At 57.8% G+C, this 55839-nt stretch carries 54 protein-coding genes and 1 pseudogene (2 of these 55 cut by a window edge); 39 read left to right on the top strand and 16 right to left on the bottom strand.

The genetic code is table 11. The features are described 5' to 3' along the window. Positions 1-880: the 5' portion of an alpha/beta hydrolase gene (locus tag ACOTZB_RS01360; protein ID WP_421626297.1), read on the bottom strand. The gene continues 602 nt to the left of window position 1, outside the view; only the first 880 of its 1482 coding nucleotides appear in the window; its start codon is at positions 878-880; its stop codon lies off the left edge, out of view. Between the two features lie 266 nt (positions 881-1146). On the opposite strand from ACOTZB_RS01360, the gene ACOTZB_RS01355 reads away from it, so the two are divergent. From ACOTZB_RS01355 to ACOTZB_RS01325, 7 genes are read left to right on the top strand one after another with little or no spacing between them, the layout of a single operon-like run. Next, positions 1147-2001, top strand: a complete 855-nt coding sequence (locus tag ACOTZB_RS01355; protein ID WP_063142718.1) for a MurR/RpiR family transcriptional regulator — start codon at positions 1147-1149, stop codon at positions 1999-2001. A 12-nt stretch (positions 2002-2013) separates the two neighbouring features. Then, entirely contained in the window at positions 2014-2589 is a 576-nt protein-coding gene (ddpX, locus tag ACOTZB_RS01350; protein ID WP_058840950.1) for a D-alanyl-D-alanine dipeptidase, read from the top strand. A 15-nt stretch (positions 2590-2604) separates the two neighbouring features. Then, entirely contained in the window at positions 2605-4137 is a 1533-nt protein-coding gene (locus ACOTZB_RS01345) for an ABC transporter substrate-binding protein (protein WP_421626296.1), read from the top strand. Between the two features lie 22 nt (positions 4138-4159). Then, positions 4160-5182 (top strand): ABC transporter permease, encoded by a 1023-nt coding sequence (locus tag ACOTZB_RS01340; protein WP_033145620.1) that lies wholly within the window; start codon positions 4160-4162, stop codon positions 5180-5182. Continuing rightward, positions 5179-6072, top strand: a complete 894-nt coding sequence (ddpC, locus tag ACOTZB_RS01335; RefSeq protein ID WP_421626295.1) for a D,D-dipeptide ABC transporter permease — start codon at positions 5179-5181, stop codon at positions 6070-6072. Before ACOTZB_RS01340 ends, ddpC begins: the two co-directional genes overlap by 4 nt. Then, positions 6072-7058 (top strand): ABC transporter ATP-binding protein, encoded by a 987-nt coding sequence (locus tag ACOTZB_RS01330; RefSeq protein ID WP_421626294.1) that lies wholly within the window; start codon positions 6072-6074, stop codon positions 7056-7058. Before ddpC ends, ACOTZB_RS01330 begins: the two co-directional genes overlap by 1 nt. Beyond that, the gene (locus ACOTZB_RS01325) at positions 7051-7980 is read left to right on the top strand and encodes an oligopeptide/dipeptide ABC transporter ATP-binding protein (protein ID WP_421626293.1); all 930 of its coding nucleotides are present in this window, start codon (positions 7051-7053) and stop codon (positions 7978-7980) included. The genes ACOTZB_RS01330 and ACOTZB_RS01325 overlap by 8 nt, the downstream gene beginning before the upstream one ends. Here ACOTZB_RS01325 and ACOTZB_RS01320 read toward each other — a convergent pair. After that, positions 7977-8726 (bottom strand): SDR family NAD(P)-dependent oxidoreductase, encoded by a 750-nt coding sequence (locus ACOTZB_RS01320; protein ID WP_421626292.1) that lies wholly within the window; start codon positions 8724-8726, stop codon positions 7977-7979. The two genes, ACOTZB_RS01325 and ACOTZB_RS01320, sit on opposite strands and share 4 nt — an antisense overlap. 133 nt (positions 8727-8859) lie before the next feature. Here ACOTZB_RS01320 and ACOTZB_RS01315 point away from each other — a divergent pair, with 133 nt between their 5' ends. Next, the gene (locus ACOTZB_RS01315; protein ID WP_045356126.1) at positions 8860-9765 is read left to right on the top strand and encodes a LysR family transcriptional regulator; all 906 of its coding nucleotides are present in this window, start codon (positions 8860-8862) and stop codon (positions 9763-9765) included. 23 nt (positions 9766-9788) lie between these two features. Here the strand turns inward: ACOTZB_RS01315 and ACOTZB_RS01310 are convergent, their stop codons facing one another. Next, positions 9789-10217: an OsmC family protein gene (locus ACOTZB_RS01310; protein WP_023311893.1), complete on the bottom strand. Its 429-nt coding sequence runs from the start codon at positions 10215-10217 to the stop codon at positions 9789-9791. 116 nt (positions 10218-10333) lie between these two features. Here ACOTZB_RS01310 and ACOTZB_RS01305 point away from each other — a divergent pair, with 116 nt between their 5' ends. Beyond that, positions 10334-11293, top strand: a complete 960-nt coding sequence (locus ACOTZB_RS01305) for a hypothetical protein (protein ID WP_421626291.1) — start codon at positions 10334-10336, stop codon at positions 11291-11293. Between the two features lie 7 nt (positions 11294-11300). Here ACOTZB_RS01305 and ACOTZB_RS01300 read toward each other — a convergent pair whose 3' ends face one another. Beyond that, a complete protein-coding gene (locus tag ACOTZB_RS01300; protein WP_421626290.1) occupies positions 11301-12176 on the bottom strand; it encodes a LysR family transcriptional regulator in 876 nt (291 codons plus the stop codon). Between the two features lie 110 nt (positions 12177-12286). Between ACOTZB_RS01300 and ACOTZB_RS01295 the strand changes: the two genes are divergently transcribed. The 12 genes from ACOTZB_RS01295 (at position 12287) to ACOTZB_RS01240 (ending at position 26586) form a co-directional block, all read left to right on the top strand. After that, on the top strand, positions 12287-13138 hold the full coding sequence (locus ACOTZB_RS01295) for a Vmh family MBL fold metallo-hydrolase (protein WP_421626289.1): 852 nt from the start codon (positions 12287-12289) through the stop codon (positions 13136-13138). 232 nt (positions 13139-13370) lie between these two features. Further along, positions 13371-13586 (top strand): biofilm-dependent modulation protein, encoded by a 216-nt coding sequence (bdm, locus tag ACOTZB_RS01290; RefSeq protein WP_013096534.1) that lies wholly within the window; start codon positions 13371-13373, stop codon positions 13584-13586. A 95-nt stretch (positions 13587-13681) separates the two neighbouring features. Then, complete coding sequence (sra, locus tag ACOTZB_RS01285) at positions 13682-13819, top strand: stationary-phase-induced ribosome-associated protein (RefSeq protein ID WP_421626288.1); 138 nt, start codon at positions 13682-13684, stop codon at positions 13817-13819. Positions 13820-13995: 176 nt separating this feature from the next. Further along, positions 13996-15693, top strand: coding sequence for an NAD-dependent malic enzyme (locus ACOTZB_RS01280; RefSeq protein ID WP_023311897.1), 1698 nt, complete (start codon positions 13996-13998; stop codon positions 15691-15693). Positions 15694-16400: 707 nt separating this feature from the next. Then, positions 16401-18113, top strand: a complete 1713-nt coding sequence (locus ACOTZB_RS01275) for an ABC-F family ATP-binding cassette domain-containing protein (protein WP_421626287.1) — start codon at positions 16401-16403, stop codon at positions 18111-18113. A gap of 198 nt (positions 18114-18311) precedes the next feature. Next, positions 18312-19322, top strand: a complete 1011-nt coding sequence (adhP, locus tag ACOTZB_RS01270) for an alcohol dehydrogenase AdhP (RefSeq protein ID WP_047348428.1) — start codon at positions 18312-18314, stop codon at positions 19320-19322. A 149-nt stretch (positions 19323-19471) separates the two neighbouring features. Beyond that, a complete protein-coding gene (locus ACOTZB_RS01265) occupies positions 19472-21091 on the top strand; it encodes a TIGR04028 family ABC transporter substrate-binding protein (RefSeq protein WP_421626286.1) in 1620 nt (539 codons plus the stop codon). A gap of 10 nt (positions 21092-21101) precedes the next feature. Continuing rightward, positions 21102-22046: an ABC transporter permease gene (locus ACOTZB_RS01260; protein WP_421626285.1), complete on the top strand. Its 945-nt coding sequence runs from the start codon at positions 21102-21104 to the stop codon at positions 22044-22046. After that, positions 22043-22891, top strand: coding sequence for an ABC transporter permease (locus tag ACOTZB_RS01255; RefSeq protein ID WP_421626284.1), 849 nt, complete (start codon positions 22043-22045; stop codon positions 22889-22891). Before ACOTZB_RS01260 ends, ACOTZB_RS01255 begins: the two co-directional genes overlap by 4 nt. Beyond that, on the top strand, positions 22891-24498 hold the full coding sequence (locus ACOTZB_RS01250) for a dipeptide ABC transporter ATP-binding protein (RefSeq protein ID WP_421626283.1): 1608 nt from the start codon (positions 22891-22893) through the stop codon (positions 24496-24498). The genes ACOTZB_RS01255 and ACOTZB_RS01250 overlap by 1 nt, the downstream gene beginning before the upstream one ends. Next, complete coding sequence (locus ACOTZB_RS01245) at positions 24495-25484, top strand: putative FMN-dependent luciferase-like monooxygenase (RefSeq protein WP_421626282.1); 990 nt, start codon at positions 24495-24497, stop codon at positions 25482-25484. Before ACOTZB_RS01250 ends, ACOTZB_RS01245 begins: the two co-directional genes overlap by 4 nt. Before the next feature lie 10 nt (positions 25485-25494). Beyond that, positions 25495-26586 (top strand): alkylhydroperoxidase domain protein, encoded by a 1092-nt coding sequence (locus ACOTZB_RS01240; RefSeq protein ID WP_421626281.1) that lies wholly within the window; start codon positions 25495-25497, stop codon positions 26584-26586. Positions 26587-26592: 6 nt separating this feature from the next. On the opposite strand, the gene araJ is transcribed toward ACOTZB_RS01240, so the two are convergent. Then, a complete protein-coding gene (gene araJ, locus ACOTZB_RS01235; RefSeq protein WP_421626280.1) occupies positions 26593-27768 on the bottom strand; it encodes an MFS transporter AraJ in 1176 nt (391 codons plus the stop codon). A gap of 166 nt (positions 27769-27934) precedes the next feature. Between araJ and ppk2 the strand changes: the two genes are divergently transcribed. The 3 genes from ppk2 (at position 27935) to ACOTZB_RS01220 (ending at position 29367) form a co-directional block, all read left to right on the top strand. Beyond that, positions 27935-28753, top strand: coding sequence for a polyphosphate kinase 2 (ppk2, locus tag ACOTZB_RS01230; RefSeq protein ID WP_047650993.1), 819 nt, complete (start codon positions 27935-27937; stop codon positions 28751-28753). 102 nt (positions 28754-28855) lie between these two features. Beyond that, a complete protein-coding gene (locus tag ACOTZB_RS01225; protein ID WP_193806939.1) occupies positions 28856-29044 on the top strand; it encodes a hypothetical protein in 189 nt (62 codons plus the stop codon). Next, the gene (locus ACOTZB_RS01220) at positions 29044-29367 is read left to right on the top strand and encodes a CcdB family protein (protein ID WP_193806937.1); all 324 of its coding nucleotides are present in this window, start codon (positions 29044-29046) and stop codon (positions 29365-29367) included. Before ACOTZB_RS01225 ends, ACOTZB_RS01220 begins: the two co-directional genes overlap by 1 nt. Before the next feature lie 71 nt (positions 29368-29438). Here ACOTZB_RS01220 and fdnI read toward each other — a convergent pair whose 3' ends face one another. From fdnI to fdnG, 3 genes are read right to left on the bottom strand one after another with little or no spacing between them, the layout of a single operon-like run. Continuing rightward, positions 29439-30095, bottom strand: coding sequence for a formate dehydrogenase-N subunit gamma (gene fdnI, locus ACOTZB_RS01215; RefSeq protein WP_421626279.1), 657 nt, complete (start codon positions 30093-30095; stop codon positions 29439-29441). Continuing rightward, positions 30088-30972: a formate dehydrogenase subunit beta gene (gene fdxH, locus ACOTZB_RS01210; protein WP_126786926.1), complete on the bottom strand. Its 885-nt coding sequence runs from the start codon at positions 30970-30972 to the stop codon at positions 30088-30090. Before fdxH ends, fdnI begins: the two co-directional genes overlap by 8 nt. Positions 30973-30983: 11 nt before the next feature. Continuing rightward, complete coding sequence (gene fdnG, locus ACOTZB_RS01205; RefSeq protein ID WP_421626602.1) at positions 30984-34031, bottom strand: formate dehydrogenase-N subunit alpha; 3048 nt, start codon at positions 34029-34031, stop codon at positions 30984-30986. Positions 34032-34252: 221 nt separating this feature from the next. On the opposite strand from fdnG, the gene yddG reads away from it, so the two are divergent. Then, positions 34253-35131, top strand: a complete 879-nt coding sequence (yddG, locus tag ACOTZB_RS01200; RefSeq protein WP_421626278.1) for an aromatic amino acid DMT transporter YddG — start codon at positions 34253-34255, stop codon at positions 35129-35131. A gap of 629 nt (positions 35132-35760) precedes the next feature. After that, complete coding sequence (locus tag ACOTZB_RS01195; RefSeq protein ID WP_421626277.1) at positions 35761-36870, top strand: porin OmpC; 1110 nt, start codon at positions 35761-35763, stop codon at positions 36868-36870. A 55-nt stretch (positions 36871-36925) separates the two neighbouring features. On the opposite strand, the gene ACOTZB_RS01190 is transcribed toward ACOTZB_RS01195, so the two are convergent. Further along, positions 36926-37870 carry a LysR substrate-binding domain-containing protein gene (locus ACOTZB_RS01190; RefSeq protein ID WP_421626276.1) on the bottom strand — a complete coding sequence of 315 codons (945 nt, stop codon included), beginning with the start codon at positions 37868-37870 and terminating at the stop codon, positions 36926-36928. A 169-nt stretch (positions 37871-38039) separates the two neighbouring features. Here ACOTZB_RS01190 and ACOTZB_RS01185 point away from each other — a divergent pair, with 169 nt between their 5' ends. From ACOTZB_RS01185 to ACOTZB_RS01155, 7 genes are read left to right on the top strand one after another with little or no spacing between them, the layout of a single operon-like run. Continuing rightward, positions 38040-38990 (top strand): branched-chain amino acid ABC transporter permease, encoded by a 951-nt coding sequence (locus ACOTZB_RS01185; protein ID WP_421626275.1) that lies wholly within the window; start codon positions 38040-38042, stop codon positions 38988-38990. An 8-nt stretch (positions 38991-38998) separates the two neighbouring features. Then, positions 38999-40105, top strand: coding sequence for a branched-chain amino acid ABC transporter permease (locus tag ACOTZB_RS01180; RefSeq protein ID WP_421626274.1), 1107 nt, complete (start codon positions 38999-39001; stop codon positions 40103-40105). Beyond that, positions 40102-40869: an ABC transporter ATP-binding protein gene (locus ACOTZB_RS01175; protein WP_421626273.1), complete on the top strand. Its 768-nt coding sequence runs from the start codon at positions 40102-40104 to the stop codon at positions 40867-40869. Before ACOTZB_RS01180 ends, ACOTZB_RS01175 begins: the two co-directional genes overlap by 4 nt. Next, on the top strand, positions 40862-41581 hold the full coding sequence (locus ACOTZB_RS01170; protein WP_421626272.1) for an ABC transporter ATP-binding protein: 720 nt from the start codon (positions 40862-40864) through the stop codon (positions 41579-41581). The genes ACOTZB_RS01175 and ACOTZB_RS01170 overlap by 8 nt, the downstream gene beginning before the upstream one ends. A gap of 28 nt (positions 41582-41609) precedes the next feature. Further along, positions 41610-42767 (top strand): branched-chain amino acid ABC transporter substrate-binding protein, encoded by a 1158-nt coding sequence (locus ACOTZB_RS01165; RefSeq protein WP_368526076.1) that lies wholly within the window; start codon positions 41610-41612, stop codon positions 42765-42767. Between the two features lie 18 nt (positions 42768-42785). Next, positions 42786-43268, top strand: coding sequence for an L-2-amino-thiazoline-4-carboxylic acid hydrolase (locus ACOTZB_RS01160; RefSeq protein WP_047651009.1), 483 nt, complete (start codon positions 42786-42788; stop codon positions 43266-43268). Then, positions 43265-44491 (top strand): Zn-dependent hydrolase, encoded by a 1227-nt coding sequence (locus ACOTZB_RS01155; protein ID WP_421626271.1) that lies wholly within the window; start codon positions 43265-43267, stop codon positions 44489-44491. Before ACOTZB_RS01160 ends, ACOTZB_RS01155 begins: the two co-directional genes overlap by 4 nt. 62 nt (positions 44492-44553) lie before the next feature. Here ACOTZB_RS01155 and ACOTZB_RS01150 read toward each other — a convergent pair. Together ACOTZB_RS01150 and ACOTZB_RS01145 are read right to left on the bottom strand one after the other, a co-directional pair. Beyond that, a pseudogene (locus ACOTZB_RS01150) lies at positions 44554-44801 on the bottom strand (KUP/HAK/KT family potassium transporter); the annotation flags it as partial. Positions 44802-44865: 64 nt separating this feature from the next. Beyond that, positions 44866-46353 (bottom strand): MFS transporter, encoded by a 1488-nt coding sequence (locus ACOTZB_RS01145; RefSeq protein WP_126328602.1) that lies wholly within the window; start codon positions 46351-46353, stop codon positions 44866-44868. A 116-nt stretch (positions 46354-46469) separates the two neighbouring features. Between ACOTZB_RS01145 and ACOTZB_RS01140 the strand changes: the two genes are divergently transcribed. Beyond that, on the top strand, positions 46470-47063 hold the full coding sequence (locus ACOTZB_RS01140) for a TetR family transcriptional regulator (protein WP_421626270.1): 594 nt from the start codon (positions 46470-46472) through the stop codon (positions 47061-47063). Positions 47064-47102: 39 nt separating this feature from the next. Here the strand turns inward: ACOTZB_RS01140 and nhoA are convergent, their stop codons facing one another. Then, positions 47103-47948: an N-hydroxyarylamine O-acetyltransferase gene (nhoA, locus tag ACOTZB_RS01135; RefSeq protein ID WP_421626269.1), complete on the bottom strand. Its 846-nt coding sequence runs from the start codon at positions 47946-47948 to the stop codon at positions 47103-47105. A gap of 108 nt (positions 47949-48056) precedes the next feature. Here nhoA and ACOTZB_RS01130 point away from each other — a divergent pair, with 108 nt between their 5' ends. The 3 genes from ACOTZB_RS01130 (at position 48057) to ACOTZB_RS01120 (ending at position 49543) form a co-directional block, all read left to right on the top strand. Then, a complete protein-coding gene (locus ACOTZB_RS01130; protein WP_032651999.1) occupies positions 48057-48629 on the top strand; it encodes a flavin reductase family protein in 573 nt (190 codons plus the stop codon). 126 nt (positions 48630-48755) lie between these two features. Next, positions 48756-49118: a CHAP domain-containing protein gene (locus ACOTZB_RS01125; protein ID WP_421626268.1), complete on the top strand. Its 363-nt coding sequence runs from the start codon at positions 48756-48758 to the stop codon at positions 49116-49118. Beyond that, positions 49118-49543 (top strand): DUF3828 domain-containing protein, encoded by a 426-nt coding sequence (locus ACOTZB_RS01120; RefSeq protein WP_063439020.1) that lies wholly within the window; start codon positions 49118-49120, stop codon positions 49541-49543. The genes ACOTZB_RS01125 and ACOTZB_RS01120 overlap by 1 nt, the downstream gene beginning before the upstream one ends. A 79-nt stretch (positions 49544-49622) precedes the next feature. On the opposite strand, the gene fusA is transcribed toward ACOTZB_RS01120, so the two are convergent. Beyond that, entirely contained in the window at positions 49623-51725 is a 2103-nt protein-coding gene (gene fusA, locus ACOTZB_RS01115) for an elongation factor G (RefSeq protein WP_421626267.1), read from the bottom strand. Between the two features lie 160 nt (positions 51726-51885). Between fusA and ACOTZB_RS01110 the strand changes: the two genes are divergently transcribed. Further along, the gene (locus ACOTZB_RS01110; RefSeq protein ID WP_045354132.1) at positions 51886-52188 is read left to right on the top strand and encodes an ArsR/SmtB family transcription factor; all 303 of its coding nucleotides are present in this window, start codon (positions 51886-51888) and stop codon (positions 52186-52188) included. Positions 52189-52257: 69 nt separating this feature from the next. Here ACOTZB_RS01110 and ACOTZB_RS01105 read toward each other — a convergent pair whose 3' ends face one another. Beyond that, complete coding sequence (locus tag ACOTZB_RS01105; protein ID WP_193806881.1) at positions 52258-52713, bottom strand: GNAT family N-acetyltransferase; 456 nt, start codon at positions 52711-52713, stop codon at positions 52258-52260. 164 nt (positions 52714-52877) lie between these two features. On the opposite strand from ACOTZB_RS01105, the gene ACOTZB_RS01100 reads away from it, so the two are divergent. After that, complete coding sequence (locus ACOTZB_RS01100; protein WP_421626266.1) at positions 52878-54356, top strand: PLP-dependent aminotransferase family protein; 1479 nt, start codon at positions 52878-52880, stop codon at positions 54354-54356. A 27-nt stretch (positions 54357-54383) separates the two neighbouring features. Here ACOTZB_RS01100 and ACOTZB_RS01095 read toward each other — a convergent pair whose 3' ends face one another. Together ACOTZB_RS01095 and ACOTZB_RS01090 are read right to left on the bottom strand one after the other, a co-directional pair. Beyond that, a complete protein-coding gene (locus ACOTZB_RS01095) occupies positions 54384-55019 on the bottom strand; it encodes a helix-turn-helix domain-containing protein (protein ID WP_421626265.1) in 636 nt (211 codons plus the stop codon). Between the two features lie 121 nt (positions 55020-55140). Continuing rightward, positions 55141-55839, bottom strand: partial view of a 2-hydroxycarboxylate transporter family protein gene (locus ACOTZB_RS01090; RefSeq protein WP_033145663.1) — the 3' portion only. 633 nt of this gene lie beyond the right edge of the window; only the last 699 of its 1332 coding nucleotides appear in the window; the start codon falls outside the window, past its right edge; its stop codon occupies positions 55141-55143.

Raw genomic sequence — 55839 nt, 5'->3', positions numbered from 1 at the left:
GGGCCTTCGTCAGAAGCCATGACTGGCGGGCGGCGTTCACCGGGAACGAATTATATTTGTACGGATTATATTCCGGAGAAATATTCAGCCACGCCGCTTTGGCAAACGCCGGCAGCAGCGCCGGTAGCCCGGCGAAACCGGCGAACCGCGCAAAGGCCGTCACGCCGATCATCGGTGAGAGCAGGATCACCTGCTGCGGTCGACGAAGCGCAGGCGCGTCCAGCGCATCGAGGGCATATTTCATCGCCAGCGCCCCGCCGTTGGAGTAGCCCACCAGATGCAGAGGCGCAGCCTCGCCCGCCAGACGCGTGGCTTCCCGCACCGCAAGACGCGTCGCCGCGAGCCACATCTCCCAGTCGACGTCCGTCAGCGCGCCGGGCGCGGTGCCGTGACCGGGCAGGCGCGGGACCACCGCGACAAAACCGCGTTGCTGATAGTTCACCGCAAGCCGCCGGACGCTGTAGGGCGAGTCCGTCAAACCGTGCAGCAGCACTACCGCGCCGCGGGGCTTTCCGGCAGGCATCAGCACAAAGGAGCGGTTGGCATCGGGCGTAAACTGTCCCGGCCACACCAGGCTCTGGCGGTAATAGCGGTTTAGCGGCGTGCGCTCTTCGCCCTCTGTTTTCGCCGTCACCGCATTATCAAGATCGGCGAAAATAGCGTTTTCCCGTGCGATATACCCGGCAAAATTGGCGTTATCCATCTCGCGCACGGACATCTCATCGGCCCGCCAGGTATGCCACAGGTGCAGTTCCGGCCCCTGCTGGGAGAGATACGCCCGCACCGCCAGCAGGACGACCAGGACGATCCCGACGACCATCCCTGTTTTCTTTGCAAGCGCCACCAGGCGCACGCTGATTCGCCAGGGCAAATTCGCCATGCCGCGATCCCTTTAATATTCACAGTACATCTATCTTATCAAAAATGTGAACGCCCTGACGGATTCACTAAATTCATACCTGCCTGCTCAGCCGGTGCACCAAAAGTGAACTACGCTGCACAAATGTTGATCATTGGTTAAACAAATATTGCATGAAGTTTACTGCACAGCGGGTTTTATCCGCCCTGTGAACATGGCACGCGTCATGCATTGTTAACCCGGTAACAAAAATTCAGCCATTGACAGCCTGTTAACAGCGAGGCGGTATGACGACGAAACCTGAGATGTTGAGCCGTATCGAAGCGACGTTCAGCCAGCTCACGCCCAGCGAAAAGCGGGTCGGAAGCTGGCTGCTGGCGCACGCCGCGCAAATCCCGTTTGAAACGGCTGAGAGCGTCGGTCAGGCGAGCGGGACCAGCGGAATTACCGTCGGACGCTTCCTGCGCAAGCTGGGGTATCGCAACCTGGAAGATGCCAAAAAAAGCCTGCGCGATCCGTACCAGCCCTGGGGCATGAACGAGCGGCTGGACTCCTGGCAGCAGCAGCGCCCCCTTTCAAGCCGACTTCAGCACGCCCTGTCGCTGGAAGTGGATGCCATCACGCAGGTGTACCAGCTGGCGCAAACGGACGCCTTCCGTCAGGTGGTGCACAACCTCGCCCACGCCGACGCGGTGTTTGTGCTGGGGATCCAGTCCACGCGCGGGATTGCCAACGCCTTCTTCAGCCACCTCGAGTACCTCCGCCCGCGCGTGAGCTATTCGGAGGGGGCTTCCGGCAGCTGGGTTGAATCCCTGAACTCGGGGTTTTCGCACCCGTACGTTGTGCTGACCGATACGCGCACCTACTCCTCGATGGCCCGCCAGTACTGCCGCGTCGCGAGCGAGAAAGGCATTCCGCTGGCCTTAATCACCGACATCTGGTGCCCGTGGGCGCGGGATTACCCAATTGATTTACTGCAGGTGAAAACCGATACCGGTCATTTCTGGGATTCACTTGCCCCCGTGAGCTGCCTGTTCAACCTGCTGCTGTCGGGTGTGGCGGAAGCGCTGGGTGATGCGCTCCCGGCACGACTGGCGGTCAACCGACAATTGCAACAAGAGTTTGGTCAATTCGAACGCTAAAGGAGCGGAGCTATGCCCGAAGAGAGTGAACTGATTGATGTGGCGAAGACGTTTCCCATGCTGCATATCGATCTGAAGTACGCCACCGCCGACAACATCACCGGCCGGCCGATCTATCAGGAGGCGCTGTGCCTGCTGCATACCGACGCGGCAACCGCGCTGGCAAAAGCCATCAGCATCGCCTCCCTGGCCGGGCTGAAGCTGGTGGTCTACGACGCCTATCGGCCGCAGCAGGCGCAGGCTCAGCTGTGGGATGCCTGCCCGAACCCGGAATACGTGGTCGACGTGGCGATTGGCTCCAATCACAGCCGCGGTACGGCCATCGACGTCACCCTGATGGATGAACATAACGCCGTACTGGATATGGGTGCCGGTTTTGACGAAATGCACGACCGCTCGCATCCGTATCACCCTTCCGTGCCGCCGCACGCCCAGCGCAACCGTCTGCTGTTGAACGCCATCATGTTCGGCGGTGGTTTTGTCGGTATCAGCAGCGAATGGTGGCACTTTGAACTGCCGAACGCCGCCAGCTACCCGCTGCTTGACGACCGTTTTGCCTGTTTTCCCCTGACGCACACTTCTCTCTAAACCTGGAGCACTGCCATGAAAACATCGCTTCTCTCGACGCTGATCGCCGCCACGCTGGCCCTGAGCGCACCGCTGGCGCTGGCTGCCGTCCCGAAAGATATGCTGGCGATCGGTAAAGCCGCCGACCCGCAAACGCTCGATCCTGCCATCACTATTGATAACAACGACTGGACCGTCACCTATCCGTCCTACCAGCGTCTGGTCAAGTACAAGCCAGGCTCTACCGAGGTGGAGGGCGATCTGTCGACGGGCTGGAAGGCGTCTGAAGACCAGAAAGAGTGGACCTTTACCCTGGCGGATAACGCCAAATTCTCCGACGGCACGCCGGTCACCGCCGAGGCGGTAAAACTCTCCTTTGAGCGCCTGCTGAAGCTCAGCCAGGGGCCGTCTGAAGCCTTCCCGAAAGACCTTAAAATTGATTTCGTCGATGACCATACGGTGAAGTTCACCCTCAGCCAGCCTTTCGCGCCGTTCCTCTACACGCTGGCAAACGACGGGGCGTCCATCATTAACCCGACGGCGCTGAAGGCCAACGCGGCGGACGATGCGCGCGGTTTTCTGGCGCAAAACACCGCCGGTTCCGGGCCGTTTATGCTGAAAAGCTGGCAGAAAGGCCAGCAGCTGATTCTGGTCCCTAACCCCCACTGGCAGGGTGAAAAGCCGCACTTTAAGCGCGTTTCGGTGAAAATTATCGGTGAGAGCGCCTCGCGCCGACTGCAGCTTTCCCGCGGCGATCTTGACATTGCCGACTCCCTGCCGGTCGATCAGCTCGCAGCGCTGAAGCAGGAAGGCAAAGTCGCCGTCGCGGAATACCCGTCCCTGCGCGTGACTTACCTCTATCTCAACAACAGCAAAGCGCCGCTCAATCAGGTGGATTTACGCCGGGCCATTTCCTGGGCGACGGATTACCAGGGCATGGTGAAAGGTATTCTGAGCGGCAACGGCAAGCAGATGCGCGGCCCGATCCCGGAAGGCATGTGGGGCTATGACGCCACGGCAATGCAGTACAGCTTTGACGAGGCCAAAGCCAAAGCCGCGCTGGAGAAGGTCAAAGACAAACCCGCCAGCCTGACCTTCCTCTACTCGGATAACGATCCGAACTGGGAGCCTATCGCCCTCTCCACTCAGGCCAGCCTCGGCAAGATTGGCATTAGCGTCAAGCTGGAAAAACTGGCGAATGCCACCATGCGCGACCGCGTCGGAAAAGGCGATTACGACATTGCCATCGGCAACTGGAGCCCGGACTTTGCCGACCCGTACATGTTCATGAACTACTGGTTCGAATCGGACAAAAAAGGGCTGCCGGGCAACCGCTCGTTCTATGAGAACAAAGAGGTTGATTCCCTGCTGCAGGCCGCGCTGAAAACCACCGACCAGGTGGAACGCACCAAAGATTACCAGCAGGCGCAAAAGGTGGTCATCGACGAGGCGGCCTACGTTTATCTGTTCCAGAAAAACTACCAGCTGGCGATGAACAAAGAGGTCAAAGGCTTCACCTTTAATCCAATGCTCGAGCAGGTGTTCAACATCGCCACCATGAGCAAGTAACCGTTTCGCCGGGGGAAAGCGTATGACGTTCTGGAGCATCGTGCGCCAGCGCTGCTGGGGGTTAATCCTGGTGGTGGCCGGTGTCTGTATTATCACCTTTATTATTTCACACCTGATCCCCGGCGATCCGGCCCGTCTGCTGGCCGGCGACCGCGCCAGCGACGAAATCGTGCAGAACATCCGCCAGCAGCTAGGGCTGGACCAGCCCCTGTATGTTCAGTTTGGCCGCTACGTGGACGCCCTGGCCCACGGTGATTTAGGCACGTCCATCCGTACCGGACGCCCGGTCGCGGAAGACCTGAAGGCCTTTTTCCCCGCCACGCTGGAGCTGGCCTTTTGTTCTCTGCTGCTGGCGCTGGTCATCGGCGTGCCGCTGGGGATTTTGTCGGCGGTGTACCGCAACCGCTGGCTGGATCACCTGGTGCGTTTAATGGCGATGACCGGGATCTCCACGCCGGCCTTCTGGCTCGGGCTGGGCGTCATCGTGCTGTTCTACGGGCACCTGCAGATCCTCCCGGGCGGCGGCAGGCTGGACGACTGGCTCGATCCGCCGACGCACGTCACCGGCTTTTATCTGCTGGACGCGCTGCTGGAGGGCAACGGTGAGGTCTTTTTCAACGCGCTTCAGCACCTGATTTTACCCTCGCTGACGCTGGCGTTTGTTCACCTGGGGATCGTGGCGCGCCAGGTCCGTTCGGCGATGCTGGAGCAGCTCAGCGAGGACTACATCCGTACCGCGCGCGCCAGCGGCCTGCCCGGCTGGTACATCGTCCTGCGCTACGCCCTGCCGAATGCGATGATCCCGTCAATTACCGTGCTCGGGCTGGCGCTGGGCGATCTGCTTTACGGCGCCGTGCTGACCGAAACCGTCTTTGCCTGGCCGGGCATGGGCGCCTGGGTGGTGACGTCCATCCAGGCGCTCGATTTCCCTGCCGTGATGGGCTTTGCCGTCGTCGTTTCGCTGGCCTACGTGCTGGTTAATCTGGTGGTCGATCTGCTTTATCTGTGGATTGACCCGCGAATCGGGCGCGGAGGTGCCGAATGATGTTAACGCAGGAAACGCCCGTCCCGGCTAAAACCGCCGGACAACGCATCAACTGGGCAAAGCTGTTCTGGATGCTGCGTCAAAGCCCGCTCACCATCGTTGGCGGCGTCATTATGATTGCGATGCTCTTTCTGATGGTGGCCTCACCGTGGATCGTGCCGCATGACCCGAACGCGCTGGATTTGACCGCACGCCTGCAGGCGCCGTCTGCGCAACACTGGTTTGGTACCGATGAGGTGGGACGCGATCTGTTCAGCCGCGTGCTGGCGGGCAGCCAGCAGTCGATTACCGCCGGGCTGGCGGTGGTGGCGATTGCGGGCGGCATTGGCTCACTGCTGGGCTGTTTTTCCGGCGTACTGGGCGGGCGCGGAGACGCCGTCATCATGCGGGTGATGGACATTATGCTCTCTATTCCTTCCCTGGTGCTGACCATGGCGCTGGCCGCCGCGCTCGGTCCGAGCCTGTTCAACGCCATGCTGGCGATTGCGATTGTCCGCATCCCGTTTTACGTCCGCCTGGCGCGCGGGCAAACCCTGGTGGTGCGCCAGTTTACCTACGTCCAGGCCGCCCGCACCTTTGGCGCGTCCCGCTGGCATTTGATCCGCTGGCATATCCTGCGCAACGCCCTGCCGCCGCTGATCGTGCAGGCTTCGCTGGACATCGGCAGCGCCATTCTGATGGCCGCCACGCTGGGATTTATCGGCCTGGGCGCGCAGCAGCCGACCGCCGAATGGGGCGCGATGGTGGCCGTCGGCCGTAACTACGTTCTGGACCAGTGGTGGTACTGCGCGTTTCCCGGTGCGGCGATTTTGATAACCGCCGTGGGCTTTAACCTGTTTGGCGACGGTATCCGCGATCTGCTGGACCCGAAATCGGGAGGGAAACAGTAATGACCGAATCGGTACTGAGTATTGAAGACCTGCACCTGAGCTTCCCGATTTTTCGCGGTGAGGTCCACGCGCTGAACCACGTCTCGCTGGAGATCGGCAGGGGCGAAATCGTCGGCGTGGTGGGCGAGTCGGGTTCGGGTAAATCCGTGACCGCCATGCTCGCCATGCGGCTGCTGCCGGAAGGGAGCTACCGTATTCATCATGGACAGGTGAAATTACTCGGCGAAAACGTCCTGACGGCGTCCGAGAAGCAGCTTCGCCAGTGGCGCGGTGCGCGAGTGGCGATGATTTTTCAGGAGCCCATGACCGCCCTCAACCCGACGCGGCGGATTGGCAAACAGATGGTGGAGGTGATCCGCCAGCATCAGCCGCTTTCGCGGCGCGAGGCGCAGCAGAAGGCGATTGCCCTGCTGGAAGAGATGCAAATCCCGGACGCGAAGCAGGTCATGGAGCGTTATCCGTTTGAACTCTCCGGCGGCATGCGCCAGCGGGTGATGATCGCCCTTGCCTTCTCCTGCGAGCCGGAGCTGATTATCGCCGACGAGCCGACCACCGCGCTGGACGTTACCGTCCAGCTCCAGGTGCTGCGCCTCCTGAAGCACAAGGCGCGGGCCAGCGGGACCTCGGTGTTGTTTATCAGCCACGATATGGCCGTGGTGTCGCAGCTCTGCGACAGGATGTACGTGATGTATGCCGGGAGCGTGATCGAGAGCGGTGCCACGCAAACGCTGATCCACCGACCCGTGCATCCCTACTCCATCGGCCTTCTGCGGTGCGCGCCGGAAAACGGCCAGCCGCGCGACCTGCTTCCCGCCATCCCCGGCACGGTGCCCAATCTCAGCCAGCTTCCGCAGGGATGCGCCTTCCGCGAGCGCTGCTTTGCCGCCGGGGCGAAATGCAGCGAAACGCCGCGCTTACAGCCCAATGGCGCAGAAGGCCAACAGGCTGCCTGCTGGTATCCGCAACGGGAGAAACACCATGACTGATGTACTGCTGGAACTGGATAGCGTGCACGTGAACTTTGCGGCGCGCAAAAACTGGCTGGGCCGCGTAACGGAACAGGTCCATGCCCTCAACGGGCTCGATCTCCAGATCCGCCGGGGGGAAACCCTCGGCATTGTCGGGGAATCCGGCTGCGGGAAAAGCACGCTGGCCCAGCTGCTGATGGGCATGCTTAAGCCCAGCACCGGCGCGTGCCAGCGGGCGCACCACGCGGGCGGCATGCAGATGGTGTTTCAGGATCCGCTCTCGTCGCTCGACCCGCGATTGCCGGTCTGGCGCATCATCACCGAGCCTGTGTGGGTGCAAAAACGCAGCAGCGAGCGCGCGCGCCGCCAGCTGGCTGAAAACCTGGCGCTGCAGGTTGGCATTCGCCCGGAATATCTCGACAGGCTTCCGCACGCCTTCTCCGGCGGGCAGCGCCAGCGCATTGCCATCGCCCGGGCGCTCTCGTCCGACCCCGATATTATCGTGCTTGATGAACCCACCAGCGCGCTGGATATCTCCGTGCAGGCGCAGATCCTCAACCTGCTGGTGACCCTGCAACGGCAGCGTAATCTGACCTACGTGTTAATCTCGCATAACGTCTCGGTGGTCAGACACATGAGCGACCGCGTGGCGGTGATGTACCTCGGGCAGATTGTGGAGCTGGGCAGCGCCGCGCAGGTGCTTGGCGAGCCGCGCCATCCCTATACCCGTCTGCTGCTCGACTCGGTTCCCCGCACCGGTGAACCGCTGGATGAAAATCTGGCGTTACGCAAAACGGAGCTTCCCGGCAACCGTCACCTGCCCGAGGGCTGTTTTTTCCGCGACCGTTGTCCGATGGCAACGCAGGGGTGTGAACGTCCCCAGCCGCTACAGCCCTCACGCGAGGGCCGTAACGTCCGCTGCTGGCGCAGTCTGGATTAGATTTGCGCCATTCCGCCGTCCACAAACAGCTCGATGGCGTTAATAAAGCTGGCCGCGTCGGAGGCCAGAAACGCCACCGCTTTACCCACCTCGCCCGGCGCGCCTAAACGCCCCAGCGGTACCTGGGCGGCCAGCGCGTCGTACAGCCCCTGACGGTGTTCTTCCGGCACCAGATCGCCGAGACCTGGCGTTTTGATCGGGCCCGGGCTCACCACGTTGACGCGGATCCCGCGGCCCTGCAAATCCAGCGCCCAGGAGCGGGCAAAGTTGCGCACGGCGGCCTTGCTGGCGCTGTAGACGCTGAAGTTGGCCGTCCCTTTAACGGAGACCGTCGAGCCGGTCAGAATAATCGACGATCCGGCGGAGAGCAGCGGCAGCGCCTTCTGCACCGTGAACAGCACTCCGCGGACGTTGGTGCCAAAAATCCGGTCAAACTGCTCTTCGGTGATCGCGCCCAGCGGCAGCATATCGCCGCCACCGGCATTGGCGAACAGGATATCAAGACGGCCTTCATCTTTGGCTATCCGGGCATAAACCTCATCCAGATCGGCAAGCTTTGAAACGTCCGCGCGAATGCCCACGGCGTCAGAAGCAATCCCTGCTACCGCCGCGTCAAGTTCGGCCTGACGACGACCGGTGATGTACACCTTCGCGCCCTGCGCCGCCAGCTCCTGCGCCGTGGCAAGACCAATACCGGTGCTGCCGCCGGTGACCAGTGCGATTTTTCCTGAGAGAGTCGTGTTCATGTCATTTACCTTTTGTTGGGTTTGTGGTGAGCGCTTTCGCTCGCGTTGAACAAACTTTAGCCCTTGCGGCATTAGTGAAAAACAGGCAAAAATGAAAATGACTATTCACATACAGAAATAATCAGAGGTCATCATGGACCAGCTCATGGCGATGCGCGCCTTTACGCGGGTCGTGGAGTCCGGCAGCTTTACCCGCGCGGCGGACTCGCTGAATATGCCGATCGCCACGCTGAGCAAGCTGGTCAAATCGCTTGAGTCGCACCTGGAGATACGTCTTTTGCACCGCACCACTCGCCGGGTGGTCGCGACGCCTGAAGGGATGGAATACTATGAAAAAGCGCTCAGGGTGCTGATTGATATCGAAGATATCGACACTTCGTTTCGCGTTTCCCGCGCGACGCCAAAAGGGCATTTGCGGGTTGACGTGGGCGGCTCCACCGCCCGGGACGTGCTCATTCCCCTGCTTCCGGAATTTATGCAGCGCTACCCTGAGATCCGCATCGACCTTGGCGTGGCCGACCGGCCGGTCGATCTCATCAGCGGTAACGTAGACTGCGTGATCCGCGGCGGTCCGCTGGACGACTCAACCCTCATCGCCCGTCATCTCGGTAACGCCGAAATGGTCACCTGCGCGACGCCGGGTTACCTGAAAAATCACGGCGTCCCGGCCTATCCGCAGGAGCTGCGCAACGGCCACAAGCTGATTAGCTATCTCTCGCCCGTCACCGGACGGCCGTTTCCGTTTCGCTTCCGGCAGAACGGCGAGGCGCTGGAAATCAACATTCCGCACTATCTCGGCGTCAATGAAAGTAATGCCCATCTGGCGGCTGCCGCGGCGGGGCTGGGGATCGTTCAAACCTTTGAGTATTCGGCAAAGGCGTATTTGCAAGCGGGAACGCTGGCGGCGATCCTGGGCGGCTGGCGCCCTGCCGCGTATCCGTTTCATGTGGTTTACCCGCAGAACCGGCATTTGACGCACAGACTGAAGGTATTTATCGCCTGGCTGGCGGAGGTGTTCCCCGCCGCGCTGAAGGGGTAGCCGGGCGCAAACCCGGCTGCGGCTTAATTAAGCTTATAGTCCAGCGTAATCTCAGCTTTCAGGAGCTGCGAGACCGGACAGCCCGCTTTTGCTTTCTGAATAATGCCGTCGAACTGCTGCGGGGCGATGCCTGGAACGGTCACCTTGCTTTTCAGGGCAACCTTAGTGATGGCAAAGCCGCCGTCGGTTTTATCCAGAGAGACGTCCGCCGTGGTATCAATGGAATCGGCGGTATAACCCGCTTCGCCGAGCATCAGCGACAGCGCCATCGAGAAACAGGCCGCGTGTGCCGCGCCAATCAGCTCTTCGGGGTTGGTCCCCTTTTCGCCCTCAAAGCGGGTATTGAAACCATAAGGCTGCTGATTGAGAACGCCGCTCTCGGTGGAAACCGTTCCTTTTCCGCGCTTAATGTCGCCAGACCAGTGTGCCGAACCGTGCTTATGAATAGTCATTCTTGCTCTCCTTTTGGCTTACAAAGGGTTAAGTATAGACTACGCATCTGCCCCACCCTGGAACACAGACAATTCCGGGACTTTCACCTGCTGTACCGACAAAAAAGGATAATGATATGGCGCTAAAAATAAGGATGGCCGTTGCCGTCACCACGCTGGCTCTGTCGCTGACTTCACTGGCGAAAACGCCGGAGAACTTTATCTATACCAGCTCGGGCGATCTCGACGCGGCGTTTCCGCTCGTTTCGCGAAGCGATATCGGCGGCGTGCAGATCGTTTACAACTGGCGCCTGCTGGAACCCGAGAAGGACAGCTATGACTTCTCGCGGATTGATCAGGATCTGGCGCGCGTTAAGGCCGCCGGAAAAAAGCTCTTTATTCAAATCCAGGATCGTTTCTTTGAGCCGGACGCCCGCTACGTGCCGGACTATCTGATGCACGACACGCAGTACGGTGGCGGGATTGCGCCGCAGTTCGATAACCCCGGCGAAGGCAAGCCGGTCGGTTCAGGATGGGTGGCGCGTCAGTGGGATCCTGCCGTGCGCCAGCGCTACCAGGCGCTGCTGGCCGCCCTCGCGAAACGCTTTGACGGCGAGGTGTATGGGGTAAACCTGCCCGAAACCGCCATCGATCTCGACGAAAAAAATCCGCCCGCCGGATTTACCTGCGACAGCTATTTCGCGGGTGAAATGGAAAACCTGGCCTTTGCGCGAAAGGCTTTTCAGAAATCACACGTGGTGCAGTACGTGAACTTCTGGCCGTGCGAATGGGATAACGACCACAACTACATGGGGCGTCTGTTTGCGTACGCCAGCGCTAACAATATCGGCCTGGGCGGGCCGGACATTGTTCCCAACCGCAAGGCCCACATGAAGAATGCCTATCCCTTCTTCCATAAAAATAAACAGACGCTGCCGCTCATCGCCATGGCGGTTCAGGAGCCGACTCTGACCTATAAGGATCCTCAGACCGGAAAACCGTTCACCAAAGCGGAATTTGTCCGCTTCGGCGAGAGTTATCTCGGTGCCGATATTATTTTCTGGAGCACGACGTCTCCCTGGCTAAAGGTGAGGTAATGCCTTCTTATGCCAGGTAGCGCGACAGTTCGTCAAGGAATACGCGCAGCGCGGCAGGCTGGTATTCCCGGGACTGATAAATGCCATGGATGGCAAGCGGTTTCGGCTCAAGCGCCTCCAGCACCGGCACCAGCAATCCCTGTTCCAGCGCGGCAGACGCTTCGCGCTCCGGCAGCATGGCAATACCGCAGTGCTTGATCGCCGCGTCCATCAACAGTGAAGAGATGCTGGCGCTCAGGTTGCCGCTGACGGCCACGCTCAGGCTTTCCCCTTCCGGCGTCAGAAAGTGCCAGGACTGCCCGGCAAAAAAGCTGTAGTGCAGGCAGTTGTGCTGCGCTAACTCTTCGGGGCTGACGGGGGTACCGTGCTGTGCCAGATACGCCGGCGAGGCGCAGAGCACCGAGCGACATTCCCCCAGCCGGCGGGCAATCATGCCGGGTTCGGGGTTGTCGGTAATGCGCACGGCGACATCAATGCGCTCTCCCACCAGGCTGACCGGGTGGTTGTTCACGTCCAGCTCGATGCGCAGCTGCGGGTAGCGCGAGAGCAGCTCAGGCAGGATCGGCGCAATCAGGTGCATGGCGGTAAAATGGGCGCAGGCCACCCGCAGCGTGCCGGACGGCAGATCCTTCTCCGACTGGCCCTCGATTTCCTGCGAAATCTGCGAGAGCGTCCGGGTTTTTTGCAGCACCTTTTCCCCTGCCGCGGTCAGCGTCAGCTTGCGCGTGGAGCGGTTTACCAGCCGCGTACCCGCCCACTTCTCCATTTGTTCCAGGTAGCGGCTCACCATCGGCCGGGAAATGCCCAGCGCGCGCGCCGCCGCGCTCAAACTTCCCAGCTCGCATATCCGGTTGTAGACCTGAGCGGCAATAACGCGATCCATAAAAGCTCCATCTGCTCGATTTATGAAACTAAGCATGTCTTGTTTCAGGAATTCTGGCAAATGCGAATATCCGTACAATAGACACATTCCTGAACAACTGAGACAACAGCATGAAACTCACTCATATTGCCCTGCTTTCCACCCTTTTCGCTCCGGCTGCTTTTGCCGCGCCGTTAACCATTGATACCTGGAACCCGCAGGAAAAAGGCATTTTCCCGGTCTCCTCCACGCTGGTTTCCGGCCCGAAAGAGGCGGTGCTGTTTGACGCGCAGTTCAGCGTGAAGGATGGCGAAGCGCTGGTAGAAAAAATCCGCCGCAGCGGTAAAACCCTGAATAAAATTGTGATCACCTCCGGCGATCCGGATTTCTATTTTGGCCTGCAGCCGCTGGTCAAAGCCTTCCCGAATGCCAAAGTGGTGGCCACGCAGCATGTGGTTGACCATATTAAAGCCACCAAAGACGCCAAGCTCGCCTTCTGGGGGCCGCAGATGAAGGACGGCGCGCCAACGGAGCTGGTCGTCCCGCAGGTACTTACCTCCACCACGTTCATGGTTGACGGGGAAAAGGTCGACATCGAACAGCCAGACAGCTATGCGGCCTACGTGTGGATCCCGTCGGCAAAAACGATCCTCGGCGGCACCGGGGTGGCCTGGGGTATTCACGTCTGGACGGCAGACACCCAGACGCCGGAAAGCCGCAAGCAGTGGCAGGAAACGCTGGAGAATATGGCCGCTCACAAACCTGAACGCGTGATCCCGGGTCACTACCTGGGCACCCCACCAGCGGGCACTGGCGCGATTGATTTTACCCGCGACTATCTGCAGCGCTTTGAAAAGGCTTTAGCCGCGCATAAAGATTCCGCAGGCGTCATCAGCACCCTGAAAAAACAGTATCCAGGCCTGGCTGATGAGAGCTCGCTGGAATTAAGCGCCAAAGTGAATACTGGCGAAATGAAGTGGTAATTTAAAAACGGCTCCTGCTATATTTCCGCGATAGCAGGAGCCCCGCCAAAATATCCCCGCCGTTACCCGTCGATATAGCCACACCTTTTAAAAGCGCATAAAAGCATGCACTTATGTCATTTTTATTTCTAAGATGAATCTGAACCACAACCGGGAAAATATTTGCCATTCTGTTTATGAATTAAATTTTTTGCGAGCCGTACCATTAAACAGACAACGACACGGAGGCAGCATGTTTACTTATTACCCGGCTAATACTGCAGCAGCACAACCTGAACTCGTTAACGCGATTGCGCAGGGTCTTCACGCCGAGCACGGTGCTGTGACTGAAGATGACATTTTGATGGAACTGACCAAATGGGTGGAATCCACGGATAATGACATCCTCAGTGACATCTACCAGCAGACCATTAACTACGTCGTCAGCGGGCAAAACGCACCCTTGTAAAAACCTGCTAAGCTGGATCTGCAACCTAAGGGGTTACATTTCGTTTGCGTAAGCAAACTGGTCCTTAAAACTATCAACAGGATTGAGGAGTTAACATGAAATCGAACCGTCAGGCACGCCATATTCTGGGACTGAACTACAAGCTTTCCAATCAGCGTAAAGTGGTGATTGAAGGCGACCACGAAACGCAGGTCATTCACGCCACGGGCAGAAAACGCCACGCGGGCAAGTAAGTTCCAGACTGAGATCCAGAACACCATCGGTAATCCCGGTGGTGTTTTTGTTTTTGTGTTGCGGTAATTAATATTTAGCTCCTTTATAATACCGTCGGACCGCACCCCATCGCACAGGCCAGAAAGATGACAAACAGCAGTGTCAGGGACGGATCTTCATAAAAAGAGTGAGTGACATGGACAACAAACTGAAAAAACATCGTTCCTTATACATCCCATACGCCGGACCGGTTTTACTCGAATTCCCCCTGCTCAACAAAGGCAGCGCCTTCAGCATGGAAGAGCGCAGCAGCTTTAACCTGCTGGGTTTACTGCCCGAAGTGGTTGAAACCATTGAAGAACAGGCGGAGCGCGCGTGGATCCAGTATCAGGGTTTCAAAACCGAAATCGACAAGCACATCTACCTGCGCAACATTCAGGACACCAATGAAACCCTCTTCTATCGCCTGGTGCAGAACCATCTTGAAGAGATGATGCCGGTGATCTACACCCCGACGGTGGGTGCGGCCTGCGAGCGTTTCTCAGAGATCTACCGTCGTTCACGCGGGGTATTCATCTCCTATCAGAACCGTCACAACATGGACGATATTCTGCAGAACGTGCCGAACCACAATATCAAAGTGATTGTGGTGACCGACGGCGAACGTATTCTCGGCCTCGGCGACCAGGGCATTGGCGGGATGGGGATCCCAATCGGTAAGCTCTCACTCTACACCGCCTGCGGCGGCATCAGCCCGGCGTATACCCTGCCAGTAGTGCTGGACGTCGGCACCAACAACCAGCAGTTGCTGAACGATCCGCTGTATATGGGCTGGCGCCATCCGCGCATTACCGACGACGAGTACTACCAGTTTGTCGACGACTTCATCCAGGCCGTGAAGCACCGCTGGCCGGACGTTCTGCTGCAGTTTGAAGACTTCGCGCAGAAAAACGCGATGCCGCTGCTGAACCGCTATCGCGATGAGATCTGCTCCTTTAACGACGACATCCAGGGCACCGCGGCCGTGACCGTGGGTACGCTTATCGCCGCCAGCCGCGCAGCCGGCAGCCAGCTGAGCTACCAGAAAATCGTCTTCCTGGGCGCAGGCTCTGCGGGCTGCGGTATCGCCGAGCAGATTATCGCCCAGACGCAGCGCGAAGGCTTAAGCGAAGAGCTGGCCCGCTCCCGCGTCTTTATGGTTGACCGTTTCGGACTGCTGACCGACGCTATGCCGAACCTGCTGCCGTTCCAGAACAAGCTGGTGCAGAAGCGCGAGAACCTGAAAAACTGGGATACCGACAACGAAGTCCTTTCTCTGCTGGACGTGGTGCGCAACGTGAAGCCGGATATTCTGATCGGCGTTTCCGGGCAAACCGGCCTCTTCACCGAAGAGATTATTCGCGAGATGCACAAGCACTGCGAACGCCCTATCGTGATGCCGCTTTCCAACCCGACCTCCCGCGTGGAAGCGACGCCGCAGGACATCATCGCCTGGACCGAAGGTAACGCGCTGGTCGCCACCGGCAGCCCGTTCGACCCGGTGGTATGGAAGGATAAAACCTATCCGATTGCCCAGTGCAACAACTCTTACATCTTCCCGGGCATTGGTCTCGGCGTGATCGCCTCCGGCGCATCCCGCATTACCGATGAGATGCTGATGTCGGCGAGCGAAACCCTTGCGGGCTACTCGCCGCTGGTCAACAACGGTGAAGGGCTGGTGCTGCCGGAGCTGAAAGACATTCACAAGGTGTCGCGCGCTATCGCGTTTGCGGTAGGTAAAATGGCGCAGCAGCAGGGCGTGGCGGTGAAAACCTCTGCCGACGCGCTGCAGCAGGCCATCGACGACAACTTCTGGAAACCTGAATACCGTAGCTATCGCCGTACCTCGATTTAATTCTGCCTTCCGACCATTCCCTCTCCCTTTGGGAGAGGGAACCACAGTAATTTCTCTACCCGAAGCGATGGATCTTGCTTCCGGAAAATAGATGACTTACAGCGATACCCTGGTCCGGCTGTAAATCGCTGAGGCGTTTCCTGCAGGCCGGGGCGAGGCGCAGGGATGCGCCGAGAGGGCGGGCTTTACATGGACGTTGCCTCCGCCCGTCCCCGATAAGCCGGAAGGAATAAGCCGAGGGCACCGCGAAGCGGCGATTTACCGCCGGGAGCCCGGGTCGCCAGGGTGGTGGCGACTGAGCCACCCTGGCACGTTCACAGGTCATGTCGTTACAGAGTAGCAAGGAACATAAAGTGAACGGAATGACCACTACAGCCGTATGTTCCCCTCACCCTAACCCTCTCCCAAAGGGAGAGGGAATTAGATTCGCCCCCCACTAGCCAAACCCCTTTTCCCCCGCTACACTCCCTTCATCCATTAACCTACTGAATATATAAGGAGGCCAATTATGCTGTATCGTGAAATTTTCAATGTTTCACATACATTTGGTGATCGCACCAGCTCAAGCGTTATCGGTATCGTGCTGCGATAACTTCTGCTTGAGCGAAGACACCAACCCCTGAAATCCCTTCTCTCGGGCTTACTGAGTTATCGTCAGCGATGTTTGACGAGGCATAAACATGCCTGTAACTCTTGGGTAAGCAACAATGAGCACTTTACTCACTGCACAATCTTTACGCGTTGATACGGCGTTTGGCACGCTCTTCGACTCACTCTCCTTTACGCTGAAAAAAGGCGACCGCATTGGCCTGCTGGGCGACAACGGCTGCGGTAAAAGCACGCTGCTGAAGGTGCTGGACGGCACTGACTCCCCCGCCGCCGGCACGGTAGCGCTGGCCGGGCACTGCCTGATGGCGCGCGTGGAGCAACATCTTCCGGACGCCATTTTCCCGCTGACCATGCTGGATGCCGTGCTCGCACAGCTGCCTTTTGCCGAGCGCGATAGCCTGCGCTGGAAAGCGGAAACGCTGCTGGTGAGCATGGGCTTCACGCCTCAGGATATGGCGCTGCAATCCGCCACGCTGAGCGGCGGGCAGCACACCCGCCTGCTGCTGGCGCGGGCGCTGATTCACGCCCCGGATCTGCTCCTGCTCGATGAACCCAGCAACCACCTTGATTTGCCGACCATGCTCTGGCTGGAACATTTTCTGCAGAACTGGTCAGGCAGCTTCGTGCTGGTCTCCCATGACCGACAGCTGCTGGATGCCGTCACCAACGGCAGCTGGATCCTGCGCGATAAAACGCTGCACTACTTCGCCCTTCCCTGCACGGCCGCCCGCAAGGCGCTTGAAGCGAAGGATGAAAGCGACGCGCAGCGCCACAAGGCGGAGCAAAAGGAGATCGACCGCGTGACCGCCAGCGCGAAGCGGCTGGCGACCTGGGGCAAGGTTTACGACAACGAAGACCTGGCCCGCAAAGCCAAACAGATGGAAAAACAGGTCGAACGGCTGAAGGAGAGCCAGACGGCGCTCACGGCGGGCAGCCAGTGGACGTTAACCCTGCGCGGCGACGCGCTGCGGGCCGATCGTTTGCTGGAAATGGAGAACCTCGACGTGCCTCCTGCACCTGGCCTGCCGGCGTTGTTCAGCATCGAAATGGCGCGGCTGAAAAGCGTCGATCGCGTGGCGATTGTCGGTCGCAACGGCTGCGGAAAATCGTCGCTGATGAGGCTTATCTGGCAACAGTTTGCCGATGAGTCCGCAGACAGCGGGTTGAAAATCCATCCGCGCGTGTCGCCAGGCTATTACGACCAGACGCTTCACCAGCTTGCTGACAACGCCACGCTGCTCGACGCGCTGGAGCCTTTCGCACCGGATCCGCAGAACCGCAAAATGGCGCTGATAAGCGCGGGTTTCCCGTGGTCGCGTCACGGGCAAACGGTCAGCACGCTCAGCGGTGGCGAACGCTCGCGCCTGCTGTTCGTTGGCCTGACGCTTGCCCGCTACAGCCTGCTGATGCTGGATGAGCCGACCAACCACCTCGACATGGAAGGCAAAGAGGCGCTGGCGCAAACCCTTCAGCAGTTTGAAGGCGGCGTCCTGCTGGTCAGCCACGATCGCCAGTTAATTAGCCAAAGCTGCAACCGTTTCTGGCTGATTGAAGAGGGAAAGCTGAGCGAGTGGCATGATGCAGAGGCGGTGTTTGAGCGCCTGCGTGAAAGCGCGGGGCTGTCGACACCCGCCGCGCCCGTCATCGACGCGGCGACGGTTCCATCCTCGCCGTATGACGATCTGCTCGAACGGCTGGTCGCGCTGGAAACGCTGCTGGAAGACGATCTGGCGCGTAAGCCGAAGCATCAAAAGCCGCAGCTGCAGGCGCAATGGCGTAAAGAGATTGAGGAAATAGAAGCACTGCTGTAAGTCTGCGCCCGCCGGGTCTCTCTCGGCGGGCCAGTTTTTTCCCCCTAAATTATTAGAGGAACGCCGTATTCTTATTCTGAAATCGGATTAAATGATGACATTATGTTGCCGTTGCCTTGCATTACAGTCCCAAAGCACTAATCCTTGAGGAGTATTACACCTGCTATGCAGATACTCATCATGAACAAGGAGATACACATGAAGGCTGCTGTTGTCACTCAGGATCATCAGGTTAATGTCACCGAAAAAACCTTACGCCCGCTAAAGCACGGGGAAGCCCTGCTGAAGATGGAGTGCTGTGGCGTATGCCATACCGATCTCCACGTGAAGAACGGTGATTTTGGCGATAAAACCGGGGTTATCCTGGGCCACGAAGGGATTGGTATCGTAAAAGAAGTCGGCCCCGGCGTGAAGTCGCTGAAAGTCGGTGACCGCGCAAGCGTGGCCTGGTTTTTTGAAGGCTGCGGCCACTGCGAATACTGTAATACCGGCAACGAAACCCTGTGCCGCGACGTGAAAAACGCCGGTTACTCCGTTGACGGCGGCATGGCGGAAGAGTGCATCGTCACCGCGGATTACGCGGTAAAAGTGCCGGACGGTCTGGAATCCGCTGCGGCCAGCAGCATCACCTGTGCCGGGGTCACCACCTACAAAGCGGTAAAAATTTCCGGTATTAAACCGGGCCAGTGGATCGCAATCTACGGTCTGGGCGGTCTGGGCAACCTTGCGCTGCAGTACGCCAAAAATGTCTTTAACGCCAAAGTCATCGCTCTCGACGTTAACGACGAACAGCTGAAGCTGGCGGCCAGCATGGGTGCGGATTTAACCATCAACTCCCGCAGCGAAGACGCCGCAAAAATTGTGCAGGAGAAAACCGGCGGCGCGCATGCCGCAGTCGTTACTGCCGTCGCAAAAGCGGCCTTTAACTCAGCCGTTGACGCCGTGCGTGCCGGTGGCCGCGTGGTCGCGGTTGGCCTGCCGCCGGAAGCGATGAGCCTCGACATTCCGCGTCTGGTGCTGGACGGCATCCAGGTGGTAGGTTCCCTGGTCGGCACCCGTCAGGATCTGCAGGAAGCCTTCCAGTTCGCCGCAGAAGGTAAGGTGGTGCCGAAAGTCACGATGCGTCCAATCGAGGACATCAACGCCATCTTTAAAGAGATGGAACAGGGCCAGATCCGCGGCCGTATGGTGATCGACCTACGTTCATAATCGTTCATTTTTCATTACCGCTCCTCGCTGGGGCGGTTTTTTTATAGCCATTTTCCGGCAATCCTTATCTTAATTCCTTTGTTCCCTTGTTTTCCCCCGCGCCCGATGATGAATCCGACGCTAACAAGAAGATAACAAAGGAATTCACCATGCAAACCCCATTTCGTCTGCCGCTGCTGACGGCGCTGATTCTGGCGACAACCGCAGCCTGGGCAGCAGATGCGCCCGCCAAAGGCGGCACGCTGATTTATCTGGAGCAACAGGCGCACACCAACCTCTATCCGCCTGCCGGTGGCTTTTACCCGAACGGCGGCATTCTGAATCAAATCACCGATAAACTGACATGGCAGAACCCAAAGACGCTGCAGGTCGAACCCTGGGTGGCCGAAAGCTGGACCACCAACGCCGATAAAACCGAATACACCTTTAAGCTTCGTCCCGGCATCACCTTCTCCGACGGCACGCCGCTGGACGCCAACGCCGTGGCGAAAAATTTTGATACCTACGGTTCAGGCAATAAGGCGCAGCGCCTGCCGGTGTCAGAAGTGATTAATAACTACGATCGCAGCGAAGTCATCGACCCGCTGACCGTGAAGTTCTACTTCAAAAAACCGTCGCCGGGGTTCCTGCAGGGCACCGCCACCATTGGCTCGGGTCTGGTCTCGCTCAGCACGCTGAAGCGCAACTTCGAAGAGCTGGGAGATGCCCGCCATATCATCGGTTCCGGCCCGTTTGTGGTGAAGGACGAGAAGCTGGGACGTGAAGTGACGCTCGAAGCGCGCAAAGACTACCAGTGGGGGCCGAAAAACCTGGCGCAGCAGGGGCCCGCTAATCTCGATGGCATCAAGTTTATCGTGACCCAGGAAGACAGCGTGCGCGTGGGGGCCCTGCTGGCCGGTCAGGCCGACTTTATTCGCCAGGTGCAGGCGTATGACGAAAAGCAGGCGACAGACCAGGGTTATAGGATCTACGCCGCCCCGACGCGCGGGGTGAACGACAGCATCAGCTTCCGCCCGGATAACCCGCTGGTCGCCGACGTTCGCGTTCGCCAGGCGCTGCTGCATGCCACCAATGCAAAACAGGTGGTCGAGACCCTCTTCTCGGCCAACTATCCGCAGGCGAAGTCCGTGATTGCCGGTTCCGCCGCAGGCTTTGTCGATCTCAGCGACAAATTGACCTTTGACCCGGCAAAAGCCAACCAGCTGCTGGACGAGGCGGGCTGGAAAGCAGGCGGCGACGGGATCCGCGCCAAAGACGGCCAGCGTCTGGCGCTGACGGTGTATGAATCCCTGCCGCAGCCGCAGAACAAAGAGGTGCTGCAGCTGGTTGCCCAGCAGTGGCGACAGGTGGGCGTGGCGCTGAGCGTGAAGGCCGGTGACGCAGGCAGCCGCACGCTGGATAACCTTGACCCGCTGAAAACCCCGTTAACCGTCTCCGAAGTGGGCCGCGCCGATCCGGACGTGGTGAAAAGCATGTTCTACCCGGCCAATCGCGACGCGCTGCTGCAAAAAGGCGGATCCAGCGACAAGGTCAAAAACTTCCGTGACGACAGGCTGAATGCGCTGCTGGTGAACATTTCGGCTGAGGTCGATCCGCAAAAACGCCTGCAGCTGACGGGAGACGCCCAGCGCTACCTGCTGGATAACGCCTACGTCATTCCGATTTTCGAGGAGCCGCAGGTCTTTGCCGGCGCGCCGTGGCTAAAAGGCGTCAATTTTGAAGCGGTAGGCCGCCCGTCGTTCTACGGCGCGTGGATTGAGAAACACTGAGGAGCCGACGATGCGCCACGCACTTCTTCAACGTTTAGGGCACGGGCTGCTGGTACTGTGGGCCGCCTTTACCCTCTCGTTCGTGTTGCTCCAGGTGCTGCCGGGCGACGCGGTGCTGATTAAATTTCAGAACCCGGACCTGGGCTTAAGCCCGGCGCAAATCGAGGAGATGCGCGTGGCCTACGGCGCGGACAGCCCGTTGTGGCAGCAGTACGGCCACACGCTGCTGGCGATGCTGCGCGGCGATTTCGGCTATTCGCTACAGGCCGGGGTGCCGGTCAGCGAGCTGATTGCCAGCAATCTGCCGGATACCCTGAGCCTCGCCCTGCCCGCCTTTTTGCTCGCGGTCCTGCTGGCATTTGCGCTGGCCTTTGCGTCGCGTCTGCCGGGGCTGCGCTGGCTGAGCAATACCCTTCAGTCTCTGCCGGTCCTGTTTATCTCCTTACCGACGTTCTGGCTGGGGATTGCCCTCATCCAGCTCTTTTCTTTTCAGCTGCGGCTGATCCCGGTGATTAACCCGACGCCGCTGCAGGGGCTGATCCTGCCGATCGTGACCGTCGCGATCCCGATCTCCGCCCCGCTGGCGCAAATTCTGATGCGCAGCCTGGACCAGGTGGCGACGCAGCCGTTTGTCGCCGTCGCCCGTGCCAAAGGGCTGAGTGAAACCGCCGTCCTGTGGCGTCACGTGATCGGCAACGCCCTGCTGCCGGTCCTGAACATTGCCGGGCTGCTGCTGGGCGAGCTGATTGCCGGGGCGCTGATCACCGAAACCGTTTTTGGCCGCAGCGGGCTCGGGCAGCTGACCCAGCAGGCGGTGAATAATCAGGACATCGCCGTGCTTCAGGCGGTGGTCATGATTTCCGCCCTCGGTTTTGTCCTGATCAATCTGCTGGTGGATATGCTGATGCCGCTGCTGGATCCCCGTCTGCAAACCGTTACCGGAGGTGCATCATGAGTCTGGTAGATTACGCGGCCGCCGCGCGAAAACGCGTTCCAGCGTGGCAGGGAGTGGAATGGCAGCCGGGGCTATGGCTGGCATGGGCGGTGATTATTCTCGCCGCTTTTGCCGCCGTGGCGCCCGGCCTGTTAACCCACTTCAGCCCGATTGAGGGCATCGCCGGGGCACAGCGCCTGGCACCGCAGGCGGGACACTGGCTCGGGACCGATCAGCTTGGCCGGGATGTTTACGCGCGTATCGTTTATGGCGCCTCCCATTCCCTGAGCGCGGCGCTGGCCGCCGTGACGATGGGTCTGGTGGTAGGCACCGGTTTAGGGGTGATTGCCGGGGCGTTCGCCGGACGCGTCGAGTCTCTGCTGATGCGCTTCGTCGACGTGCTGCTGTCCATCCCGTCTCTGCTGCTCTCGCTGACGGTGATTATTCTGCTCGGGTTTGGCACCGTTAACGCCGCGATTGCCGTCGGCGTTGCCTCCATTGCCAGCTTCGCCCGCCTCGCGCGCGGTGAAGTCGTGCGTATCCGCCATACGGATTATGTCGAGGCGGCGTTTGGCAGCGGCGGGACGTTTTTCGCCGTGCTGTGGCGACACATCCTGCCCAACGCATTAACCGCCGTCCTGGCCTTTGCCACGCTGCAGTTTGGTCAGGCCATCCTGGCGCTCTCCACGCTGAGCTTTCTCGGTTACGGCACCCCGCCGCCGGTGCCGGAATGGGGCTTACTGATTGCCGAAGGCCGTAACTATCTCTCTACCGCATGGTGGCTCACCACCTTCCCCGGCGTGGTCGTCATCGCCGTGGTGCTGGCCACCAACCGTATCAGCCAACAGTTCAGCGGAGGTCGCTAATGACCGTGCTCTCAGTGGAAAATTTGACGATTAGCTACCGTACCGCGCGCCAGTGGCGAGAGGTGGTGCATAACGTCAGCTTCACGCTCGGACGAGGGGAAATGCTGGCGTTCGTCGGCGAATCCGGATCCGGCAAAACGACCACGGCGCAGGCGATCATTGGCCTGCTGGCCGATAACGCCCGGCGCGATGCGGGAAAAATATCGCTCAACGGCGAGGAGATTAGCGGATGGTCAGCTAAGCGTCTCGATACCCTTCGCGGGGCGAGAATTAGCCTGGTACCGCAGGATCCGGGTAATTCGCTCAACCCGGTGAAGACCATCGGTGCGCAGGTCGGAGAAATCATTCAGCTCCACAACAAAGTGACCCGCGCCGAGCGCGACGAGCAGGTGCTCGCCCTGCTGACAAAGGTCGGCCTGAGCCATCCCGAACAGCGCATGAAGCAGTATCCCCATCAGCTCTCCGGCGGGATGAAACAGCGCGTGCTGATTGCCATCGCCATTGCCCTGCGTCCGGACGTGATCGTAGCCGATGAGCCCACCAGCGCGCTGGACGTGACGGTGCAAAAACGCATTCTCGATCTGCTGGATATCCTGCGCCGGCAATCGGGTACCGCCGTTCTGTTTGTCACCCACGATCTGGCGCTGGCCGCACAGCGCGCGGACAGGCTGCTGGTTTTTCGCGATGGCGAGGTTCAGGAACAGGGCCACACCGCCTATATCGTTCGCACGCCGCAGCACGCCTACACCCGCCAGCTGTTGAGCGATCTCCAGGGCCAGCGCCTGACCATCGCCCCGGTGGCCGGTCGCCCGCTCGCGTCACCGGCCATTCGCGCCCGCGCCATCAGAAAACAATTCTCTCTGGGCAAAGGTCATCAGCTTCAGGCGCTGGATCGGGTAACGTTTGACGTCAGGCGCGGCAGTACGCATGCGCTGGTCGGTGAATCCGGCTCCGGGAAAACCACCCTCGCCCGTATTTTGCTGGGTTTTGAACAGGCCGACAGCGGGCAGGTCATCATTGATGATATTGATGCCACCACGCTCAGCCGCGAGGCCCGCCGTCAGCTGCGCCAGAAGATCCAGTTTGTCTACCAGAACCCGTTTGCCTCTCTCGACCCGCGTCAGACGCTGTTCGAGATCATCGAAGAGCCCCTGAAGAACTTTTCTCGCCTCGGTAAGGCGCAGCGAAAGCTCCGGGTGGAGACGGTGGCGCAGCGGGTTGCCCTGCCCGTCGAACTCCTGACCCGCACCGCCCGGGAGCTTTCAGGCGGACAGCGCCAGCGCGTTGCCATCGCCCGGGCGCTGATTCTGGAGCCGACCATTCTGGTGCTGGACGAAGCCACCTCCGCGCTGGACGTCACCGTGCAGGCGCAGATCCTGGCGCTGCTTCAGCAGCTGCAGCAGCAGCTGGGATTGACCTACCTCTTTATCACGCACGATCTCTCCACGGTTCGCCGGATCGCCCACAGCGTCACGGTGCTGCGCAGCGGTCAGGTGGTCGAACAGGGCGACGTCGGAACCTTATTCGCGTCGCCGCAGAACGACTATACCCGCGAGCTGATTGACGCCATTCCCCATTTTTCACCCGCTACGGAGGAGTTCGCATGACGCGAAAACGCCTGGGATTTTTCACCCGCCTGCTTGACGACGCTTCGCCGAAGGAGCGCTATCGTCTGGCAACGGAACAGATCCGCCACGCCGAACGCCACGGTTTTGACAGCGCCTGGATTGCCCAGCACCACTTCCACGAAAGTGAAGGCGGCCTGCCGTCGCCGCTGCTGTTTTTGGCGCACGTCGCCGCGCATACCGAAACCATCCGCCTGGGCACGGCCATCATTACCCTGCCGATGGAAAACCCGCTGCGCGTCGCGGAAGATGCCGCCGTGCTCGATTTACTCGCTAATTGCCGTCTTGAGGTCGGTTTTGGTTCAGGCGGCACACCAACCTCATTTCTGCCGTTCGGCCTGACGTTTGAGGAGCGCGGCACGGCGTTTGCTGACCATTTGCATGTGATCCAGAGCGCCTGGCGCGGGGATTCGCTGACCCATCCGGATAACCACCTTTACCCGCCTGCACCGCAGCTTGCGGACCGTATCTGGATTGCCACCTTCTCTGTGGACGGAGCCGTTCGCGCCGCCCGGGCCGGACACGGGTTAATGCTCTCCCGTACGCAGCCGCGCCCGGCAGATCGGCCGGATCTCACGCTCGATGAAATCCAGAACCCGATTGTGGATGCCTACCTTGAGGCGCTGCCTGCGGGCATCGCACCGCGCATTCTGGCCTCCCGCACGGCGTTCGTCGCCGACAGCGACGACTATGCGCTCAGGGTCGCGACACCGGGGCTCACGAAACAGGCACAGCAGCATCACGCTGCCGGTCACACTGTAAAAGGTGACAGCGTCACCGATTATCGCCGCCAGTTTGACGCGCATATTGGTTCGCCCGATACGGTGCTGCATTCGCTGAATGCTGATTCCATTCTCAGGCGCGCCACGGATATCTCATTCCAGGTCCATTCGGTCGAACCTACGCATCGCGACACGCTTCGGTCCATCGAACTGATCGCCGAACGTATTGCCCCCCACATCCTTTGAGGAGACACCTATGTCGTTAAGTCAGGACATTCTCGCCGAGCTGGCGGAAATTAAACCCGGTTCCCCTCTGGCAGAGGCGCGCGCCACGCGTGATGCCGCCACGCGCCACGCGCAGGGCAGCTACGAAATCCTCTTTAGCCAGCAGGATGCTGATTTTGCACTGGACGAGCGCTTCGCCGTGGCGGCAAAAGTCGCCAGGTGGCACGGCGCGGAGGCGCTGGCCGCGCACTATGCGGGGTTTGGCCTGGCCGACCCGACCTCAGAACGTCTGACCCCGGCGCTGAACTTCGCGCGCCTGCTGACGTTCTCACCCGTCGAAGCGACGCCCGCAGCGTTAAGGACGCTGACCCAGGCGGGATGGAGCAAGGAAGGCATTGTTACCCTGGCGCAGCTTATTGCGTTTGTGAGCTTCCAGAGCCGACTCATCACCGGGCTGCGGCTGCTGAATGACAGGCCCGTCGCCAGAAGCGATGCGCCGGTGGCGGCAGGCATCTGGCACACGACCGCAACAACGGTCACCGGAAAGGCGGCCCCCGTCGCGTTCACCCGGCAGGAGCTGGGATGGGAGCCGTGGATAGCGGCCAAACCGCTGGCGGATTTCCGTGACGATGAGGTTGCCATCCTGACGAAATTTGGCCATACCGATTCCGACTACTTCCGCCTGCTGGGGCGCAACCTGCCGGTGCTTGAACAGCGCACGTTAACGGATAAAGGAATTTTTTATACATCGGGGGGATTGCCGCGCGCCGAGCGCGAGCTGGCCGCAACGGTCGCCAGTAAAATCAACGGCTGCATTTACTGCGCATCTGTCCATGCGCGTAAAGCCAGCCAGCTGTCAAAGGATGACGCGGCGCTAGAGGCCCTGCTGGCCGTCAGGCCGGGGCAGTCCCTGAGCGAGGGGCAATCCACACGCTGGCAGGCGGAAATCGATTTTGCAGCGGCGCTGTCGGTCACGCCACCCGCCGCCACGCCGCTGCACCTGGCCGCGCTGGAAAAAGAGGGGCTGGATACCTTAGCCCAGCTTGATCTGGTGCAGTCCGCTGCGTTCTTCGCCTGGGCCAACCGCCTGATGCTGACCCTCGGCGAGCCCTGGCTTGCCTGAAATCTGTCAGGCTAGCGCGCGAGCGTTAGCCTGAGCCCGTCTGGCCCGCAGGTGACCGTAGATCAGCAGTGCGCTCATGGCCGAGAAAGAGAGTATTGCCGCCGGCAGCGTGACGTAACGCCAGCTAAAGCCGAGGACAATCATCATCCCGCCAAAGTACGCGCCAATCGCACTGCCGAGATTAAATGCCATCTGTCCCCCTGCCGCCCCCAGCATCTCACCGCCCTTCGCATTTTGCAGAAGCAGAATTTGTAGCGGCGCAGAGAGCGCAAACAGCCCGGCGCAGCAGATAAAGCCCATGACCAGCGAGGCCGTTTTCAGTTCACCAAAGGCGAAAAGCAGCAGCAGCGAGGCGACAATCACCATGTCGGTGGTGGCCGCAATGCGCAGCGGGCTAAAACGCCCCGAGAGCTTACCGCTCAGCAGATTGCCCAACACCATGCCAAGCCCCATCAGCATCATGATGGCCGTCATCATCCCTTCTGAATAACCGGAGACGGTGACCATAAACGGCTTAACGAAGCTGAACCATGCGAACACCCCGGCGTTGCCAAACATGGTGGCGGCAAATATCAGCCAGGGTTCTGGTTTTTTCAGAAAGTGGAACTGCTCGGTCAATTTGATTTCTGATGTGTCGCGGATGTCCGGCACCCAGAGCAGAACCGAGAGGATCACCAGCGCATCGAACACGGCAATCAGAAAAAAGGTATAACGCCAGCTGAACTGGTGCCCGAGCCAGGTCCCGAGCGGAACGCCCATCAGGTTCGCCACGGTCATACCGGCGATCATCCCTGCCACCGCGACCGTCACCTTACCCGGCGGCGCAATTTTCGACAGGATAATCGCCCCGACGCCAAAAATAGCCCCGTGCGGAAAGCCGGAAATCAGCCGCCCCACCGCCAGCCAGAAATAGGACGTGGAAAACGTGAACAGGGCATTGCCGACAGCCGACATCGCCACCAGAAACAGCAGCGTGGTCTTTAAAGAAAACTTGCCTGAGAACAGCGCCACAATCGGGGCGCCAATCACTACGCCGAAGGCATAAAACGAGATCATATTCCCGGCGGAGGGAATCGAAATGCCGGTGTCATGTGCCAGCTCGGTTAACACGCCCATAATGCCAAATTCGGCCATTCCCAGGCCAAATGTGCCAAGCGCCAACGAAAAAATTGTCTTTTTCATACTTCAACCACTGGTTAATCACACGCGACGGACATTATTGAATAATCTTGTATGGTGAGCCAGTTCAAATCAGCTGGCTGACAGGTTAATCCATTAATTCAGGTGGATTACACTTCATTGTGCGGCCTCGCTTTTTTCCGCATCGGACAACCTGAGGATGACCATCATGGGAAGCAAAAAGAAAACCAGTGTCGCTGTTGATGTCGTAAAGAACGCTCCGTTAAAGACCAAAGAGTATGAACAAGAGCTACGTCGCCTCCACGTTGAACTGGTTAAGCTCCAGCAGTGGGTCGTCGCTAAAGGGCTGAAAGTGTGTATTGTTTTTGAAGGACGCGACGGCGCAGGCAAAGGCGGCACCATTAAAGCGATCACCGAGCGCGTCAGTCCTCGCGTGTTTCGCGTTGTTGCGCTCCCTGCTCCGACTGAAAAGGAAAAAAGCCAGCTTTACTTCCAGCGCTATGTGCCCCACCTGCCATCGGCTGGTGAAATCGTGATCTTCGATCGCAGCTGGTATAACCGCGCGGGCGTTGAGCGGGTGATGGGGTTCTGCACGGAGGAACAGGCCGAGAAATTTTTAGATGGTGCGCCGGTGATGGAAAAAGCGATGGTGGATGCCGGAATTATCCTGCTGAAGTACTGGCTGGAGGTGACGCCGAAAGAGCAGGAGCGGCGCCTGCGCGACCGTATTAACGATGGTCGTAAAATCTGGAAGCTATCGCCGATGGATATTAAGTCCTTTAACCTGTGGGACGAGTACACCCGCGCCCGCGACGCCATGTTTGAAGCCACCGACACCGCCTGGGCGCCGTGGTTTGTAGCGCGTTCAGAAGATAAAAAACGCGTGCGACTGAACATTATTTCGCACCTGCTTTCGCAGATCCCTTATAAAGAAATACATGTTGAGAAGGTGGATTTACCGAAACGCAAAATCGGCAAAGTCAAACCCACAAAATATCCGTTCCGCTATGTGGAAGAGCGGTTCTGAAATTACTGGAATACGCTTCGCAGAATGTAGATTACCAGGGGATACGGTATTGTTTTTTGTTGGCTGCGGTTAATAATGACCGCACCAACAAAGGAGATACTGATGACATACCCAGCAGAGCACACCCCCTCCCAACGCGTAAAATCGGCAAAACCGTCGAGCAACACCGCACCAGACTCCGCTGACCCGCGTCAGCAATCAGAAGCGGATCGTTCATTTATTCGCTCAATGAATGAGTTTGTCGAAAAACATGGAACCATTACCGATGATGAGTTTTTCAGGGTGCTTTAATGCTGAGACAATTTAATGTTTACCGAAATACATCTGCGGCCACCCGGGATAAGCTTCCCTACTATATGCTCATTCAGGATGATTGTTATGATGATCTTGCCACGCGCGTCATTGTGCCGCTCGCGAGAAATAATAAATTACCGTTATGGCAGAGCCATCTGGCTCCAGGCGTAAATATCGATTTTGAAACATTTCTGATTTATTCGCCAATGATAACCAACCTTAACAATAAAAAAATAAATCCTAAAGACTTTGTTTGTAACTTACGCAACGCACGTCATGACGTTATAGCGGCAGTTGATCGTTTATTGACTAACACATGACGCCAGTCGGTCAGGCATTTGCCCTGTCTGCACAAGCGCAGCGCCGCCGGGCAAAGCCGACGGCGCAGGTCTTACTTCATTCCTTCCGTGGTTTCCCGTTTCGCTTCCAGTCGCTCCACATCACGATACCAGCGCGGGTGATGTTTCTGCGCCCAGCGGCGGCTCACCTTCCCTTCAATCATCCCTTTAATCGATCCCTTTACCCAGAACGCCATATACATATGGATCAGGATAGCGTGGATCAGAATGATGGCAGACGTGGCGTGGATCAGCAGCGCGTAGCGAATCACCTGAATCGGAAAGTAGTGCGCAAAATACGGACGCCAGATAATCACACCGGTCACCAGCAGCACAAAAATCATGCTCATGATGGTCCAGAACATCATCTTCTGCCCGGCGTTGTATTTCCCCACCTTCGCAACCTTATGCTCGTTGCCCTTCAGGACTTCGAAGATCCCTTTCACCCACGGGATATCCTGCTTGTCCGGGATGTTGTGGTGGACAAAGCGCACGAACATAAACATCAGCACCACGAAAATCAGCACGCCGAAGAACGGATGCAAAATGCGCCCCATCTGCGGCGTACCGAAGGTCTCGGTCAGCCACTGCAGCGTCGGGAAGAAGAACGAAATCCCCGACACCGCCACCAGGAAGAAGCAGATCACAACCGTCCAGTGACAGGCGCGGTCAACAAACTTCGTGCGCACGATCGTTTTCGACTTACTCATGATGCTCCTCCTCGTCCTCATCCACCTCTTTGTTTGGCCCGATCCCGATGTAGTGATAGATCAGCCCGGCAAAGGTGGCGATAAAGCCCGCCGCCGAGAGCGGCTTAAGCGCTCCTTTCCAGAGGTTGATGGAGGTATCGATCGCCGGATCCTTCGGCAGGTTGTGGTACAGCTCCGGCTGGTCGTTATGGTGCAGCACATACATCACGTGCGTACCGCCCACGCCCTGCGGGTTATAAATGCCCGCATTCTCATAGCCGCGCGCTTTCAGCTTGTCCACTCGCGCCTGCGCCACGTCGAGCATCTCTTTTTTGGTGCCGAAGTGGATTGCTCCGGTCGGACAGGTTTTCACACACGCGGGCTCCTGCCCGACGCTGACGCGATCCACGCACAGGGTGCATTTGTATACCCGGTTATCCTCTTTATTGAGGCGGGGGATATTAAACGGACAGCCCGCGATACAGTACCCGCAGCCGATGCAGTTGTCCTGCTGGAAGTCGACGATCCCGTTGGCGTACTGAATAATTGCGCCGGCAGACGGGCACGCCTTCAGGCAGCCCGGATCTTCACAGTGCATGCAGCCGTCTTTGCGGATGAGCCACTCCAGCCTGCCGTTCTGCTCGGTTTCGCTAAAGCGCATCACCGTCCAGGATTTGGCGCTCAGGTCAGCCGGATTATCGTAGACCCCCACGCAGTGCCCCACCTCGTCGCGGATATCGTTCCACTCCGAGCACGCCACCTGGCAGGCCTTACAGCCCACGCAGGAGGAGACGTCGATAAGCTTAGCGACCTCTGCCTTGTAGTCCCGCGCGCGGGGCGCGGGCGTTATCGGGTTGGTCGCGGAGCGTTTGATAACGTCTTGTGTTTCCATCGCCATTGAATCGCTCCTTACGCTTTCTCGATGTTGACCAGAAACGCCTTGTACTCCGGCGTTTGCGAGTTGGAATCGCCGACGTTTGGCGTCAGGGTGTTGGCGATGTAGCCTCTCTGCGCCACGCCCTCAAAGCCCCAGTGCAGCGGGATCCCGACGGTTTCCACCTGCTGGCCGTGCACGTTCAGCGACTGCAGGCGGCGGGTGACCACAGCCACCGCGCGAATAAAGCCACGCTTGCTGCTCACCTTCACGCGGTCGCCGTTGGCGATGCCTTTCGCCTTCGCCAGCGTTTCGCTGATCTCCACAAACTGTTCCGGCTGCGCGATAGCGTTAAGCCGCGCGTGCTTGGTCCAGGTATGGAAATGCTCGGTCAGGCGATAGGTCGTCCCTACGTACGGGAACTTGTCCTTTTTACCTAAGCGCAGGACGTCATCTTCGTAGATACGCACCACCGGGCTGGAGACCACGTTCGGATGCAGCGGGTTGGTGCCGAGCGGCGTTTCCATCGGCTCGTAGTGTTCCGGGAACGGCCCTTCCGCCAGCTTGTTGAGGGCAAACAGGCGTCCCAGCCCTTCCGGCTGCATGATGAACGGCCCGGTGTTGCTGCCCGGCGCGGCGGTGTTGTAGTCCGGGATATCGTTCCCCGCCCACTTCGCCCCGTTCCACTGGATCAGCATACGTTTCGGATCCCACGGCCTGCCGTTTACGTCTGCAGACGCGCGGTTGTACAGCACGCGACGGTTCAGCGGCCACGCCCATGCCCAGCCCAGCGTATTGCCCAGCCCGGACGGGTCGGCGTTGTCGCGGTTGGCCATCTGGTTGCCCTGCTCCGTCCAGCTGCCGGTGTAGATCCAGCACGACGACGCCGTCGTGCCGTCGTCACGCAGCAGCGCGAAGCTGTTCAGCAGCTGGCCTTTCTGCGCCACCAGGTTGCCGTTAGCGTCATAGAGATCCGCCAGCGCCACGCCGTTGTTCTCCTTCGCGACCTCTTCAGACTCAGGACGATCGGGCTGCTTGTAGTGCCAGCCCATCTTCAGCAGCGGCTCCGCGCCTTTACCGCCTTCGGTGCGGTACATTTCGCGCAGGCGATGGTAAATCCCGGCCAGGATCTCGCCGTCGTTGCGCGCTTCGCCCGGCGCATCCTGGCCTTTCCAGTGCCACTGCAGCCAGCGGCCGGAGTTGGCAATAGAGCCGTCCTCTTCCGCAAAGCAGGTGGACGGCAGGCGGAAGACTTCGGTCTGAATCGACGCCGGATCGACATCGTTCGATTCCCCGTGGTTCTGCCAGAAGGTGGACGTTTCGGTCACCAGCGGATCGATAACCACCATGTACTTCAGCTTGCTCAGGCTGCGAACGACTTTGTTTTTGTCCGGGAAGGAGGCCACCGGGTTAAAGCCCTGGCAGATATACCCCGTGACGTCGCCCTTATCCATCATGTTGAAATACTTGATGACGTCGTACGCCTGGTCCCACTTCGGCAGCCACTCAAAGCCCCAGTCGTTCTCCTTCTGTGCCGCATCGCCGTAGAAGGATTTCATCAGGCTGACGTAGAACTTGGGATAGTTGCTCCAGTAGTTCACCTGATCCGGCAGCGTCGCTCTTGGCGTATTGGCCTCAAGATATGTTTGCAGATCGGCCTGCTTTTCCGACGGCAGCGTCAGGTAGCCCGGCAGGCTGGTCGACAGCAGGCCAAGGTCGGTCAGCCCCTGAATGTTGGAGTGACCGCGCAGCGCGTTTACGCCGCCACCGGCCATGCCCATATTGCCGAGCAGCAGCTGGATCATCGCCATGGTGCGGATGTTCTGCGCACCCACGGTGTGCTGCGTCCAGCCAAGCGCATACAGGAACGTGGTGGTTCTGTCAGCGGCGCTGGTGGAGGCCAGTACCTCACACACCTTCAGGAAGTCCGCTTTCGGCGTGCCGCAGATGTTTTCCACCACGTCCGGCGTATAGCGGGAGACGTGCTGCTTCAGCAGGTTCCACACGCAGCGCGGGTGCGTCAGGGTTTCATCACGCAGCGCATAGCCGTTTTCATCGAACTGATAGTTCCAGGACGTTTTATCGTACTGGCGTTTTTCGGCGTCATAGCCGCTAAACAGGCCGTCATCGAAGGCAAAATCATCCCGCACCAGCAGGTTCGCGTTGGTGTAGTGCTTAACGTATTCCGCGTTAATTTTGTTGTTTTCGATCAGGTACAGCAGCACGCCGGACAGGAACGTAATGTCCGTGCCGGAGCGGATTGGCGCATAGATATCCGCCACCGATGCCGTACGCGTAAAGCGCGGATCGACGACGATAAGCGTCGCATCGTTGTTGTTTTTCGCTTCCATCGCCCAGCGGAATCCCACCGGATGGGCCTCCGCGGCGTTACCGCCCATCACCACCACGACGTTCGCGTTTTTGATATCAACCCAGTGGTTGGTCATCGCACCGCGACCAAATGTTGGAGCAAGACTTGCTACCGTTGGTCCGTGTCAGACGCGTGCCTGGTTGTCTACCGCCAGCATGCCGAGAGAGCGCACAAATTTTTGCGTCAGCATGCCGGTTTCATTACTTGCCGCGGACGCACATAGCATCCCGGTGGAGAGCCAGCGGTTGACCGTTACGCCCTGCGCGTTCTTTTCTATAAAGTTGGCGTCGCGGTCGGCTTTCATTAATTTGGCAATACGGGAGAAGGCCTCGTCCCAGGAGATACGCTGCCATTTATCTGAACCCGGCGCGCGGTATTCCGGGTAGCGCAGGCGGTTTTCGCTGTGAACGTAGTCCAGCAGCCCCGCCCCTTTCGGACAAAGCGCCCCGCGGCTCACCGGATGATCCGGGTCCCCTTCAATATGGTAAATCGCTTCTCTGGCGTTCTTCGCGCCATCGCCCAGGCTATACATTAAAAGCCCACAACCTACGGAGCAGTATGTGCAGGTGTTACGGATCTCTTTTGCGCGCAGCAGCTTATAGTTGCGTGCCTGAGCCAGCGCCATTTTGGGAGCAAATCCCAGCATGGCTGCCGTTGTTCCGGCCATACCGCCCGCGCAGATTTTAAAAAATTGTCTGCGGCTGACGTCCATTGTTGTCCTCGTTTTCATATAAGACTTCGCGCCGCAAACTAACAGCAACGCCCCTGTTTTTTTTGCGTCAAATCAAGGTCATTTGCCTTCCCCCCCTTAATAGTCACCCCCGGAACATTTAAATACCTCTTTTTGATTAACGGTTTAAGAGAATAATTGGCGACAGCGTCAGGATGAATGCGATACATTTTTGCTCTGATTTTTATTGCAATGGCGAAGTAATGGACAGAAAGAGAGCAACGCTTATTGGGCTGGCGGCAATACTGTTATGGAGCACCATGGTCGGCCTTATTCGCAGCGTGAGTGAGGGACTGGGTCCGGTAGGCGGTGCGGCGATGATCTATTCGCTGAGCGGATTACTATGTCTGGTGACGGTAGGATTTCCTGATATCAGGCGGTTTTCACCCCGCTATCTTATTGCCGGCAGCGTTTTATTTGTCAGCTACGAAATATGCCTGGCGCTGTCGCTGGGCTATGCCGCAACGCGATCGCAGGCGATTGAAGTGGGCATGGTCAATTACCTTTGGCCAAGCCTGACCATTGTGTTTGCGATCTTGTTCAACAGACAAAAATCGAGCCTGTGGGTGATCCCCGGCTTAGCTGTCTCATTGCTGGGCGTGTGCTGGGTATTGGGCGGTGAACAGGGTTTACATCTTGATGAAATAACCCGCAATATCGTTTCCAGCCCGCTAAGCTACGCGCTGGCGTTTGCCGGAGCATTTATCTGGGCCGCGTACTGCACGGTCACCAGCAAATTTGCGAAAGGACAAAACGGCATTACGCTGTTTGTTTTGCTGACCGCGCTGAGCCTGTGGGTGAAATATGCCCTGAGCGATCAGCCCGAGATGGTGTTCACGCTCCCGGTGGTCGTGAAGCTCGTCATGTGCGGTATCGCGCTTGGGTTTGGATACGCCGCATGGAATATTGGCATTCTTCACGGTAACGTCACGGTACTCGCTGCCGTATCCTATTTTACCCCTGTCCTCTCCGCCGCGCTTGCCGCCGCAGTGCTGAGTTCGCCCCTCTCATTCTCGTTCTGGCAAGGCGCGCTGATGGTCTGCGCCGGGTCGTTGCTCTGCTGGTACGCAACAAGAAAATAATGCTTCTCCAACGGCCGGGCGAATTTCAGCCCGGCAACATAATTAACATAAATTTAAAGTGTGATCGCTCCTCAGAATATTTATCATAATTATCGTATTTCCGTTTAAATTCGGTTTATATTTGGTGTCTTCTGTAAACGGTCGAAAAGATAATTGACACAAACTGACAATGTTGTGAAATTAATCAACCGCGAATATTAACGCCATGGATAGCATTGAGTGCAATAATTCATTTGTGACGTGTTCATGGTAACATTCGCAATATACGTCGTAATTTACCCCTAACCTACTGTTATTAAGTCAAAACAGTAATAACAACCCCCTCAAAGCATCGACAATACCGAAATCTAACGCAATAGATTAAAACACGCAGAAATTATAGCGATAGCAATAGTCCCGCAGAATACGTAATTATTAATCGTATGAAATTCGATCGCATTGTTTGAATAATCGCCTTTTTGCACGATCGAGATCACACTAATTGAAATTATCTCTAATATTTTGAAACTTATTATTGAAATAAGACTACGAGATTTTTAAAAATAGCATGCCATTGACGAGCAGCCTCGTTTAGAAATCGTTCACAGTGGTTCAGGAAATACTCAAAAAAATTATAAGGAACATTTAAGATGAAACTTAAATTAGTTGCAGTGGCAGTCACTTCCATACTGGCAGCAGGCGTTGTTAACGCTGCCGAAATTTACAACAAAGACGGTAACAAGCTGGATCTGTACGGTAAAGTAACAGGTCTGCACTATTTCTCTGATGACGCTGGCGCAGATGGCGATAAAACCTACATGCGTATCGGCTTCAAGGGCGAAACCCAGGTTAACGACCAGCTGTCCGGCTACGGCCAGTGGGAATACCAGATTCAGGGTAACAAAGACGAAGGCGACAACCAGTCCTGGACCCGTGTGGCGTTTGCCGGTCTGAAGTTTGCTGAAGCAGGCTCCTTTGATTACGGTCGTAACTACGGCGTAATTTACGACGTGACCTCCTGGACCGACGTTCTGCCAGAATTCGGCGGCGACACCTACGGTGCCGACAACTTCCTGCAGTCTCGTGCAAACGGCGTTGCGACCTACCGTAACCAGGACTTCTTTGGTCTGGTTGACGGCCTGAACTTTGCTCTGCAATATCAGGGCAAAAACGGCAGCGTAAGCGGTGAAAACACCAGCGGTCGCAGCCTGCTGAACCAGAACGGCGACGGCTACGGCGCGTCCCTGACTTACGATCTGGGTGAAGGCTTCAGCGTGGGCGGCGCAATGTCCTCTTCACGTCGTACCGCTGACCAGAATGCGGCTGGCGTATACGGTGAAGGCGACCGCGCTGAAGTGTACAGCGGTGGCGTGAAATACGACGCGAACAACATTTACCTTGCTGCGCAGTATTCTCAGACCTATAACGCAACCCGCTTCGGTACCTCTAACAATAAACGTACCGACATTTACGGTTTTGCAAACAAGGCGCAAAACTTCGAAGTTGTGGCTCAGTATCAGTTCGACTTTGGCCTGCGTCCATCCATTGCTTACCTGCAGTCCAAAGGTAAAGACATCGAAAACTTCGGCGACCAGGATCTGGTTAAATACATCGATGTTGGCACGACCTACTATTTTAACAAAAACATGTCCACCTACGTGGATTACAAAATCAACCTGCTCGACGACAACCAGTTCACTCGCCAGGCAGGCATCGGTACCGACAACATCGTTGCGCTGGGTCTGACCTACCAGTTCTAAATCTTGTCTGTACAAAAGCCAGCTGAATAAGCTGGCTTTTTTTTATCCGTCGCTTTTACCCGGATGACGGCTCCCCGCTCGCCGCCCGACGCAGCCAGTTTTGCAGCAGCTTACCGTCCTCGGTCATCTCTGAATCCGAACGCACGCAGAGATAATAGTCGCGCCCGTCGTCAATGGGTAAGTCAAATATCTTCACCAGCTCGCCGCTCTCAAGATAAGGCGCGATCAGCGGCTCGCGCATCAGCGCACAGCCCAGCCCGGCCTGCACGCCCGCCAGCGTTAACAGCCCGTCTTCAAACAGAGGGCCGCTGCGCCGCAGAGCTCGTTTTACCCCCTGCAGCAGAAACCACTGCGGCCACGTGGTGCGCTCCTCATCATGCAGCAGCGGCATTTGCAGCAGTTGCTCAGGCGTGTCGATATGGCCATGAATACGCAAAAATGCGCGGCTGCACACCGGCACCATCTGTCCGGAAATCAGCTTTTCGCTCTGATAGCCCGCCCACTGGCCGTTACCAAAACGAATCGACATATCCGACGCATCGCTCAGATAGTTACGGTGGTTGGCATACACAACGTTGATCTCGGTCTGCGGATTGGCACGCATAAAATCAGGCAGACGCGGGATAAACCACCCCATGCCAAAAAGCGGGATCAGGCTGATGGTGACCTGACGCGTTTGCGCCTGCTCTGCCAGATGCTCCGTTGCCTGGCGCAGCACGTTAAACGCCGCACGGATCGAGCGGTAATATTCCCGTCCGTGCTGGCTCAGCACCAGTCTGCGCCCCTGACGCTCCGTCAGCGGCATTTGCAGATACCCTTCGAGCACCTTGAGCTGATGGCTGACCGCCGACGGTGAGATATCCAGCTCCTGCGCGGCAAGCGTGACGCTGCCCAGCCGGGCGATGGCCTCAAAGGCCCGGACGGCCCGAAGCGGCGGATCGTTTGCCAGACGGCTGTCTGCATACGCAGGCAAACCCACCGATTGTTCTGTTTTACTCATATGTTGATTTCTTTAGGCTTTTCACCTTAATACGAGATTACATTATATTTATATAAATCATAAAGATAAAGCAATAGCGGTTTATCATAAGAAATAATATATGTGTATTTTACAATTTAATTCATTTATCGGATGGTAGCCGCAGAAAAAGACTTTGCGGGAACAGACGTTGGATACACTCATACAACAACTGATCAACGGTGTGATGCTGGGCAGCATTTACGCGCTGATCGCGCTGGGCTATACCATGGTGTATGGCATCTTGCGCATTATTAACTTTGCTCACGGCGATATTCTGATGGTCGGTGCGCTCACCACCCTTTCCGCCATTAACGCCCTGAACACTACCTTTCCTCACATGCCGCTGCTGTTGCAGCTTGGCGTTGCCCTGATGATTGCCATGGCCGTTTGTGCCCTGCTGGCAATGGCCGTGGAGCGCTTTGCCTATCGTCGACTGCGCAACGCCCCGCGCCTGGCACCGCTTATTTCGGGTATCGGCGTCTCGGTCCTGCTGCAAACCGTGGCGATGATTATCTGGACGCGCAACCCGCTGATGTTCCCGCAGATCCTGCCCATGGAGCCGATCGCCGTGACGTCAGGAAGTGAACAGCATCCCCCCGCCATTGTGACCGTCACCGGCATTGTTACCGTGGCGCTGGCGCTTGCGGTGATGACGGGGCTATGGCTGCTGGTGGAATACACCCGCCTGGGCCGCGGCATGCGCGCCGTGGCGGAAAACCCGCGCGTGGCCACGCTGATGGGGGTTAACCCCAATGCCATTATTACCCTGACGTTCACCATTGGCGGCGTATTTGCCGCGCTGGCAGGCGTCATGATGGCCAGCAACTACGGCAACGCCAGCTTCTCGATGGGCTTTTTGCCCGGGATCAAAGCCTTTACCGCCGCCGTGCTGGGAGGCATTGGTAACATTCGTGGCGCAATGATTGGCGGGATCCTGCTCGGCATCATCGAAGCGCTGGGCGCAGGTTACCTGGGTGAACTGACCCACGGCGTTTTCGGCAGTAACTATCAGGACGTCTTTGCCTTCATGGTCCTGATTCTGGTGCTGGTCTTCCGTCCGGCAGGCCTGCTGGGCGAGCGCGTAGCGCACAGGGCGTGAGGGAAACAATGACAACGCTTCAACTACAAACCCCGGCGGCGACGGGCAAATTCTGGTCAGGCATGGTTCTGTTCTGCCTCGCGCTGCTGGTTGCCCCCGTGGTGGCCACGCAGCTTGGCGGCAACTACTGGGTGCGCGTTATCGACTTCGCCCTGCTCTACATCATGCTGGCGCTGGGGCTTAACATTGTGGTGGGCTATACCGGCCTGCTGGATATGGGGTTTATCGCCTTTTACGCGGTCGGCGCCTATCTCGCCGCACTGATGGCCTCGCCACACCTGCTGGAGGTTTTCCCGATCCTCAACGTCTGGTTCCCGGACGGGCTGCACATCTCATATCTGCTGATTATTCCGCTGGCAGCGCTCGTCGCTGCGGTCTGCGGCATTTTACTGGGTGCTCCCACGCTGAAGCTGCGCGGGGACTACCTGGCGATAGTGACCCTCGGCTTTGGCGAGATCATCCGCATCCTGATGCGCAACCTCGACCGTCCGGTGAACATCACCAACGGTGCAAAGGGCATTACCGGGGTGGATACGCTGAATCTGTTCGGCCTGAAGTTCAGCGGCGTATACCACTGGTTTGGTTTCAAAGTGCCCGCCCTGTGGCTGTGGTACTACCTGCTGATGCTGGTGATTGTGGCGATTATTTTTGTCTGCCTGCGCCTGCAGCATTCTCGTATTGGCCGCGCCTGGCACGCCATCCGTGAAGATGAGGATGTGGCCCGCGCGATGGGCATCAACGTGCGTAACTATAAGCTGCTGGCCTTTGCGATGGGTGCCTCTTTTGGCGGCGTGGCGGGTGCCCTGTTCGGCGCGTTTCAGGGCTTTGTCTCCCCGGAATCCTTCACGTTACAGGAATCCATTGCCGTGCTGGCGATGGTGGTGCTGGGCGGGATGGGACACATTCCGGGCGTGATCCTCGGCGCGATACTGCTCACCGCCCTGCCGGAACTGCTGCGCAGTCAGGCAGCTCCGGTTCAGCAGGCGCTGTTCGGTACGGTACTGATTGACCCGGAAGTGCTGCGTCAGCTGTTCTACGGTCTGGCGCTGGTGCTGGTCATGCTGGTGCGTCCTGCCGGGATCTGGCCGGTGCGCCACAAGGAGGTGAATACATGAGTCTGTTAACCGTACGCAACATGTCCAAACGCTTCGGCGGGCTTACCGCGGTGGATGACGTTTCGATCGCCGTGAACAAAGGCGAGATCTACGGCCTGATTGGTCCTAACGGGGCGGGAAAAACCACCTGTTTTAACCTGATCACCGGGCTTTATCCGGCGGACAGCGGTGAATTTTCCATTGCCGACAAGCCCTATTTCCCAAAGCACATTGAGAAAGTCACCGCCGCCGGGATCGCACGCACCTTCCAGAACGTGCGCCTCTTTAACGACATGTCGGTGCTGGAAAACGTGATGGTGGGCCGCCACGTGCGCACCCGTAACGGCCTGTGGGCCGCGCTGAGCCGTCACAAACGCGCTCGCGAAGAAGAGAAACAGACCCGGGAGCTGGCCTGGCACTGGCTGGAGTACGCCGGCATTGCGAAGTTCGCCCACTACCGCGCCTGCGATCTGGCGTATGGCCATCAGCGCCGTCTGGAGATTGCCCGCGCGCTGGCAACGGATCCGCTGCTGCTGGCGCTGGACGAACCCGCCGCCGGAATGAACGCAGCGGAAAAAGTGGCGCTCGGCGAGCTGCTTATCCGCCTGCGCGATGACGGCAAAACCCTGCTGATGATTGAACATGACGTCAAGCTGGTGATGGGCATCTGCGATCGCCTGACGGTGCTTGATTACGGCAAAACGCTCGCCAGCGGCACGCCGGAGAGCGTGCGTCGCGACCCGGCAGTGATCGCCGCCTGGCTTGGAGGCAACGCCCATGTCTGAATTACTGAAGGTTGAACGTGTGGACGTGCATTACGGCGGCATTCAGGCCGTACGCGATGTCTCTTTTACCCTGCACGAGGGCGAACAGGCTACGCTGATCGGCGCTAACGGCGCGGGGAAAAGCTCCACCGTGCGTGCCATTACCGGGCTGGAAAGCTTTAGCGGCCGTATTGAATTCAACGGTAAAGCGGTGCGTAAGCACAGGCCCGAAACCCTGCTCCGTGACGGCCTGGTGATGGTCCCGGAAGGCCGGGGGATCTTCTCCCGAATGACGGTGCTGGAAAACCTGCAGATGGGCGCCTGGCTCAGGCGTGACACTGTCACCATTAAGCGCGAGATGAACGAGATCTTCGAGCGCTTCCCGCGCCTGGGCGAACGCCAGCATCAGCTCGCCGGCCTGCTCTCCGGCGGTGAGCAACAGCTGCTGGCCCTTAACCGCGCCCTGCTCAGCCGCCCGCGCCTGCTGATCCTCGACGAACCCTCGATGGGCCTTGCCCCGAAGATGGTCGAGAACATTTTTGCCGTCATTGCCGGCCTGCGCGAGCGCGGCGTTGCCCTGCTGCTCATCGAACAAAACGCCCGTCTCGCGCTGGAAGTCACCGACAGCGCGTGGGTGATGGACAGCGGCAGCATTGTCCATCACGGCGAATCGAAAGCACTGCTCAATGACGACCAGATTGCACAGATTTATTTGGGCGAAATACCCGTTTAACAACACCAGCCAACATCAGGGAAATACAATGAAAACAGTAAAAATCAGTGCGCTCAGCGCCGCTATTCTGCTCAGCAGCGTTGCCTCTACCGGAGCCTGGGCCGCCGACGGTGAAACCGTGGTTATCGGTCTGGCAGGCCCGCTCACCGGCCCGTCTGCCCGTATCGGTAAGGATCTGGAGAACGGCGCGCAGCTGGCCATTGACGATATTAACAAGCAGCACCCGACCATCGGCGGCAAAGCGGTGACCTTCAAACTGCAGTCCGAAGACGATCAGTCCGACCCGCGCACCGCCGTGGCCGTGGCGCAGCGTCTGGTGGATAGCGGCGTGGCGGGCGTTGTCGGTCACTGGAACACCGGTACCAGCATTCCTGCCGCACGCGTCTATCACGATGCGGGCATCGCACAGGTGGCACCGGTCGCGACCGGTCACGCCTATACCAAACAGGGTTTTGATACCAGCTTCCGCGTGATGGGCCACGACGACGACGGCGGTCAGCTAGCCGGTCAGTACGCGGTTAATACGCTGAAAGCCAAACGCATTGCGGTGATCGACGACCGTACCGCCTTTGGTCAGGGACTGGCGGACCAGTTCATTAAATCCCTTGAAGCGCAGGGCGTGAAGGTTGTCGATCGTCAGTACGTTGATGACAAAACGGTGGACTTCAGCGCCGTGCTGACCGCCATCCGGAGTAAAAACGCCGATCTGATCTTCTTCGGCGGCGTCGACAGCCAGGCCGCACCGCTGGCGCGTCGTATCAAACAGCTGGGCATGAACGCCACCCTGATGGGCGCAGGCGGATTTGTCAGCCAGACGTTCCTGCAGCTGGCGCAGAAAGAAGGCGAAGGCGTGGTCGCCCTCGAACCAGGCCTGCCGGTTGACCAGATGCCGGGCGGTAAAGCGTTCGAGCAGGCCTATCAGTCCCGCTACCACACCCATATCGAACTGCACGCCCCGTTCGCCTATGACGCCACCCGCGTGCTGGTGGCGGCGATGGAAAAAGCAGACTCCGTTGAGCCGTCCGACTATCTGCCCGCCCTGCGCGCCATTAGCTACTCCGGCGTCACCGGCCAGATCGCGTTTGATAAAGAAGGTAACCTGAAATCGCCGTCCTTCACCGTTTACAAAGTTGTCGACGGCAAATGGCAGCCGCAGACCGTGCTGGGTGGCGCAAAAGCGAAGTAACGCAGCGAGGGCAATGTGATGAGTGATAATAACGAGCTGGGCATTCTCGCCCGCCGCAAAATTGAAGCAGAAATTATCAAGCCAATTTATGAAATCCTGGTGCGCGAGATAGGGAAAACCCGCGCCCAGGCGGTCATTGGCGAGGCCATTGAGCAGGCCGCGATTGACGCAGGCAAAGCGTTTGCCAGCAAAGAACCCAACGGCACGGACGTAAAGAGTTTCATCGCCCTGCAGTATCTGTGGGAGAAAGATAACGCCCTGGACGTGAAGGTGATCGACGCCGACGACCAGCAGTACAACTACAACGTGACCCGCTGCCGCTACGCGGAGATGTATCACGAAATGGGGCTGGGCGAGATTGGTCATCTGCTCTCCTGCGCGCGCGATGAAAAATTCATCGTTGGCTATGCGCCGGACGTGAAGCTGACCCGCACGACCACCATCATGCAGGGCGGCGCGTGCTGTGATTTTCGCTACCGCAGCAGTAAGGACAAGCCATGATCCGCGTCAACGCCGAACGGCTGTGGTCAACGCTTGAGATGATGGCGCAGATCGGCGGCACGCCCGCCGGTGGCGTGACCCGTCTGGCGCTGAGCGAGGAGGATCGTATTGCGCGTAACCTGCTGCGCGACTGGGCGCTGGACGCGGGTTTCACCTGCGACGTCGATAGCATGGGCAATATGTTTATCCGTCGCGCGGGGAAAAAACCGCAGCTTGCCCCGGTCATGACGGGTTCACATGTGGATACCCAGCCGCTGGGCGGTAACTACGACGGGGTTTACGGCGTGCTGGCCGGGCTGGAGCTGCTGCGAACCCTTAACGACCATAACGTTGAGACTGAACGTGATGTTGTGCTGGTGAACTGGACTAACGAAGAAGGCGCGCGCTTTGCGCCAGCCATGCTCTCTTCAGGGGTCTGGACGGGACAGTTTAGCGAAGCGTACGCCCATGCCCGCGCGGATAACGATGGCATCACCGTGGGCGAAGCGCTGGAGAGCATTGGCTACCGGGGTGAATCCCCTGCCCGCGCGTTTCCCGTTCACGCCTGCTACGAACTGCACATCGAACAGGGCCCGATCCTGGAAGATGAGGCCATCGATATCGGGTTAGTCCGCGCGGCAATGGGCCAGCGCTGGTTTACCCTGACGATGGACGGATTCGCCGCCCACGCGGGCACGACGCCGATGCACAGCCGCCGCGACGCGCTGACCGCCTTCGCAGAGCTGGCGCTGAAGGTGGAAGAGATTGGCTACCGGCATGCGCCGGACGGACGCGCGACGATCGGCATGGCGAAGGTTACGCCAAACTCGCGCAACGTCGTGCCGTCTCGCGTGGAATGCAGCGTTGAGTTTCGCCACCCTATGCAGCAGGCGCTGGAATCCATGGAAGCGGCGCTGCATAAGGTGGCTGAAAGCCTCAGACTGCGCGGCGTCGCTGCTGCCGTTGAGCGCATTTTTGACTACGCGCCCATTGCGTTTGATGTCGAATGCCTGGCGCGTTCGGAAAAGGCCGTGGCGGAACTGGGCTATTCGTCGAAACCGATGGTCTCCGGGGCGGGACACGACGCCTGCTATGTCAGCAAAATAGCGCCCGCCAGCATGATCTTTATCCCCTGCGTGAAAGGCATCAGCCATAACGAAGCGGAAAGGATCCTGCCAGAGTGGTCGGAGAAAGGGGCGAATGTGCTATTGCATAGCGTCCTGTCCGCGGCCCTGGAGAGATAGAACGGTGCGAAAGCAGAGGAGCTCTGCTTTCGCCAGAATCTACACGGCAACGCGTCGGCTGAGATGCCGTACGCAGGGTTGAGGGCCAGCAATACCGACGGGTGTTGAACGATCCCTCGCACGCCCAGCGCAGCAATCGCCAAAAACCACAGCGCCATGAGCGGGCCAAATATTTTCCCTATTCGCGCAGTGCCAAAAGGCTGAAGAAGAAACAGCGCCCGCCTTTGCCTTTCTCCACCAGAAGCGACATCAGGGTCATGATGCCCCCCTCGCCATGATTATCAATTCGTATGGCGAAGGCGGCATATTTTCCAGCAAGAGTCAGATAATCCTATGAAAAACATAGCCCATCTGCCCCAACCGCGCGCCCTGTATTACTGCGGCTTGACCTTCGCCAGGCTGAACCAGATCCCTACCGCCAGCAACAGCAGCATGCCGCCCGCGCTGCCCAGCGCCACGCTGTGCGAGGTGATAAACGCGCTTTTCGCGGCCTCAATCACCGGCTCTGCCAGCGTCGGGGTCAGATCCTGCGCCACCTTCATCGCCTCACCAATGGATGACGAGGCCTTATCGACGAGCGAGGCGTTCAGCCCCTGCGGCAGGTCAATTGACGCCGAGAAGCTGCGGGTCAACAGCAGACCAAAGATGGCGATCCCCAGCCCGGCGCCCAGTTCATAGGACATGGTTTCAATGGCCCCCGCAGCGGCGGCTTTCTCTTTCGGCGCAGCGGCCATAATCGCCGAGGTCGAGGCCAGCAGCGCGCTGGCGGCGCTGAAGCCGAGCAGAACCATCAGGGCAGAAGCCAGCAGCTGCTGCGTGCTGAAATCAAGCATCGACAGGCCGATAAAGCTAACGGCGCTGAGCCCCATTCCGCCAGCCGCGACGATGCGTAGCCCTAAACGCCCCACCAGCACACCCGCGATCGGGCCGCTAAACCCGCTCGCCACCATCAGCGGCAGCATGAACATTCCCGCTTCAAACGGCGTAAAGCCATGAACAAACTGCAGCTCCTGGGCCATCAGCAGCTCAAACCCGACCAGGGCAATCATGGCGGTCATCGCCATCACCACGCCGCTCAAAATGATGCGATGGCAGAACAGACGCATGTCTATCATCGGTACGCGAGCGCGAAGCTGGATACGCACGAAGATAAACAGCAGCACCGAGCCGGTCACCAGCGCGGAGGCGACCAGCCACGGTGACAGCGCGCCTTTTAACGCGGTTTTGGCGCTGTAGACCAGCAGCAAAACCGCCACAATCAGCATAACGGCATGGCTGATATTCAGCGGCTGCTCCGGGCGCCCCTGCTGAGGTGGCACAAAACGCGCGGCCAGCGAAACCACCACCAGCACAATCGGCACGTTGATTAAAAACACCGATCCCCAGTAAAAATGCTCGAGCAGCATACCGCCAATCAGCGGACCAAACGCCGCCCCACCGGAGCCCACCGCCGCCCAGACGCCGAGCGCAATATTCCGATCCCGCGCGTCGATAAACAGCGTGCGGATCCCAGCCAGCGTAGCCGGAATAATCATCGCCGCGCCGATTGCCAGCGAGGCGCGCGCCGCAATCAGCCACCCTGCTGACGGGGCAAACGCTGCCGCCAGCGACGACAGACCAAACAGCGTGCTGCCAATCATGAGCAGGCGTTTAAAACCAATGCGATCACCCAGGGCGCCCATCGGCAGCACCATCCCCGCCATCACCAGCGAGTAGATATCGATGATCCACAATAATTCGTTACCGCTGGCACCCAGCGTCATGCTCAATGTTGGCGCCGCCACGTGCAGCACCGTCGCGTCGATCGCCACCGGGATATACACCAGCACGATAATCACTAACGCTAACCACTGACGAAACATAAATTTCCTTTTCTTTCAAAACATGGACACATGTCCAGGATGCGATCCTACGTAAAGTTGAACGCATGTCCAGCTTTTTGTTACACTCGTTTCATTCCCATTGAGAGTGAGTAAAGATGCGATATCTGAGCAAGGATGAACGGCGGGAAGCCATCTTACAGGCCGCCATGCGCGTAGCGCTGACCGAAGGACTGGCGGCAATGACGGTACGCCGCGTTGCGGCTGAAGCCGGCGTCGCGACCGGACAGGTTCACCATCACTTTACCTCCGGCGGGGAGTTAAAATCGCTGGCCTTCGTACGGTTGATTCGCGAGCTGCTGGATGCCGATGTTGCGGGTAAACAGGCCGGCTGGCGGGAACAGCTCCATGCCATGCTCGGCAGCGATGACGGGAGGTTTGAGCCCTATATTCGCCTGTGGCGTGAAGCGCAGATCCTGGCCAGCCGTGATGCCGACATCAAAGGCGCGTATGTGATGACCATGGAGATGTGGCACCAGGAAACGGTGGCGCTGATCGGTGCGGGAACGGAGGCCGGAGCATTTCATCCGGGCGATCGGGCGGAGAATATTGCCTGGCGCTTGATTGGGCTGGTGTGCGGCCTTGACGGAATGTATATCTTAAACATGCCTGAAATGGACGAAGCCGCGTTTAACAACCATCTTGATACATTAATCACGCTCGAGTTGTTTTCTAGCCCGTCTCAGCAGTGATGTTGCCGGGTGGCGGCGACGCCTAACCCGGCCTGCGTATTATTTCCCGGCCTGAGGATGTGTATCAAAGCCCGCCATTACCGCCGTCAGCTCCGCCAGCGAAAATCCGTGTTTTGCATCGTCAACGCCCAGCCCAAAGCGCTCCTGCATCAGTTGGTAAAGCGCCTCCGCATCCGGTAAGTGGATCTGCTCCTCCACATGGCCGTTCCGCCAGTGGGTAAAGTTGAAGTTGGTTAGCGTAAGCTTGCCGCCGTCCGGCAGATGGCGACACATCAACAGATGATGACGGAAATGCGACTGCGGCCAGTGCGCCGACCAGAAATTCCCCATTACGTAATCGCTGAAATACTGCGTCGTCAGGTCAAACTGGTACATCGACTGCCAGTGCTCGTGATGACGGAACTGCAGCACCCAGTCGTTCCCCTCGCTCAGCAGACGATACAGCCCGTGCGGCGTCTCCTGTTCTTCATTAGCGAGCAGTCGAATCGGCGCCGTCAGCGTCTGGCCGCCAAACCCCACATCGGCTATCCAGCGCTCACCGTTAAGCTCAACCAGCAGCAGACGGTGCGTGCGCGGCGGCATTTGCGGCGGATTCGCTAATACCACCCGTCCCAGCACGCTACGCACCGTAAACCCGACCTCGCGCAATACGCGCTCGAACAGGCCGTTTTGCTCAAAGCAGTACCCTCCGCGACGTGCAGTGACCAGCTTGTCGACCAGGCACCGATCGTCAAGCTGGATTTCACGCGGCAGAACGACATCGATATTCTCAAAAGGGATCGCACAGTTGTGATGTAAATGCAGCGCGCGCAGGGTATCGATATCCACCCGTGTCGGTTGCGCCCAGCCGATGCGGGCGAAATAGGCGGTCAGGAATGGGGACATGAATCAGTTTCCTTTGATTGTGATCTTCTGTTTATAAACTAATTTTACGCACTCACTTTGATTTCCGTGCTTTTTCGTCATACTCATCGGTGTAGATGAGGAGATCCTATGAGCCACTTTCGCCCTGTTGAATTACGTCATGCCAGCCGTCTGCTGAACCACGGCCCTACTGTGCTTATCACCAGTCGGGATGAAAGCCTGGACAGACGCAACGTGATGGCCGCCGCATGGTCAATGCCCGTTGAGTTTGAACCGCCGCGCATCGCAATAGTCGTGGATAAAAGCACCTGGTCGCGTGAACTGATTGAGCGCAGCGGGAAGTTTGGCATCGTCATCCCCGGCGTGGCGGCGGCCAACTGGACATACGCGGTCGGTAGCGTCAGCGGACGCGATGAAGACAAATTTAACTGCTACGGGATCCCGGTCGTGAACGGTCCTGAGCTTGGCCTGCCGGTGATTGAGGAAAAATGCCTGGCGTGGATGGAGTGCCGGTTACTCCCGGTGACAGCCGCGGCAGAAAAATACGATACCCTGTTTGGTGAAGTGGTTTCAGCGGCAGCCGATGAACGCGCATTTATCGCCGGGCGCTGGCAGTTTGACGGGGATAAGCTGAATACGCTGCATCATCTTGGCGCCGGGACGTTTGTGGCGAGCGGGAAGATGGTGAAGGCGCTGGATTGATTTACTTAATCATATCCTTCTGAATTATATTAAATTTCTATGGCATTTTATGTTTACCATTGCGTTTTAAAACGGAGGATATTTCCGGAGTTGCTGCATTCGCACTCGCGCGTTAAGGAAATATCAATGACATGGAATAAAGATGGCGCAATCTCATATGCCAAATCACACGCCCAATCGAAGAGCACGGGTTATTGTGCTCACTACGTCACCGAAGCGATCAGAACGGGTGGAAGATTAAAAATCCCCAATACGCGTCTGGCAAAAGACATGGGGCGGACATTGGTCAATGCTGGATTCCGCCTGGTATACGATCAACCTCATGCCGGTGACATAGCCGTTATCCAGAATATTGCGGGCCACGATAGCGGGCACGTTTGCATATACGATGGTCAGCAGTGGATCAGCGATTTTGTACAACGCTCTCTGTATCCAGGACCGGCCTACCGAAACATACAGCCTCATTACGAGCTGTTCAGGCATGACTAATGAAAACACTCTTCTTTTTACTTTTCGCCCTGTCTCCATTCGCTGTCGCAGATAACATTTATGCACCGGGCCAGGCGGCGCTTAAATTCAATCAATGGTATATCGCGCAGTTAGACCAGAACAAACCGCCCGTACTCAATCCGGACATTATGAATGATTACGTTGCCGCAGAGACTATCGCAGCAATTAAAGAAATGTACTCTGGCGACAGTAACGAAAAAGACATGCCAGATGCGGATATGTTCATCAAATCGCAGGATTGGGATGAAGACTGGAATCAGATAACCGTCTTGCATTCTGATTTTGATGCCGTTTGCACAAACGTCTATATCGCGTTTGGGAAGAAACAAGATCACGTTGTAGCAGATTGTCTCGTTCAGGAAAAAGGCGTATGGAAAGTTCGCTCGGCCACTCTGATTAAGTAACAACGTGATATGAAAGGAAACGCCCTCTGTCGCAGAAGAAAAAGCACATGGTAGCCCAACGACTACCATGTGCAGTTAATTAACTCTTCGCACGTCGTGAAATAATCTCATCCGCAACATTCCGCGGGGCTTCCGCAAAATGATGAAACTCCATCGTATACGTCGCGCGTCCCTGGGACATCGAGCGCAATGTCGTGGCATAACCAAACATCTCTGCCAGCGGCACGTCAGCACGAATAATCTGGCTTCCGTACTGCTCCGCCATCCCCTGCACCATGCCGCGGCGGGAAGAGAGATCGCCCATGATGTTACCGGCGTACTCTTCCGGCGTTTCCACCTCCACGTGCATGATCGGCTCAAGGATCACCGGATCCGCCCTGCGGGCCCCCTCTTTAAAGCCGAGGATCGCCGCCATGCGGAACGCCATCTCCGAGGAGTCGACGTCGTGATATGAGCCAAACGTCAGCGTCGCTTTGACATCGACAACCGGATAGCCCGCCAGCACGCCGCTGTTCATCGCTTCCCGCAGCCCTTTCTCAACGGACGGAATATACTCGCGCGGCACCACGCCGCCCTTGGTGGCATCTTCAAATTTAAAGCCACTTCCGGGCTCAAGCGGCTCCAGGCTCAGCACCACATGGCCGTACTGCCCTTTGCCGCCGGACTGACGAACAAATTTACCTTCGATATCCTTCACCGTTTTACGCAGGGTTTCACGGTAAGTTACCTGTGGGCGGCCAATGTTCGCCTCGACGCCAAACTCACGCTTCATTCGGTCGACGATAATCTCAAGGTGTAGCTCACCCATCCCGGAGATAATGGTCTGGCCGGACTCTTCGTCAGTATGCAGGCGGAAAGAGGGATCTTCCGCCGCCAGACGCTGCAGCGCGATCCCCATTTTCTCCTGATCGGCCTTAGTTTTCGGCTCGATCGCCAGCGAAATAACCGGGTCCGGGAACTCCATGCGTTCAAGCGTGATCACTGCATTAGGATCGGTGAGCGTGTCGCCGGTAGTCACATCCTTCAGCCCAACGCAGGCCGCGATGTCTCCGGCGCGCAGTTCGTCCACCTCGTGACGATCGTTGGCATGCATCAGCACGATACGCCCGATGCGCTCTTTCTTCCCTTTCACCGGGTTATACACCGCGTCACCTTTGCGCAGCACGCCAGAGTACACGCGGATAAAGGTCAGTTGCCCGACGTACGGATCGCTCATCAGCTTGAACGCCAGGGCCGAGAACGGCTCATCATCGCTCGGATGACGCTCCGCGTGCTGCCCTTTTTCATCCACGCCATCAATGGCCGGCACGTCCAGCGGCGACGGCATAAGCTCAATGACCGCATCGAGCATGCGCTGCACGCCCTTATTCTTGAACGCGCTGCCGCACAGCATCGGCTGAATTTCACCCGAGATGGTGCGAATACGCAGCCCTTTGATGATTTCCGCTTCGTCGAGATCGCCGGTTTCCAGGTATTTGTCCATCAGTTCATCGCTGGCTTCCGCCGCCGCAGAGACCATCTTTTCCCGCCATTCCTGAGCGGTATTGACCAAATCGTCCGGCACGGGAGCATAGGTAAACACCATGCCCTGCGTCGCATCGTCCCACAGAATGGTGCGCATCTTGATGAGGTCCACCACGCCGGTGAAATGATCTTCTGCACCCACCGGAATGACAATCGGCACCGGATTGGCCTTCAGGCGCTCCTGCATCATCCGCACGACGCGGAAGAAATCGGCACCCGGACGGTCCATTTTGTTGACGAAGGCCAGACGCGGAACGTGATATTTATTGGCCTGACGCCAGACGGTTTCCGACTGCGGCTGCACGCCACCCACGGAGTCATACACCATCACGGCGCCGTCGAGCACGCGCATGGAACGTTCCACCTCGATGGTGAAATCCACGTGGCCCGGGGTGTCGATGATGTTGATCCGGTGCGGTTCATAGCCTCTGTCCATACCCGGCCAGAAGCAGCTGACGGCCGCGGAGGTAATCGTGATCCCGCGCTCTTGCTCCTGCGCCATCCAGTCAGTGGTTGCCGCGCCATCGTGTACTTCACCCAGCTTGTGGCTCATCCCGGTGTAAAACAGGATGCGCTCAGTGGTGGTGGTTTTACCGGCATCGATATGCGCGGAGATACCGATGTTGCGATAACGTTCGAGAGGGATGGGTCGGGGCATGATATTTCCTTAAGTCTTATGACTTGTCTGTGACGACCAGGATGGTCGTGCATTCGTTCGTTTGCTATAATAGTCCTATTGTACGAGTATTATCGAACTATTTTTTAACGGTTGACCTATTGTTGATATAGCTCAATCTGACGCCAAACGCAGGAAAACGATGATCCCAAACCACCCTGAAACTGAACAAATATTGCTGGAAAATGTGCTGTTTGCCCTCGGCAATCCGCTCCGGCTGTCGATTATTCGCCGGCTCGCCGATGGCAGCGAACTCAGCTGTAACGCGCTGCGTCCGGAAGATGTGGTGAAGTCCACGATGACACACCACTGGCGCGTTCTGCGCGACAGCGGCGTGATCTGGCAGCGCCCGCAGGGACGGGAGAACATGATTTCGTTGCGAAGAGAGGATCTTGATGCCCGTTTTCCAGGGCTGATGGAGATACTTTTACAGGCCAAATCATAAGGACATGCCTGTTTTTTCCTGAAAAATGCCCCGTACATATTTCATGGGGCATTACGTCAGCGAAGGGATTTATCTAACCTGCATACGATATTCAATCATTCCACTTTTCTTCGCAATCCAGTCGTACAATCGTTGCCCGCGATAGTTGGCTTCATGCGTATGCCAGTAAAGGTGGCTGGCGTGATGTTTTCTGGCCTCTCTCTGAACATATTCTATTAGCTGTTTGCCAATGTGTTTGCCCCTTACGGCTTCGCAGACGTATAAATCTTCGAGGTAGCAGTAATCGCTCTCAGCCCAGGTCGAGCGGTGAAAAAGATAATGCGCAAAACCCACTATGTCTCCATTACATCGTGCTACCACGCAGAATAGCGGCTCAACGGGGCTGAAAAATCGCTGCCAGGTTCGTTGAGTGACGGCCCCAGAGAGGTCGACATTATAAAATTCCTGGTATTTACTCCACAGTGGCATCCAGCTTTCAAAATCACGTTCTTTAACTGCCTCAATTGTCACGCTCGTATTATTCATATTGCCTCTTTGGTCACCCGTTTATTCGTTTCAGGAAGAGTGTATTCGCTGAATGGCACGTTTTGCCCCGCCAATTCTCGCCATCAAGGCAGACCAATTTTTCATCCTTCTGCGTGCAATATTGCTTTAGAATCAAAAGACACAGAGGGAAAGTGGACAACGTAATGTTTAAGCACGCGCAGCTAGAAACGGTTAAGGCATGGATTATCGACCCCGCTAACGGATCGCTACCGCTTCATGAAAGGATCCAGAGAGCAATACGGACGTTGATACTGGAAGGGGTATTATCTCACGGTAGGGCCCTTCCTGCCTCACGCGCTCTGGCGGCTTCTCTCAGCGTTTCCCGGGATACCATAGAAGCGGCCTACTCCAGCCTGCATGCCGAAGGTTTTATTGAGAGACAAACAGGCAGAGGGAGCTTCGTCTCTTCCAGCGCGCGTTTTTTAAAACCCCGTCCTCGACAGCATCAGCCAACCGCTGAGATACGAAAAGCAAAACTCAGCGTCCGGGGAAAGATCGTTTATGAAAGCGGCGGGATCCGCGAATTTTCCTCCCCTCGACCCCTTGCGCCCGGCATTCCTGAAACCCGCATGTTTCCCATTTCGATCTGGGAGCGTCTTCAGCGACAGGTCCTGAAGGAGTTTCAGCACCAGGCGTTAGAGCAAAGTCCACCCCAGGGTATAGAGCGCCTGCGACGGGCAATTGCGGAATACGTCAATCTTGAGCGCGGGACGCGCGCGAGGGCGGAACAGGTCATCGTTCTGACAAGTTCTCAACAGGCGCTCGCGCTCTGTTCCCACGTGCTGATGGACGCCGGGGATGGCATTGTCATTGAAGATCCCTCCTATCAAGGGGCGCACAAAGCGTTCAACGCTGCAGGGCTTCGCTGTATTCCGGTTCCTCTTGATGAAAAAGGCATCTCGGTTGACGGGCTTAATTCTCTGACCGAGCCTGCCAGGGCAATCTACCTGACGCCTTCTCATCAGTACCCTACCGGTGTGACGCTCTCTCTTGACCGACGACTGGCAGTTATTAAATGGGCAAACCGTTACGGAGCCTGGATTATTGAGGATGACTATGACAGTGAGTTTCACTACGAAGGCAAGCCTATGGCCAGTCTTCAGGGGCTTGATACGTACAACCGGACAATTTATATCGGCACGTTCACCAAGTCTCTGTTCCCTGGGCTACGTATTGCCTACACCATCGTTCCCTCAGAACTGACAGAGCCCTTTACCATGGCGAGGACATTAATGGATGGTCACACCGCCTCAATAACCCAGCTGACGCTGGCTAAATTTCTGGAGGGAGGCCATTTTGGCGCCTATGTTCGTAAGATGCGGAGTATTTACGTTGCTCGTCGAGACGCGCTGGCAAGCATGATGGACGAATATCTCTCCGAATATGTTACCTGTGAAACGCCAGCGGGCGGAATGCAAATGCCTTGTCACCTGAAGCACGGGATATCCGAGAAAGAGATAGCCGCCGCCGCCCGCCGCTCGGGTGTTGATATACTTGGTCTTACCGATTTATATGCAGGTCCCCCCGCGTCAAGCGGTTTTTTGATGGGATTTGCAGCTTACACGGAAAGGGAAATAGAAGACGCTGTAAAAAAACTGGCCGCAATTTTCCATCATGTTTGATGCCGCCGACGGGTAAGAGACTGACACTCATTCCGGGCGAGCAAGGCTATAGGCTGGGATCCGCCGGGTTGTTTTGGTGAGCGTATCAAACACCTCGGCGTCGGACGTCACGATCCTCATCCCCGTTTTGCGTAATCTCTGCACATCAGCCGCGATGCGCTGAATGCCAAACCAGAAAAGCCCGTCGAGTGCCGTCACCGACAGCCCGTTTTCCAGCGCCAGCCTGAGGCGTTCCTTCGGGGCTTTAACCTGCTGGGCAATTTGCCGGTAAGGCAGTTCATTGCATCCTGTCGCGTCACTGCGCTGGATACGGGTTTTCAGCTGATAGGTAAACTCGTCAGGTATGCCGTCGAGATCCCTTTTAAGGCTATAGACGCAGCCAAAGCGCTTGCCGTTAAACAGAACATTTTTCTGGCTGAGCTGAAGCTCTTTTCTGACAACGTCTATCAGCTGAGGCGCACGGGTAAGGAGTAGCCTGAAGGGCAGCTCGAAGCTGGTGACGTAATCCACATTAAGCAGCGCGAGACGCAGACGATCCTCTGCACCAGACTGTTGCTCACGACACTCCTCCATCACCTCTGCCCACTGGCGCGTCAGGCGCTCCGGCTCGGCGGCTTCGGTAAGGAGGTATTTTTCAATCTGATAATCAACTCTTCCGGTCATCGTGTGGTATCCCGTCACTGTGGATGCGGTAATTCTATACAGCACGGTGAGTTTTATAAAGGACTGAACCGCAGCGGCACCCTGAAAATGTCGTTGCGATTCAGCATCCTGACGTATCGGATCAGTGCGCCATAATCCAGCCCATCAGCAGCGTGGCGAAAATCACCGTCGACGCGCCGCCGATGCGGGTGGCGATCTGCGCGAACGGCATGAGCGACATCCGGTTAGACGCGGACAAAATGGCCACGTCCCCCGTTCCGCCCAGCCCGCTGTGGCAGCAGGTCACAATGGCCGCTTCCACAGGATACATATTCAGACGCGACGCGATAAAGTAGCCGCTCAGCGCCATCGCAATCACAACCGAACCGCATACCACCACGTATCCCACCGAAAAGACCGACACCACGCTCTCAAGCGGCACGTATAACATCCCGAGGCCGATCATCAGCGGCCAGACCAGCGCAGCCGAGACGAATTTATAGCAACTGTGCGCGCCCTGCTCCATTGAGGCAGGGATCACCCTGAAGTATTTACACAGAACGGCAATCAGGATCATCAGCACCGGACCAGGAATGTGAACCAGTTTTTCAAACAATCCGCCGACGATGAAAAACGCGCACACCATCAGCAATCCGCCCCCCATCAGATGAAAATCCGTCTGCTGCGTGCTTTGCGCCCCTGCAAACAGGCTGGCGTCGTCTTTACTCCGCGTAAGCATGCCATTTCCCGAAAGCGCAGGACGTTTCGCGCCGAGACGCGCCAGCGAGCCCGCACAAATAATGGCGAAGATATTCCCGACGACCGCAGCGGGTGCCAGCTG

The sequence above is a fragment of the Enterobacter cloacae complex sp. SHL020 genome, from assembly GCF_049236945.1.
Taxonomy (GTDB): domain Bacteria; phylum Pseudomonadota; class Gammaproteobacteria; order Enterobacterales; family Enterobacteriaceae; genus Enterobacter; species Enterobacter dykesii.
This window is presented reverse-complemented; position numbering and strand designations above follow the sequence as displayed.

What these genes read in the sequence shown, in the direction of transcription:
- ACOTZB_RS01355 (WP_063142718.1), top strand. Translation starts at nt 1,147, where the DNA reads ATGACGACGAAACCTGAGATGTTGAGCCGTATCGAAGCGACGTTCAGC.
- ddpX (WP_058840950.1), top strand. Translation starts at nt 2,014, where the DNA reads ATGCCCGAAGAGAGTGAACTGATTGATGTGGCGAAGACGTTTCCCATG.
- ACOTZB_RS01345 (WP_421626296.1), top strand. Translation starts at nt 2,605, where the DNA reads ATGAAAACATCGCTTCTCTCGACGCTGATCGCCGCCACGCTGGCCCTG.
- ACOTZB_RS01340 (WP_033145620.1), top strand. Translation starts at nt 4,160, where the DNA reads ATGACGTTCTGGAGCATCGTGCGCCAGCGCTGCTGGGGGTTAATCCTG.
- ddpC (WP_421626295.1), top strand. Translation starts at nt 5,179, where the DNA reads ATGATGTTAACGCAGGAAACGCCCGTCCCGGCTAAAACCGCCGGACAA.
- ACOTZB_RS01330 (WP_421626294.1), top strand. Translation starts at nt 6,072, where the DNA reads ATGACCGAATCGGTACTGAGTATTGAAGACCTGCACCTGAGCTTCCCG.
- ACOTZB_RS01325 (WP_421626293.1), top strand. Translation starts at nt 7,051, where the DNA reads ATGACTGATGTACTGCTGGAACTGGATAGCGTGCACGTGAACTTTGCG.
- ACOTZB_RS01320 (WP_421626292.1), bottom strand. Translation starts at nt 8,726, where the DNA reads ATGAACACGACTCTCTCAGGAAAAATCGCACTGGTCACCGGCGGCAGC.
- ACOTZB_RS01315 (WP_045356126.1), top strand. Translation starts at nt 8,860, where the DNA reads ATGGACCAGCTCATGGCGATGCGCGCCTTTACGCGGGTCGTGGAGTCC.
- ACOTZB_RS01310 (WP_023311893.1), bottom strand. Translation starts at nt 10,217, where the DNA reads ATGACTATTCATAAGCACGGTTCGGCACACTGGTCTGGCGACATTAAG.
- ACOTZB_RS01305 (WP_421626291.1), top strand. Translation starts at nt 10,334, where the DNA reads ATGGCGCTAAAAATAAGGATGGCCGTTGCCGTCACCACGCTGGCTCTG.
- ACOTZB_RS01300 (WP_421626290.1), bottom strand. Translation starts at nt 12,176, where the DNA reads ATGGATCGCGTTATTGCCGCTCAGGTCTACAACCGGATATGCGAGCTG.
- ACOTZB_RS01295 (WP_421626289.1), top strand. Translation starts at nt 12,287, where the DNA reads ATGAAACTCACTCATATTGCCCTGCTTTCCACCCTTTTCGCTCCGGCT.
- bdm (WP_013096534.1), top strand. Translation starts at nt 13,371, where the DNA reads ATGTTTACTTATTACCCGGCTAATACTGCAGCAGCACAACCTGAACTC.
- sra (WP_421626288.1), top strand. Translation starts at nt 13,682, where the DNA reads ATGAAATCGAACCGTCAGGCACGCCATATTCTGGGACTGAACTACAAG.
- ACOTZB_RS01280 (WP_023311897.1), top strand. Translation starts at nt 13,996, where the DNA reads ATGGACAACAAACTGAAAAAACATCGTTCCTTATACATCCCATACGCC.
- ACOTZB_RS01275 (WP_421626287.1), top strand. Translation starts at nt 16,401, where the DNA reads ATGAGCACTTTACTCACTGCACAATCTTTACGCGTTGATACGGCGTTT.
- adhP (WP_047348428.1), top strand. Translation starts at nt 18,312, where the DNA reads ATGAAGGCTGCTGTTGTCACTCAGGATCATCAGGTTAATGTCACCGAA.
- ACOTZB_RS01265 (WP_421626286.1), top strand. Translation starts at nt 19,472, where the DNA reads ATGCAAACCCCATTTCGTCTGCCGCTGCTGACGGCGCTGATTCTGGCG.
- ACOTZB_RS01260 (WP_421626285.1), top strand. Translation starts at nt 21,102, where the DNA reads ATGCGCCACGCACTTCTTCAACGTTTAGGGCACGGGCTGCTGGTACTG.
- ACOTZB_RS01255 (WP_421626284.1), top strand. Translation starts at nt 22,043, where the DNA reads ATGAGTCTGGTAGATTACGCGGCCGCCGCGCGAAAACGCGTTCCAGCG.
- ACOTZB_RS01250 (WP_421626283.1), top strand. Translation starts at nt 22,891, where the DNA reads ATGACCGTGCTCTCAGTGGAAAATTTGACGATTAGCTACCGTACCGCG.
- ACOTZB_RS01245 (WP_421626282.1), top strand. Translation starts at nt 24,495, where the DNA reads ATGACGCGAAAACGCCTGGGATTTTTCACCCGCCTGCTTGACGACGCT.
- ACOTZB_RS01240 (WP_421626281.1), top strand. Translation starts at nt 25,495, where the DNA reads ATGTCGTTAAGTCAGGACATTCTCGCCGAGCTGGCGGAAATTAAACCC.
- araJ (WP_421626280.1), bottom strand. Translation starts at nt 27,768, where the DNA reads ATGAAAAAGACAATTTTTTCGTTGGCGCTTGGCACATTTGGCCTGGGA.
- ppk2 (WP_047650993.1), top strand. Translation starts at nt 27,935, where the DNA reads ATGGGAAGCAAAAAGAAAACCAGTGTCGCTGTTGATGTCGTAAAGAAC.
- ACOTZB_RS01225 (WP_193806939.1), top strand. Translation starts at nt 28,856, where the DNA reads ATGACATACCCAGCAGAGCACACCCCCTCCCAACGCGTAAAATCGGCA.
- ACOTZB_RS01220 (WP_193806937.1), top strand. Translation starts at nt 29,044, where the DNA reads ATGCTGAGACAATTTAATGTTTACCGAAATACATCTGCGGCCACCCGG.
- fdnI (WP_421626279.1), bottom strand. Translation starts at nt 30,095, where the DNA reads ATGAGTAAGTCGAAAACGATCGTGCGCACGAAGTTTGTTGACCGCGCC.
- fdxH (WP_126786926.1), bottom strand. Translation starts at nt 30,972, where the DNA reads ATGGCGATGGAAACACAAGACGTTATCAAACGCTCCGCGACCAACCCG.
- yddG (WP_421626278.1), top strand. Translation starts at nt 34,253, where the DNA reads ATGGACAGAAAGAGAGCAACGCTTATTGGGCTGGCGGCAATACTGTTA.
- ACOTZB_RS01195 (WP_421626277.1), top strand. Translation starts at nt 35,761, where the DNA reads ATGAAACTTAAATTAGTTGCAGTGGCAGTCACTTCCATACTGGCAGCA.
- ACOTZB_RS01190 (WP_421626276.1), bottom strand. Translation starts at nt 37,870, where the DNA reads ATGAGTAAAACAGAACAATCGGTGGGTTTGCCTGCGTATGCAGACAGC.
- ACOTZB_RS01180 (WP_421626274.1), top strand. Translation starts at nt 38,999, where the DNA reads ATGACAACGCTTCAACTACAAACCCCGGCGGCGACGGGCAAATTCTGG.
- ACOTZB_RS01175 (WP_421626273.1), top strand. Translation starts at nt 40,102, where the DNA reads ATGAGTCTGTTAACCGTACGCAACATGTCCAAACGCTTCGGCGGGCTT.
- ACOTZB_RS01170 (WP_421626272.1), top strand. Translation starts at nt 40,862, where the DNA reads ATGTCTGAATTACTGAAGGTTGAACGTGTGGACGTGCATTACGGCGGC.
- ACOTZB_RS01165 (WP_368526076.1), top strand. Translation starts at nt 41,610, where the DNA reads ATGAAAACAGTAAAAATCAGTGCGCTCAGCGCCGCTATTCTGCTCAGC.
- ACOTZB_RS01160 (WP_047651009.1), top strand. Translation starts at nt 42,786, where the DNA reads ATGAGTGATAATAACGAGCTGGGCATTCTCGCCCGCCGCAAAATTGAA.
- ACOTZB_RS01155 (WP_421626271.1), top strand. Translation starts at nt 43,265, where the DNA reads ATGATCCGCGTCAACGCCGAACGGCTGTGGTCAACGCTTGAGATGATG.
- ACOTZB_RS01145 (WP_126328602.1), bottom strand. Translation starts at nt 46,353, where the DNA reads ATGTTTCGTCAGTGGTTAGCGTTAGTGATTATCGTGCTGGTGTATATC.
- ACOTZB_RS01140 (WP_421626270.1), top strand. Translation starts at nt 46,470, where the DNA reads ATGCGATATCTGAGCAAGGATGAACGGCGGGAAGCCATCTTACAGGCC.
- nhoA (WP_421626269.1), bottom strand. Translation starts at nt 47,948, where the DNA reads ATGTCCCCATTCCTGACCGCCTATTTCGCCCGCATCGGCTGGGCGCAA.
- ACOTZB_RS01130 (WP_032651999.1), top strand. Translation starts at nt 48,057, where the DNA reads ATGAGCCACTTTCGCCCTGTTGAATTACGTCATGCCAGCCGTCTGCTG.
- ACOTZB_RS01125 (WP_421626268.1), top strand. Translation starts at nt 48,756, where the DNA reads ATGACATGGAATAAAGATGGCGCAATCTCATATGCCAAATCACACGCC.
- ACOTZB_RS01120 (WP_063439020.1), top strand. Translation starts at nt 49,118, where the DNA reads ATGAAAACACTCTTCTTTTTACTTTTCGCCCTGTCTCCATTCGCTGTC.
- fusA (WP_421626267.1), bottom strand. Translation starts at nt 51,725, where the DNA reads ATGCCCCGACCCATCCCTCTCGAACGTTATCGCAACATCGGTATCTCC.
- ACOTZB_RS01110 (WP_045354132.1), top strand. Translation starts at nt 51,886, where the DNA reads ATGATCCCAAACCACCCTGAAACTGAACAAATATTGCTGGAAAATGTG.
- ACOTZB_RS01105 (WP_193806881.1), bottom strand. Translation starts at nt 52,713, where the DNA reads ATGAATAATACGAGCGTGACAATTGAGGCAGTTAAAGAACGTGATTTT.
- ACOTZB_RS01100 (WP_421626266.1), top strand. Translation starts at nt 52,878, where the DNA reads ATGTTTAAGCACGCGCAGCTAGAAACGGTTAAGGCATGGATTATCGAC.
- ACOTZB_RS01095 (WP_421626265.1), bottom strand. Translation starts at nt 55,019, where the DNA reads ATGACCGGAAGAGTTGATTATCAGATTGAAAAATACCTCCTTACCGAA.